This window comes from Plantactinospora sp. KLBMP9567, assembly GCF_033446045.1.
Classification (GTDB): domain Bacteria; phylum Actinomycetota; class Actinomycetes; order Mycobacteriales; family Micromonosporaceae; genus Plantactinospora.
The window spans coordinates 57,672-100,886 of record NZ_JAWQRR010000014.1 but is presented as its reverse complement, the minus strand read 5'-3'; the positions used below and the strand labels follow the sequence as shown (position 1 = coordinate 100,886).

At 70.7% G+C, this 43,215-nt stretch carries 38 protein-coding genes (1 of these 38 cut by a window edge); 18 read left to right on the top strand and 20 right to left on the bottom strand.

Annotation, left to right across the window (positions count from 1 at the left end; translation table 11 throughout):
* Nucleotides 1-82 precede the first annotated feature (82 nt).
* The 7 genes from R6Y94_RS11250 to R6Y94_RS11220 all read right to left on the bottom strand — a co-directional run bounded on the left by R6Y94_RS11250 (nucleotide 83) and on the right by R6Y94_RS11220 (nucleotide 10,772).
* A complete protein-coding gene (locus tag R6Y94_RS11250) occupies nucleotides 83-1,369 on the bottom strand; it encodes a hypothetical protein (protein ID WP_318395761.1) in 1,287 nt (428 codons plus the stop codon).
* Nucleotides 1,366-3,195: an RICIN domain-containing protein gene (locus R6Y94_RS11245; RefSeq protein WP_318395760.1), complete on the bottom strand. Its 1,830-nt coding sequence runs from the start codon at nucleotides 3,193-3,195 to the stop codon at nucleotides 1,366-1,368. Before R6Y94_RS11245 ends, R6Y94_RS11250 begins: the two co-directional genes overlap by 4 nt.
* 347 nt (nucleotides 3,196-3,542) lie before the next feature.
* Complete coding sequence (locus tag R6Y94_RS11240; RefSeq protein ID WP_318395759.1) at nucleotides 3,543-4,859, bottom strand: ABC transporter substrate-binding protein; 1,317 nt, start codon at nucleotides 4,857-4,859, stop codon at nucleotides 3,543-3,545.
* A gap of 87 nt (nucleotides 4,860-4,946) precedes the next feature.
* Nucleotides 4,947-5,846, bottom strand: coding sequence for a carbohydrate ABC transporter permease (locus R6Y94_RS11235; protein WP_318395758.1), 900 nt, complete (start codon nucleotides 5,844-5,846; stop codon nucleotides 4,947-4,949).
* The gene (locus R6Y94_RS11230; RefSeq protein WP_318395757.1) at nucleotides 5,843-6,727 is read right to left on the bottom strand and encodes a sugar ABC transporter permease; all 885 of its coding nucleotides are present in this window, start codon (nucleotides 6,725-6,727) and stop codon (nucleotides 5,843-5,845) included. Before R6Y94_RS11230 ends, R6Y94_RS11235 begins: the two co-directional genes overlap by 4 nt.
* Nucleotides 6,724-7,545, bottom strand: coding sequence for an IclR family transcriptional regulator (locus R6Y94_RS11225; RefSeq protein ID WP_318395756.1), 822 nt, complete (start codon nucleotides 7,543-7,545; stop codon nucleotides 6,724-6,726). The genes R6Y94_RS11230 and R6Y94_RS11225 overlap by 4 nt, the downstream gene beginning before the upstream one ends.
* 116 nt (nucleotides 7,546-7,661) lie before the next feature.
* On the bottom strand, nucleotides 7,662-10,772 hold the full coding sequence (locus tag R6Y94_RS11220; RefSeq protein WP_318395755.1) for a TIM-barrel domain-containing protein: 3,111 nt from the start codon (nucleotides 10,770-10,772) through the stop codon (nucleotides 7,662-7,664).
* Nucleotides 10,773-10,917: 145 nt separating this feature from the next.
* Between R6Y94_RS11220 and R6Y94_RS11215 the strand changes: the two genes are divergently transcribed.
* The 3 genes from R6Y94_RS11215 to R6Y94_RS11205 are packed head-to-tail and all read left to right on the top strand — an operon-like array spanning nucleotide 10,918 to nucleotide 13,714.
* Entirely contained in the window at nucleotides 10,918-12,063 is a 1,146-nt protein-coding gene (locus R6Y94_RS11215) for a mandelate racemase/muconate lactonizing enzyme family protein (RefSeq protein WP_318395754.1), read from the top strand.
* Nucleotides 12,060-12,956, top strand: a complete 897-nt coding sequence (locus R6Y94_RS11210) for a dihydrodipicolinate synthase family protein (RefSeq protein ID WP_318395753.1) — start codon at nucleotides 12,060-12,062, stop codon at nucleotides 12,954-12,956. The genes R6Y94_RS11215 and R6Y94_RS11210 overlap by 4 nt, the downstream gene beginning before the upstream one ends.
* Complete coding sequence (locus tag R6Y94_RS11205) at nucleotides 12,953-13,714, top strand: SDR family NAD(P)-dependent oxidoreductase (protein WP_318395752.1); 762 nt, start codon at nucleotides 12,953-12,955, stop codon at nucleotides 13,712-13,714. The genes R6Y94_RS11210 and R6Y94_RS11205 overlap by 4 nt, the downstream gene beginning before the upstream one ends.
* Before the next feature lie 114 nt (nucleotides 13,715-13,828).
* On the opposite strand, the gene R6Y94_RS11200 is transcribed toward R6Y94_RS11205, so the two are convergent.
* Nucleotides 13,829-14,626, bottom strand: coding sequence for a hypothetical protein (locus R6Y94_RS11200; protein ID WP_318395751.1), 798 nt, complete (start codon nucleotides 14,624-14,626; stop codon nucleotides 13,829-13,831).
* 396 nt (nucleotides 14,627-15,022) lie between these two features.
* Between R6Y94_RS11200 and R6Y94_RS11195 the strand changes: the two genes are divergently transcribed.
* The 9 genes from R6Y94_RS11195 (at nucleotide 15,023) to R6Y94_RS11155 (ending at nucleotide 26,546) form a co-directional block, all read left to right on the top strand.
* Nucleotides 15,023-16,147 (top strand): DUF2330 domain-containing protein, encoded by a 1,125-nt coding sequence (locus tag R6Y94_RS11195; RefSeq protein ID WP_318395750.1) that lies wholly within the window; start codon nucleotides 15,023-15,025, stop codon nucleotides 16,145-16,147.
* 158 nt (nucleotides 16,148-16,305) lie between these two features.
* The gene (locus R6Y94_RS11190) at nucleotides 16,306-17,508 is read left to right on the top strand and encodes an MFS transporter (protein ID WP_318395749.1); all 1,203 of its coding nucleotides are present in this window, start codon (nucleotides 16,306-16,308) and stop codon (nucleotides 17,506-17,508) included.
* 348 nt (nucleotides 17,509-17,856) lie between these two features.
* Nucleotides 17,857-18,084: a hypothetical protein gene (locus R6Y94_RS11185; RefSeq protein ID WP_318395748.1), complete on the top strand. Its 228-nt coding sequence runs from the start codon at nucleotides 17,857-17,859 to the stop codon at nucleotides 18,082-18,084.
* A gap of 417 nt (nucleotides 18,085-18,501) precedes the next feature.
* A complete protein-coding gene (locus R6Y94_RS11180; RefSeq protein ID WP_318395747.1) occupies nucleotides 18,502-18,678 on the top strand; it encodes a hypothetical protein in 177 nt (58 codons plus the stop codon).
* A 34-nt stretch (nucleotides 18,679-18,712) separates the two neighbouring features.
* A complete protein-coding gene (locus R6Y94_RS11175; protein ID WP_318395746.1) occupies nucleotides 18,713-20,479 on the top strand; it encodes a thiamine pyrophosphate-dependent enzyme in 1,767 nt (588 codons plus the stop codon).
* A gap of 70 nt (nucleotides 20,480-20,549) precedes the next feature.
* The gene (locus tag R6Y94_RS11170; protein ID WP_318395745.1) at nucleotides 20,550-23,687 is read left to right on the top strand and encodes an FAD-binding and (Fe-S)-binding domain-containing protein; all 3,138 of its coding nucleotides are present in this window, start codon (nucleotides 20,550-20,552) and stop codon (nucleotides 23,685-23,687) included.
* 5 nt (nucleotides 23,688-23,692) lie between these two features.
* Complete coding sequence (locus R6Y94_RS11165; RefSeq protein WP_318395764.1) at nucleotides 23,693-24,772, top strand: enolase C-terminal domain-like protein; 1,080 nt, start codon at nucleotides 23,693-23,695, stop codon at nucleotides 24,770-24,772.
* Between the two features lie 410 nt (nucleotides 24,773-25,182).
* The gene (locus R6Y94_RS11160) at nucleotides 25,183-25,776 is read left to right on the top strand and encodes a lytic polysaccharide monooxygenase (protein WP_318395744.1); all 594 of its coding nucleotides are present in this window, start codon (nucleotides 25,183-25,185) and stop codon (nucleotides 25,774-25,776) included.
* A 188-nt stretch (nucleotides 25,777-25,964) separates the two neighbouring features.
* Nucleotides 25,965-26,546, top strand: a complete 582-nt coding sequence (locus tag R6Y94_RS11155) for a hypothetical protein (protein WP_318395743.1) — start codon at nucleotides 25,965-25,967, stop codon at nucleotides 26,544-26,546.
* Nucleotides 26,547-26,679: 133 nt separating this feature from the next.
* On the opposite strand, the gene R6Y94_RS11150 is transcribed toward R6Y94_RS11155, so the two are convergent.
* Nucleotides 26,680-27,522, bottom strand: coding sequence for a class I SAM-dependent methyltransferase (locus R6Y94_RS11150; protein ID WP_318395742.1), 843 nt, complete (start codon nucleotides 27,520-27,522; stop codon nucleotides 26,680-26,682).
* 68 nt (nucleotides 27,523-27,590) lie between these two features.
* On the opposite strand from R6Y94_RS11150, the gene R6Y94_RS11145 reads away from it, so the two are divergent.
* Nucleotides 27,591-28,178 carry a TetR/AcrR family transcriptional regulator gene (locus R6Y94_RS11145; RefSeq protein WP_318395741.1) on the top strand — a complete coding sequence of 196 codons (588 nt, stop codon included), beginning with the start codon at nucleotides 27,591-27,593 and terminating at the stop codon, nucleotides 28,176-28,178.
* Between the two features lie 97 nt (nucleotides 28,179-28,275).
* Nucleotides 28,276-28,977, top strand: coding sequence for a VOC family protein (locus R6Y94_RS11140; protein WP_318395740.1), 702 nt, complete (start codon nucleotides 28,276-28,278; stop codon nucleotides 28,975-28,977).
* On the opposite strand, the gene R6Y94_RS11135 is transcribed toward R6Y94_RS11140, so the two are convergent.
* Complete coding sequence (locus R6Y94_RS11135) at nucleotides 28,964-29,167, bottom strand: hypothetical protein (RefSeq protein WP_318395739.1); 204 nt, start codon at nucleotides 29,165-29,167, stop codon at nucleotides 28,964-28,966. The genes R6Y94_RS11140 and R6Y94_RS11135 overlap by 14 nt on opposite strands.
* 199 nt (nucleotides 29,168-29,366) lie before the next feature.
* On the opposite strand from R6Y94_RS11135, the gene R6Y94_RS11130 reads away from it, so the two are divergent.
* A complete protein-coding gene (locus tag R6Y94_RS11130) occupies nucleotides 29,367-31,250 on the top strand; it encodes a calcineurin-like phosphoesterase family protein (protein WP_318395738.1) in 1,884 nt (627 codons plus the stop codon).
* A 132-nt stretch (nucleotides 31,251-31,382) separates the two neighbouring features.
* Nucleotides 31,383-32,066, top strand: a complete 684-nt coding sequence (locus R6Y94_RS11125) for a DNA alkylation repair protein (RefSeq protein WP_318395737.1) — start codon at nucleotides 31,383-31,385, stop codon at nucleotides 32,064-32,066.
* A 36-nt stretch (nucleotides 32,067-32,102) separates the two neighbouring features.
* On the opposite strand, the gene R6Y94_RS11120 is transcribed toward R6Y94_RS11125, so the two are convergent.
* Nucleotides 32,103-32,672, bottom strand: a complete 570-nt coding sequence (locus R6Y94_RS11120) for an Lrp/AsnC family transcriptional regulator (protein ID WP_318395763.1) — start codon at nucleotides 32,670-32,672, stop codon at nucleotides 32,103-32,105.
* On the opposite strand from R6Y94_RS11120, the gene R6Y94_RS11115 reads away from it, so the two are divergent.
* Nucleotides 32,671-33,729, top strand: coding sequence for a Glu/Leu/Phe/Val dehydrogenase dimerization domain-containing protein (locus R6Y94_RS11115; RefSeq protein WP_318395736.1), 1,059 nt, complete (start codon nucleotides 32,671-32,673; stop codon nucleotides 33,727-33,729). The two genes, R6Y94_RS11120 and R6Y94_RS11115, sit on opposite strands and share 2 nt — an antisense overlap.
* Before the next feature lie 9 nt (nucleotides 33,730-33,738).
* Here the strand turns inward: R6Y94_RS11115 and R6Y94_RS11110 are convergent, their stop codons facing one another.
* From R6Y94_RS11110 to R6Y94_RS11070, 9 genes are all read right to left on the bottom strand, one after another.
* Nucleotides 33,739-33,954: a DNA-binding protein gene (locus tag R6Y94_RS11110; RefSeq protein WP_318395735.1), complete on the bottom strand. Its 216-nt coding sequence runs from the start codon at nucleotides 33,952-33,954 to the stop codon at nucleotides 33,739-33,741.
* A gap of 63 nt (nucleotides 33,955-34,017) precedes the next feature.
* The gene (locus tag R6Y94_RS11105) at nucleotides 34,018-34,566 is read right to left on the bottom strand and encodes a hypothetical protein (RefSeq protein WP_318395734.1); all 549 of its coding nucleotides are present in this window, start codon (nucleotides 34,564-34,566) and stop codon (nucleotides 34,018-34,020) included.
* 15 nt (nucleotides 34,567-34,581) lie between these two features.
* On the bottom strand, nucleotides 34,582-35,124 hold the full coding sequence (locus R6Y94_RS11100) for a MauE/DoxX family redox-associated membrane protein (protein WP_318395733.1): 543 nt from the start codon (nucleotides 35,122-35,124) through the stop codon (nucleotides 34,582-34,584).
* A complete protein-coding gene (locus tag R6Y94_RS11095) occupies nucleotides 35,121-35,561 on the bottom strand; it encodes a lasso peptide biosynthesis B2 protein (RefSeq protein ID WP_318395732.1) in 441 nt (146 codons plus the stop codon). Before R6Y94_RS11095 ends, R6Y94_RS11100 begins: the two co-directional genes overlap by 4 nt.
* Nucleotides 35,558-35,818 carry a lasso peptide biosynthesis PqqD family chaperone gene (locus R6Y94_RS11090; RefSeq protein ID WP_318395731.1) on the bottom strand — a complete coding sequence of 87 codons (261 nt, stop codon included), beginning with the start codon at nucleotides 35,816-35,818 and terminating at the stop codon, nucleotides 35,558-35,560. The genes R6Y94_RS11095 and R6Y94_RS11090 overlap by 4 nt, the downstream gene beginning before the upstream one ends.
* Nucleotides 35,819-35,828: 10 nt before the next feature.
* Nucleotides 35,829-37,640 (bottom strand): asparagine synthase-related protein, encoded by a 1,812-nt coding sequence (locus tag R6Y94_RS11085; RefSeq protein ID WP_318395730.1) that lies wholly within the window; start codon nucleotides 37,638-37,640, stop codon nucleotides 35,829-35,831.
* Nucleotides 37,641-37,698: 58 nt separating this feature from the next.
* Entirely contained in the window at nucleotides 37,699-37,833 is a 135-nt protein-coding gene (locus R6Y94_RS11080) for a keywimysin-related RiPP (RefSeq protein ID WP_318395729.1), read from the bottom strand.
* Nucleotides 37,834-37,907: 74 nt separating this feature from the next.
* Nucleotides 37,908-39,965, bottom strand: a complete 2,058-nt coding sequence (locus R6Y94_RS11075; RefSeq protein ID WP_318395728.1) for an ABC transporter ATP-binding protein — start codon at nucleotides 39,963-39,965, stop codon at nucleotides 37,908-37,910.
* 307 nt (nucleotides 39,966-40,272) lie between these two features.
* Nucleotides 40,273-42,165, bottom strand: a complete 1,893-nt coding sequence (locus R6Y94_RS11070; protein ID WP_318395727.1) for a rhamnogalacturonan lyase — start codon at nucleotides 42,163-42,165, stop codon at nucleotides 40,273-40,275.
* A gap of 676 nt (nucleotides 42,166-42,841) precedes the next feature.
* On the opposite strand from R6Y94_RS11070, the gene R6Y94_RS11065 reads away from it, so the two are divergent.
* Nucleotides 42,842-43,215: the 5' portion of a glycoside hydrolase gene (locus tag R6Y94_RS11065; RefSeq protein ID WP_318395726.1), read on the top strand. Its footprint extends 1,093 nt past the window's final position; the window shows 374 of its 1,467 coding nt (coding positions 1-374); it begins with the start codon at nucleotides 42,842-42,844; its stop codon lies off the right edge, out of view.

Below are 43,215 nucleotides of genomic sequence, written 5' to 3'. Positions count from 1 at the left end.
GGGTCACCGGCATGGGCTGCTCCTGTGCCCCCCTACCGGGGTTGCCGGCGCCGCGAGCAGCGCCGGCAACCCCGGGAACCGGTCAGCGGTCGATGGAGACGAAGAACGGATCGTTGTTGAGGATCCGCTGGGTCTGGTAGAAGCCCAGATTCAGGTACCGGCGGCCGGATTCCTGGTTGTCGAGTTCCCCGATGAGACGGGAGGACCCGTGCCAGGTCCGCCAACCGTTGGTGTCGCCGTCGGCCGCGCTACTGCCGGTGTACGCGCCCTCCTTGGTCGAGGCGAACGGGTACTCGTCGCAGTTGAGGTTGGGGCTTGCCGCGCCCGGACCCCACACGTCCTCGCAGACCTTGCCCGCGTACGTGCGGTTGCGGTCCTGCAGGACGCTGTCGACCAGGCGGTGCAACGGTCGCTGGTCGGCACCCAGCGACGGCTTGAACTCGCCCGGCGGGACCTTGATCAACATGGACGGGAAGGTGCGCTCGACATGGTGCAGCGCGTCGTCGATGTGCTGGATCGATTCTCTGACGGCTTGCTCGTTACCGTCGGCCCGGGCCAGCGCCAGCAGGTCGAAGGTGGGAATGAAGTCGGAGAAGACCGTACCGTTGTGTCTGCCGGCGAGCTGGCCAGCCGAGTCGAAGCGCACCTGGGCCCTGGTCATGTCGTCCTCGAGCCACGGGGCGATCCTCGGATCCACCGGGATGATCGCCATGTTGAGTTCGACCAGGCTGTCGACCAGGTACTCGGCACCGATGCCGGTGCCGTCCGGCGAGGTCATCGTGACATCGAACCGGGGATCGAGCCGCCAGGTCCCGAGCAGTTGCTCCCGCTCGCCCGATGTCGGAGTGCAGGTGACGAGGCCACCGCTACAGCCGCTCAGATCGACTCTCATCGGTGTCGTCTCGCGTTCCACGCCACCCAGCGCCGTCCAGTTGTCGAAGGTCAGGGTGAAGTCCACCTGTCGGGTGCCGTTCTGCGCGATGCCGATCAGTGTGTAGTCGAACTCTACGCTGGCCAGCACGGTCGTGCAGCCGGTGCAGCGCAGCTCGACCTTGCGATGGCCGATGTGACACCGGCTGAACCGGTCGGCCATCCAGCCCTCCTGGGTCGCGGCGGCTGAGGCGTGCTCGCTCCGGCAGACCCCCTTGAGCTCGTCTTCCCGGGACGCGACGGCCCGGTCGGCGCTGCGCAAAACGGCGCTGTTGGTCTGTGGTGGCGCGTCGGGTGGCACCGGCGTACCGCCCACCGACTCGGTGACGATCCAGCCGAACTCGGCCGACGCCGGGGCCGCTGTGGCGGGCACCGCGGCGACGCCCGTCGCGAGAGTCGTGGTCAGCAGCACTGCGAGTCGCTTCAGTACGGTGGTCACGCGAATTCCTTCCGGACGCAGCGGTGGCCCAGGCAGGCGTAGAGCAGCCGGCCGGTCTCGGCCAGGTAGACCATCGTGTATCCGGCGTAGGACCGGTCGGCTTGCCGGCTCAGTCCGGTCGCCGGGCTGTCACTGGTCACCACATGCACCTTCTCGGCACCGTCGACGGTGTTGAGGGTCGTACCGGAGCGGCGGGTGAAGTCCGCGGCCGTCAACGTCGTCGTGTGCACACCCGCTGCCGCCGCACGGTCGCCGACCGCGGCGCGGGCACGCTGCCGGACTGCGTCCGCCGTTACCGGAGCGCTCCGCTTCGGCGCGGCCGTGGGACGGTCTGCCCCGGCTGCGGGACCCCGGGTGGTGTTGCACACCTTGCGGGCCCGCACACAATCCGCCAGCCCGGGAACAGTGGCCAGGCACTGGGTGGCGTCGGCCGTCAGGCAGGCAGCCAGAGCCCGCTGGTCTACTCCATTGTGCACGCCGCTGGCCGGGGCCGCTGGTGCCGGCGGCACGCTGCCGGTCCGGGCCGCCGACCCGACACCGGGCTTACCGACCACGAATCGGTCTACTTCCCCCGGCAAGCCGGCGGCGCTCGATGCTCGGGTAACCAGTGACGTGGTGAAGCAGTGTGGTGGACTGTTGGGCTCGTCCAACGTGAGCGTCAGCGGATCCGGCTGTCCACAGACGTTGGCCGGGAAGGCAGCCACCTCGCGCAACTGCGGGCGGCGCCACAGTCCCTCGTCGCCGAGAATCTGCACCCGGTTTTCGAACGTCTTGTCCAGCACCGTGTTCTCGGCGTACTGGGGAAGCAGCCCGTACTGCAGGTCCCGGGCGCGGCCGCCGGTGGCGAGTTGGGTCGTGCCCACCGGGTTGAAGTCGTAGAACATGTCCCACTGGCCGTCCGAGTTCCCCTGGCTCATCCAGGTGTGCATGGTGCCGTCATCGAGTGTGGAGTCGACCGCGTCGATGGCGTGGTACTCCTCGACGAGCCACCCGTCGCGCAGGCCCGTCTCGACCCAGTAGGCCGAGTGGGTGCTGGAGTTGGTGCTGGCCAGGTAGTCGCCCCGCCAGCCCATTTCGACGTAGTCGTATCCGGGGTTGTCTCCCCCGCTGGTCAACGGATTCCAGTTGACCTGGTTGGACATGGTGTTGGCGTCCCGAGGGGTGGAGCCCGCCTCGTTCAACGTCATCGGATGCTGGCGCCACGCTCCCATCACCCCGGACACCAGGTCGGACGAGTGTACGCACAGCGCGATCACATTGCGGGCAGGACAGTCGAAGGTACCGATTCGGATCCGCCAGAGCTGGGTCGCGAAGTAGCTGCTACAGCCCCACATCGTCGCCGGCGCGTTGTCCGCGCTGTTGTACAGATCCAGGCAGCGACCGTCGCGCTTGTTGCGTAGCGCGAAGCCGCCGGTGGGAAATGTCCGGGCGGTCCCGGTGGTCCACAGTTGCTGGTCCGCGGTGCCGCAGTCGGCGAGCGCGACGTCGGCACCGTCGGCGGCGGCCGCCGCCTGCAGGCAGCGGCCGGACGAGGCGTGCCGGATGCGGTAGACCGGTGCGGCACCCGGCGTGACGACCTCGAAACTCCAGCGCTGCGCCTTGACATCGGCTAGCTGGCCGACCTGGTAGCTGCGAACCTTGACCTTGGTGCCTGCGGTGTCGGCGTCGGCTGCCAACACCTGGAGGTCATCCTCGGTGGCCTGGCCGATGGCCACCGGATCCGGGAGCGGGACCGCAGCCTCGACTGCGGTGGCTGGTACCAGAAGGACTCCCGCTGCCAGGGTGGCGGCGAGTACCGCCGCACATCGGCGTCGGACTTGCTGCATACATGCTCCTCCCGCGATGCCGCGGATACAGGGGCACGACTCGGCAACCCGGCGGCCCCCGTACCGCTTCGGCGTTGGCTGTGCGGTCTCAGCCTGGGGTCTCGGGTTTGAATCCGGCATGCAGCCGGCTTGAATGTGCAGCTCACGCCGCTGCGGCGAGGGGCAGCGCGACGCCGGAAAGGGCCAAGATCGCGACGGCTGGAGGACGGGTATCAGAGCCTGCGGGGGGCGCTTTCGGGGTCAGGCTCCGTCGCGGACGCCGAAGAGTGTGCCGACCAGCGCGGACGGCCACCCCGGGGCGCGAGCGACCGCAAGGATCGCGATCGCCCGCGCGCCGCCTGGCAAGGTCACTTCGTCAGCGCCTGCATCTGCTCACGGGCCGTGGCCAGGGCGTCCTTCGGGGACGCCTTGCCCACCAGTGCGGCCTGTACGCCGGTGGCGAGGGCCTGTTCGATCTGGGCGAACTGGGGGTAGATCCAGAACGGGTCGGGCTCGGCGGATGCCCCGATGCTGGCGCTGAACTCCTTGGTGAACACGTCCGCCTGGACCTCCGCACCGGACAGCCCCGCTGTGGTGGTGGGCGGAAGACCTGCCTTGGCAAACCATTCGGCGCCGTACTTCGGGTCGCTGGTCAGCGTCGCGGCGAACTTCGTCGCCGCCTCGGCACCGTTGCCCTGCACGACCGCGATCGCGTGCCCCCAGGCCAGGTTGCGCGATTTCGCTCCGGTGGCCAGCACCGGCCGGGAGGTGGGCCGCAGCTTCTCGCCGAGTTGCTTGTCCGAGGCGGTCTTGAGGACCGCACCCCGGCCCGCGATGGCGTCCTCGTAGTAGCCGACCTTCCCCTGGGCGAACAGGGCACGGGCGTCGAACCGGTTCACGTCGGGGGCGATGAGCTTCTCGTCGTACAGCTTCTTGTACCAGGTGAGCGCCGCTACGCTGGCGTCGTCGCCGACGACCACCCGGCCATCCTGGACGACCGGCGAGCCGAACGCCCACATCCAGGCGATGAAGTCCTTGAGCTGGTCGACCTTGGTCATCGCCGCCCACGGCACGATCCCGTTACCGAGCCCCTTGAGCGCGCGCAGCGCCTGCTCGAAGTCCTCGATGGTGGTCGGCGCGGTGCTGATGCCGGCCCTGCCGAGCAGTTCGGAGTTGCCGATCAGGCCGATCCCCGCCGTGGTCCAGGGCAGTCCGTACTGCTTGCCCTGGACCTTTCCGATGTCCAGCGCCGCCTGGGTGTAGCCGCCACCGGTCGCCGGCGCGCCGAACTCCACCAGCTTGCCCGTCGCGGCCAGGGTGGCGAGCCAGGCGACGTCCACCTGTACGGCGCCGGTGAGCGTGCCGCCACGGACCTGCAGCAGCACCTGGTTGAGGTAGTCGTTGTACGGGTACGACGCGGTGGTGATCTTCGCGCCGTTGGCGCCGGCGTACGTGTCGAGGAGCGCCTGGAGCGCGTCCTTCGTCGACGCCTCGTTGAGCGACCACCCGGTGAACGAGAAGTCCTTCCCGCCGTCGTCACCCGACGACCCGGCGGAGCCGGTGGTCGACGGGGCGCAGGCGGCGAGGGCCCCCGCGCCCAGCGTGGCGCCGGCGCCGAGGCCCACGAGCCGGAGCAGGTTACGGCGGGACAGCGAGCTGGCGGGAAGACTGCCTGACGATGTCATCTGGAATCTCCTGTGGTTACGGGACGAGGTGTGTGGCGTTATGGCCGGGTCGCCCGGAGCCGGACGGTCGGCACGGGATGCGGGGCGTCAGCCCTTGACCGCGCCGGCGGTGAGGCCGGCGACGAGGTAGCGCTGGAGGATGATGAAACCGATGACGACAGGTAGCGACACGACGAGCGAGGCGGCCATGAGGTCGGGCCAGGCTGCCTGGAACTCGCCCAGGTAGGTGTTGACCAGCCCCGGGGGAAGGGTCTGCTTCTCCGGGCCGGCGAGGGTGAGGGCGAAGATGAAGTCGTTCCAGCCTCGGATGAAGGCGAACAGTCCGGTGGCGACGAGGCCGGGCAGGCTCACCGGCAACACGATGCGGTGGATGATGGCGCCCTGCCCTGCGCCGTCCACCTTGGCCGCCTCGATCAGTTCGTCGGGGATCGTGTCGAAGAAGCCCTTGAGTATCCAGACACAGAGCGGCAGCGTGAACGTCGTGAACGAGAGCACCAGCGCCAGGTAGGTGTTGAGCAGCCCGTACGCGCTGAAGACCAGGTAGAGCGTGATGAGCAGGAGCGCCTGCGGGAACATCTGGGAGGCCAGCACCAGGTACATCAAAGACCGCCGGCCGCGGTAGCGGAACTTCGCGAAGGAGTACGCGGTGTAGCCCGAGACGACCACCGTGAGGAGTGCGGTCAGCAGCGAGACGACAAGGCTGTTGCCCAGGTAGCGGGCTAGCGCCGGGTTGTCGGCGAGGTTGGTGAAGTGCTCGAAGGTCACCGTCCGGGGCCACAGCCGGGGCGGGAAGGCGAACACCTCGTCGTTCGGGGTGAGCGCCGTGACCAGCAGCCAGTAGACCGGGCTGAAGGCGAAGGCGCCGATCACGGCGACGGTGACGGCCGCACCGAACGGCCGGGACCGGCGTTGGCGACGGGCGCGTGGCGGGGCGACGGGGGTGCCGGCATCCTTTGCCGGCAGAGTCCTGGATTCGGCGATCGTCACGACTTCTCCCCTCGTTCGGAGGCCCAGACGTACACCACGACGAGGACCGACAGCAGCGCCATCCAGAGCGCGCCGAGCGCGGCGGCGCGGCCCAGGTCGAAGCCCTTGAACGCGGTGTCGTAGACCGAGACGGCGAAAGTCGTGGTGGCACCGGCGGGCCCGCCGCCGGTCAGCACGTAGATCGTGTCGAAGTGCTGGAAGTTCCAGATGGTCTCCAGCAACAGCACTACCCCGACGATGCCGCGCAGGTGGGGCAGGGTGACGTGCCAGAACCGGCGCAGCGTACCCGCCCCGTCGAGTGCGGCCGCCTCGTGCAGCGTCTGCGGCACGGTCTGGAGACCGGCCAGCAGCATCACCATCATCCAGGGGAAGCTCGCCCAGGACTTGGCGACGATCACCGCGAGCATCGCCGTACCGGGCTGCCCGAGCCAGCTGATCGGGTCGTCGACCAGGCCGAGGCGTACCAGCAGGCCGTTCAGGACCCCGTAGTTGGCGTTGAAGATCCACATCCAGACGAACGACACCACGACGCCGGGGATGATCCACGGGAAGAGGAACAGCCCTCGGAGTACGGCCCGGCCGGGCAGCCGGGTGTGCAGCGCGAGCGCGAGCGCGAAGCCGATCGCGAACGGGATGAGCGTGCTGGCGACGGTGAACACGAGGGTGTTCTGCAGCACCGGCCAGAACTGGTCCGCGAGGACGGTCCGGAAGTTGTCCAGTCCGGCGAAGCTGCGCCCGGGCAGCACCAGGCTCTGCCGGAACAGGCTCGTGGTCAAGGACCCGACCAGGGGATAGAGCACGATCGCGCTGAACAGCACCAGCGCCGGCAGGGTGAGCAGGAAGCCGAAGGTACGGTCGGAGAGCCGGCGGCCGGCGCTCATGACACCGCCTCTGGCGTGCTGAGCCGCTGCGGCGTGACGTGGGCCGGGCCGACATAGCCGAGACCGATGCTGATCGAGTCGGCCGCTTCGATCACGGCCCGCACGAGTTCCGCCTCGCGCTGCGCCAGGTCGATCGCGGACAGCGGGCCGGACACCGACAGGCCGGCCACCACCGCTCCGGATCCGTCCCGGATCGGCGTCGCGACGCAGGCCCGGCCGAGGGCCAACTCCTCGATCTCGGTGGCGTAGCCCCGGGCCAGCGTACGGGCGATCTCCTCGTCGAGCTGCTCGTGGTTGGTGACCGTGCGGGGCGTGTAGGCCGGCAGGGTCTCGCCGGGCAGCACGCTGCGCCGCTGCTCGGCGGTGAGCCCGGAGAGCAGCGCCTTGCCGAGGCCGGTGGCGTGCAGCGGGTTGTACTGCCCACCGAGGACGAACGACCGGGGGGCGTTCCGGCCCTCGAAGTTGAGCAGGTAGAACAGCCGGTCGCCACGCCGAACCGCGACGTTGGCGCCCAGCCCGAGTTCGGCGGCGAGGTTCTGCGCCGTCTGCCGGGCCTCCCGGTGCACCGGGTGGTTGTTCAGGACCGAACCGCCGAGCGAGACCAGGTCGAGCCCGAGCCGGTAGAGGCCGCTGATCGGGTCGCGGTCGACGAAGCCGGCGCTCTCCAGGGTGGCCAGCAGCCGGGACGCGGTGGAGAGGCCGAGGCCGGTCGCCTTGGCCACGTCGGAGACACGCATCTCGGACCGCCCGGCGCTCAGGGCGCGCAGCACGCCCAGTGCCCGCTCGACGCTCTGGTTGCTGCCGGATTCCGCTGCCATGTGAGACCCTCTCTGAAAGTTGCTTGCGCGATCCGGGAGGCTAATCCCGCAGGTTGCATGCGGTCAACGCCCGGATGCCGTGGCGACCTGCCTCGGCATCCGGCGTCGACCGCTCGTCAGGGCCGGGTGAAGCGGACCGCGTCCGCCCGGGTGGCGCCGGAACCCGCCGTCAACGTCACCGCGGCGAGTCCCTCCGGTAGCTGGTACGTGCCGATCGAGTGCCACGACCCGCCGGTGGCGCACTGGTCGACCGGCACCGTCACCCCGCCGACCGTGTACGTCGCGTCGGCGCTGCAGATGGTGTTCCCGGGTGTCCAGACCTCGACCTGATAGCTGCCGGCCGGCAGGACCGCGCGCCAGGTGGCGGTGAGCCCGGCCGTTCGGGTGTACCGGCTGCCCGACCCGTCGAAGCCCTTCAGGCTGCTGGAGAGCCAGCTACCGGACTCGCCGTACGCCGGGTTGTCCGGATCGCAGGTCGACGGCGTCCCCTCGTTGGTGACGACGACGACCGGGTCCACCTCGCCGGGCAACGGCTCGATCGAATGCGGCTCCGACGGCTCTCCCCCGCCGGCGCTGTTCGTGGCGGTCACCCGGTAGGTGCCGGCGACACTCGCGTTGTCGAGCACCAGACCGGTACCGGTCGACGAGCCGACGACCAGCTCCGGGCTGATGCCGCAGTCCTGCCGCAGTTGTGCCGTCACCACGTACGACCGGGTGCCCTCGACCGGGTCCCAGCTCAGCGTCGTGGTCCCGGTGCCGGTGTCGTGCTCCAGGCCGGTGACCCGCCCAGGCACGGCGGTATCCCGCGCGACGGTGTGCTCGGCGGTACCGCCGCCGGTGAGCCGGTACGTGTGTCCCGCGGCGACCGGGAACCGCAGCGCACCCGTGACCGGGTCGATCCGGTAGCCGACCCGGTCGCCGGTCCTGGTGTCCCGCACGGTCAGCGAGCGGGGATCCCAGCCGGTGTTGGCGTTCTCGACGGTGACCGCGTCGCGGCCCCGGCCGGCGGTGTAGCGGGAGCCGGTCGAGACCGGGTACACCTCGGCCTTCAGCGCCCCGGCCTTGCCGCTGACCAGGACACCCTTGCCGCCGGCGAAGGCGGGGATCCGGTCGGCACCGATCGCGTAGTCGCGCAGGGTCGTCGGTCCGCGGAACACCGCTCCGGTCTCGATGTCGATCCACTTGCCCGCCGGCAGGTAGACGTCCCGAGTCTGCGCCGTGGCGAAGTCGGCGCCGAAGACCGGGGTGGCGAGCAGCGATTCGCCGAACATCCACTCGTACTGCCGGGTGGTGTCGTTCGCCAGGCCGTAGGTGGCCGGGTCGTCCGGGTAGGCCAGCGGCAGCGGGGTCACCGCGCTCGGGAACCCGGTCTCGTACCCGTCCAGCACCGCGTCGTAGATGTACGGGCGCAGCGTCTCGTGCCACAGCGCCAGCCGCTTCACCGACGCCGCGTAGTCGTCGCGGCCGAGTTCCCACGGGCCCTTGCCGAAGGTCAGCACCGGCAGCATCGCGTTGAACTGGGCGTTACGGACGAAGTACCGCTGGTACGCCGGGTCCCCCAGCAACGGACCCGGGGTGCCACCGACGATGTCGGGGGACAGGTTGCCGGCGCCGGAGGCGGCGTAGTTGAGCAGGTTCACCGGCATCCGGTCCGGGTCCTCGTGGTAGACCTCGCCGGTGCCGTAGATGGTGTCGTTGATCCGGATCATGTCACCCGGCACCGAGTACGCCGCGTTGCGCACCATCAGCAGTTCGCTGGCGTCGTGCAGCGCGTTCTGGACCGCGTTCCAGTTGCCGTCGAGGTGGAAGTTCGGGTCGTAGAGCATGGTGTCCTCCTTGAACCCATCCACCCCCCACAGCCGCAGCCGGTCGACATACCAGCGCACCGCCTCCGGGTTGGTGCCGTCCAGGACGTAGCTGGCGCCGGACGGGAACTGGGCCCGGGTCACCACCCGCGGCGTACCGTCGGCGTTGCGGAGCAGGTAGCCGTGGTCCAGCGCCTCCTGCAGGAACGGCCCGTCGTAGCTCGGGTTGTGGTTGCCGCCGTCGGCCGGCAGGGCCTTGAAGTTGTTGCGGGCGCCGAGCAGCAGCTTGATGTCGTTGTCGGCGAAGAGCTTCTTCAGCGCGTCCGGATCGGGGTAGCGCGGGTTGGGCAGCCCGTCGTCGCGCCCCTCCTCGGCGGTGTCGTCCCACATCCCGAAGCTGTTCGTGGTGCCCTCGACCTTGTTTCCGCGCGGCCCCGGCCAGAAGCCGGACCCGACCACGCCCCAGCTCAGCGGGTACCCGTGGTCGAGGAACCCCTGGACCGTGTCCATCACCGAGGACTGGTACGTGTCCCAGGCGAGCGCGCCGTACGCCTCCCAGCCGAGCCCGAAGGCAGACTCGGCGGGCTTGGCGTCGAGGTACCCGTGCCGGTGCCGGGCCTGCCGGTAGTCGGCGTACACCTGGCGCAGGTCGCGGCCGACGAAGTAGTACAGGCCCTTCACCTCGTCGACACCGGCGGCGCCGAGCCGGTTCTCCTCCGTGGTGAGACCGACCCGCTTCTGGCCCTCGGCGAACCACACCTGGCCGAACCGCTGCTTGGGGAAGATGGTGAAGTTGGTGATGAAGCGCTTGCAACTGCCCTCGTTGGTCAGGTCGTCCAGCACCAGGCCGGTCAGCTCGGTGCTCGGCCGGACCTGCACGTTCCCGCTGCACGGTGTGCCCTGCTCCGGCTGACCGTCGGCGAACGAGCCGTAGTCGCCGAGCCCGTACGCCGGGGCCACCCCGCCGGTACGGAAGTCGACCGTGCTGCTCTGCCCGGGCAGGTCCGGCACGGTGACCCGGGCGTACGTGTCGGTCGGCTGGATGTGCACGGTGACCCGCGCGCCGTCCGTCATGGTGACCGCCAGCACTACGGTGGCGGCCCGAGGGCTGGAGACCAGCCGGGTCTCGGCGGCAATGCTGAAGTCGGTCGCGGTGGAGGTCTTGATCCGCAGGCCGGAGCTCGGGTGGGCCGGCGCGACGGGCTTGCCGGTCGGGGTCTCGAACGAGTACCGGAAGCCGTCCTTGACGATCCGCATCCGGTAGGTCGTACCACGGATCACGATGCTGTCACCGGCGTCGACCACCCGCCGGCCCGGTCGGTCGGTGTCGGGTTGGCCGGCGGCGGGGGCTGCGGCGGTGAGGCCGAACCCGACTATGACCGTGGCGGCGACCGCGGTTGTCCGCGTGGCGCGTTTCCGCATGATGGGCTCCTGAGTCACCGGGCGGCGGGGGCACGCCCTGGGGGGTGAAGGTGTGGAGTGAGCGACCCTATCTGGAAGTTGCTTGCGCGATACGGCAAGATATCCCGCATGTTGCACAAGGTCAACCGCCAGTCGGGAGTCTGTAGTGGAGATTGAGCGGGTCGAGACCCACGTGGTGAAACTGCGTCCACCGGAGGCGTACCTCGGCGCGCGGCCGGACGGCGGTGACGGCGACGCGTACTATCTCCGGCCCCCGTGGCGCAGCCTCTACTCCGACCGGTTCGAGACGCTGCTGGTCAAACTCACCTGCGTCGACGGCACGTACGGCTGGGGTGAGGCGCTCGCCCCGGTGGCGCCGGAGGTGCCCCAGGCGATCGTCGACCGACTGCTCAGCCCTGCGCTGATCGGCCAGGACCCGCGCCGGGTACGCCCACTCTGGGCCCGGCTCACCGGGCTCATGCGGGAACGCGGTCACCTCGTCGGGCACCAGGCCGACGCGCTGGCCGCCGTCGACACCGCCCTGTGGGACCTCGCCGGCAAGGCGTACGGCGCACCGGTGCACGCCCTGCTCGGCGGCGCGTACCGCACCGAGGTGCCGACGTACGTCTCCGGACTGCCCAAGCCCACCGACGCCGCCCGCGCCGAACTCGCCCGCGACTGGGTCCGGCAGGGAGTACGCGCCATCAAGCTGCACCTCGGGCACGGGGTCGACGCCGACCTCGCCACCTACGACGCCGTCGCCGCCGCCCACCCCGAGCTACGCGTCGCGGTCGACGCGCACTGGGCCTACGACACCGCGGACGCCCTGCGGCTGGGTCGGGCCCTGGACGAACGGCGTGCCTGGTTCCTGGAGGCGCCGCTGGTTCCCGAGGACGTCGACGGCCACCGGGAACTGGCGGCGGCGATCGCCACCCCGGTCGCCATCGGCGAGGCGCTGCGCAACCGGTACGAGTTCCGGACCTGGCTCGCCGCCCGCGCGGTCGACCTGTGCCAACCGGACGTGGCCCGGACCGGGATCACCGAGGCGATGGCGGTCGCGGAACTCGCCGCGGCCCACCACGTGCCGGTCGCCCCGCACCATTCGGTCGGCCTCGGGGTCGCGGTCGCCGCCGGCCTGCACCTCGCCGCCGCCGTCGAGGCGATGCCGGCGTTCGAGTTCCAGCCGGGAACCATGGCCGTCGCGAGCCGCATCCTCAGCGCGCCGCTGCCCGGTGGCCCGGTCTCCTTCCCACTCCCCGACACCCCCGGCCTCGGTGTGGATGTCGACCTATCTCTCCTGGAGGACCTGTGACCCGATCACCCGACGTACGCGGCCTGATCCCGGTGCTCGCCACCCCGTTCGCCGACAACGGTGAGCTCGACCTCGACTCGTTGCGCCGGCTGGTCGAGTTCCAGGCCGCAGCCGGCGTCGACGGGGTCGCGGTGTTCGGTTTCGCCAGCGAGGGCTTCGCCCTCTCCACCACCGAGCGGGCCCGGATCCTCGACGTCGTGACCAACGTGGTGGGCCCACACCCGCCGGTGGTCGCCGGGGTGGCGGCCACCGGCACCGCCGAGGCCGTCGAGCAGGCACGCCGCGCCGCGGATCATGGCGCGAGCACCGTCATGGTGGTACCGCCCTTCATGGTGAAGCCCAGCGCCGCGCAGGTGGTCGACTTCTACGGAACGGTCGCCCGGGACGGCGGCCTGCCGGTGATGGTGCAGGACGCCCCCGGAAGTACCGGGGTGACCATGCCGGTGCCGCTGATCGCGGAGGTGTCCAAGGTTGACGGCGTCGCCTCGGTCAAGGTGGAAGCCCCGCCGACCGCGCCCAAGGTCGGCGCGGTGGTCGAGGCCGTCGCCCCGCACCTGCTGGTACTCGGCGGGCAGAACGCCCTGTTCCTGCTGGAGGAGTACCGCCTCGGCGCCGTCGGCACCATGCCCGCCTGCGAGTTCCCGGACCTGCTGCGGCCGGTGTTGCAGACCTGGGCGACGGGTGACGTCCGGTCCGCCCGCGCCGCGTTCAACCGGCTGCTTCCGCTGATCCGGTTCGGCCTGCAACCGGGAATCGCCTGGTCGGTCCACAAGCACGTCCTGGTCCGTCGCGGGATCATCGACTCACCGGCGGTCCGGCCACCGGCGGTGGACGCCACCCCGGGCACCCTGGCCGCGCTCGCCGACATCCTCGACGACCTGGGGCTCCGGTGACCCGGGGAGTCCTGGTCGTCGGCTCCGGCTCGTCGATCGGCCGGGCGATCGGCCGCGCCTTCGCCGACGCCGGGGACACCGTGGTAGGTGCCGCGTTGGAGCAGGTCGACGACTCCCCGTACGCGGCGGACCTGGTCGGGGACTGCGCAACCGCGACCGGCGCCAAGGCCGCGGTAGGCGTCACCGTCGAACTGGCCGGCCGGCTCGACGTGGTGGTGCTCGCGGCGGCCACCATGCCGGTGGCGCCGATCACCGCGACCACCGATGCCCAGTGGCGCTCGGCGCTCGACGCCACCCTCGGCACGGCGTTCGCGGTCAGCCGTGCGGCGCTGCCGCTGCTGGCCGCGGCCGCCCGGCGCGACCACCCTCGGCTGGCCGGCCCCGCGATCGTCGCGGTGAGCTCGGTCAACGCCACCCTCGCCGCACCCGGCCTGCCCGGGTACGCGACCGCCAAGGCCGGGCTGGAGGGACTCGTCCGCCAGCTCGCCCTGGAATACGGCCCGGTGGGCGTACGGGTCAACGCCGTCGCGCCCGGCTTGATCGGCGGCGACGGGATTCCCGACGCCTCGGCGGGCTACCCGCTCGGGCGTACCGGCACGCCGGAGGAGGTGGCGGCGGCGGTGTTCTTCCTCGCCGGAGCGGGCTTTGTCACGGGCGCGGTGCTGCCGGTGGACGGCGGCCTCACGATCGCCTCCCCCGCCGCCTTTCTCCGGCCGGACCTGCGGGCCAGATGGCTGGCACCCGGCGGAGCGCCGTAGGGCTGGTACCGAACCCGACGCCGGCCACCTCCGCCCTGCCGCGGACACGACGGGCGGGAAACGTCGTTGGCCCAGGACCCGACGACTGGACGCCGCGCCCAGCCCTCGGCCAGGTCAGTCGCCGCCGTCGCTGGTGACCTTGACGGCGGCACCGAGGGTCGGTGCCGCCGTCCTGGCGAGTTCGCCGGCACGGGCCAGATCCGCGCTGTCCGCCACGACGATGCTCACCGCCGATCCTGTCGCACGATCGCGTCGCAGCGTCGCCCCGACGACGCGGTACCGAGCGACCACCGCGTCGTACGCGGCGATCGCCTCGGCGGGGAAACCATCGTTGAAGTCGGTCTCGACGCGGAGCGAGGGCCGCACGCCACGCTCGGTGCTGACCTCCAGCGAGGTCACTTTCGAGAGTGGCTGGTGCTGGTCGCCGTCGGCCATCATGTCCTTGAACAGCGCCATCGCGCCGGCGGAATCGACCGCGGTGACCTTGATCTCCCAGCGGTCGGTCTTCTCTTTCCAGGGCGCATCCTTGATGTCGCCGGTCACCACCCGGGCGTCGTCCGTCAGAGAGTGCCACAGCGCCAGTACCTTGCCGGCGCGGGTCTTGTCCGCGACAACGGTGAAGGTGATCCCGTCCGCCGTGATCCGGCCGGTGGTGTTGTCGCGATCGGCGACGTACTCCCTCAGCTCGTTCGCCAGTTCGGTCACGCGGTCGGCCGAGGTGCCGTCCTTGAGGAGAAGCACGCCGCTCGCCGTTCCGAGGAAGGGCAGCGTGTTGTTGTCGGTGGTATGGATTTCGGCGACGTCCGGCGTGCCGGCCCAGTCGTCCTCGAAATCCGCGGCGAGTGCCGAGCCCTTGTCGATGGCGCAGCCGGTCAACAAGGTCAGGCCCAGCGCGAACGCGATGATCGACACCGGCCACCGCAGGCCGTTTCTTCCCAAAGTCGTCTCCTTACAAGGGGTAACCGGCCGGGGTCGATCAGGCGGAGACCTGGCCTGCAGGGGTCGCGACCATCTGAAGCCTGCGGGGGTGTTCGTCGACGGTAAGCAGGTTAGCCTCCTTGATCAAGGCGAGGGCGCGCCGGGTGCCTGATCGCCAGCTTCTCCTGCGGCACACCTCGCTCTCCCGGAGTTTCCGGCTGGCCACCGACAGCATCAGTCGGCGCCGTCGTCGCCATGCACCCGGGTCGACCGGACCTGACCGTGTGCTGCCGACTGGACCCCCGCCCGGTCACGCTCCGGAGCTGCCGCACACTATGCCGACGACACGACGGGGAGGGTGCTGTGACAGTCCGCGGAACAGGCCGGCCGGTGATCCGACCGGAGGTCGCCGAGGAGCACGACGGCCGGACCGGAGGGCGGAACCCGACCGTGGTCGACCACGTCCGACGGGTCATGGCAATCGGCCGCACGGCAGCCCGGATCGGGGTGGTGGTTGCGCTCGCCGGCACGATGCTGGGAGTCGATCCCGCGACGTCCGGCGCCTGCGCCTGCGGGGCGTTCGTCGCCAACGACAAGCTGCGTGCGCAGCAGGAGACCGCGCTGGTGGAGCTGACCGGCCGCACCGAGTCGATCACCCTCTCGGTACAGGCGCGTTCCGAGGCGACCCAGGCGGCGTTCCTGATGCCGGTTCCCGCCCGCGCCCGGTTCGAGGTGGCGAACGGGGAACTGTTCAGCGAGCTCGACCGGATCAGCCGCCCGGACGTAGAGGTGCGGCGCGTGCGGGTGGACGGTGACGGCGCGGGTGCACCCCCGCAGTCCGATCGCGGCGCCACCGTCGTCGACCACATCGAGATCGGGCCCTACGAGGTCGCCCAACTCGCCGGCACCGACGCCACCGCCGTGGCGCGCTGGCTGGGCGACCACGAATTCACCCTGCCCGCCGCCCTCGAAGGCGCGCTCGGACCGTACCTCGCGGAGGGTTGGCTCGTCGTCGCGGTGCGCCTGGCCCCGACCTCCGGCAGCCTCTCCGCCGGACTGCCGCCGATGCGGCTGGAGTTCGAGACCGACACTCCGGTCTACCCGATGCGACTGTCGGCCACGGCCGAGGGCAGTCAGCCGCTGCGCCTGTACGTGCTGGCCGACCACCGGATGGATATCAGCAATCCGGCGCCCAGGGGCAAGGCGCCCGATCTGACCTTCGCGGGCGAGGTGAAGCCGGACCCGCAATACCCGACGCTGTCTGCGGCGTTGGTCGGCCCCCGTTTCCTGACCCGCTACGACGGGGAGTTCAGGCCCGCGCAGATCACCGACGACATCCGCTTCACCCGCTCCGCGACCGACGAGCCCCACCGCGCGGTCGTGATCGTCACGGAGTACGTCCGCTCGCCGTGGCCGATGCCCGCGGTGCCGCTGATCCTGCTGGGCTCGGCGCTGGTCGCCGTCGCGGTCGTGGTCGTGGTCGTGGTCGTACGCCGACGGTCGGCCAGGGCCTGACGGCGTGCTCCTTGCTGGGGGCTCACCCCGACGGCGGTCGAGTCGGTGCCAAGGCGACGGCGAAAACGATTTGACGGCGACGATAGTCTGATCCTCCGTACTTTCGGCGGATCGTGAGTCGCGAGGGGGCCCTGCCCGCTCAAGACTCAGGAGCCGCAATGCGCCGGGCGCCCGCCCTCTCCTTTCTCCTCGTCACTGTCTTCCTCGACATGCTCGGGCTCGGCCTGATCGTGCCGATCGTGCCGGCCCTGATGACGGCCGTCACCGAGGACGCCGCCGCCGCGGTCTTCTGGTCCGGCCTGCTCGGCTCGATCTACGGCCTGCTGCAGTTCGCCGTCGCGCCGCTGCTCGGTCGGCTCTCCGACCGGTACGGTCGACGGCCCGTCCTGCTCGCGTCGCTGGCCTGCCTCGGCCTCGACTGGCTGGCCCATGCGATGTCACTCAGCCCCTGGACGCTCTTGGTGTTCCACGCCCTCGCCGGTGCGTGCGCGGGAACGAACACCGTGGTCAACGCGTACGTCGCGGACGTCACGGAGCCCGAGTCGCGGGCTCGCGCGTACGGGTTGATCGGCTCCGCGTTCGGGGTCGGCTTCGTCGCCGGCCCGACCGTCGGCGGCCTGCTCGGCGCCGTCGACGTACGCCTGCCGTTCTTCGCCGCGGCCGCGCTGTCCTTCGCCAACGTCGCGTACGGCTGGTTCGTCCTGCCCGAGTCGCGGCCCGGTGACCGGACCACCCCGCTCACCCTGCGGCTGGCGAACCCGGCCGGCGCGGTCGCCGTCGTCCTGGGCCGGCCGGTGCTCGGACGGCTCGGGTACGCCCGCTTCTGCGCCGATGTCGCCCGCGTGACCCACCAGTCGGTCTGGACGTTCTTCCTCACGTACCAGTTCGCTTGGAGCACCACGCACGTCGGCGTCGTGATGGCGGCGGGCGCGTTCGCCGGCGCGGTCTTCCAGGCGCGGGCCGTCGGTCCGGTCGTCCGACGGTTCGGCGACAAGCGTGCCGCGGTGGCCGGCAGCCTGCTCGGCGTCACGTCGCTGGCAGGTACGGCGTTCGTGTCCGTGCCGTGGATGCTCTACGTCCTACAGGCGGTCGGCGTGCTCGGCTCGGTCGGCGGTGCGGCCGCACGATCGTGGATCTCCCGCAACGTCCGGGCCGACGAACAAGGGACCGTGCAGGGCGCGCTGACCGGGATCGGCGCCATTGCCGAGACCGTGGTGCCGGTTGCGGCTGGCACGGCGTTCGGGTGGTCGCTGACGTACGCGTCACCAGGTCTGGTCTTCGCCGGTGCGGCCGCCTTCGCGGCCGTGTCGACGCTGCTGCTGGCCGCTACGCCCGACACCCGGACGGCGCCGCTCGGATAACGCCGGTGCGGTCGGCTGGGCATGCACAGGACTCCGACGGTTCCTGCGCCGCCCGGACGACCGCACCTCACCTCGTGGCGCAACCCGCACAACCCGCACCTGAAGTTCCACAACAACCGGCGCGGCTACGGCTGACCCGGTTCACCGCGACGTGCGGCGGCCGTGAGCGTCGTGCCGGACCTCCGGTGTGGACGCGACCAGTTCGACGCGAGGCGTCTATGCTGCCTCGCACGCCAGGCACGTGCTGCCGGGCGCCGAGCACCAAGAGGAAGGGACACTGGTGACACATCCACGCCAGCGGGCTGGGGCGAACGGGCAGCGTGCGCTGTCCGGAGAGCTGAGGCCGGCATGAGCGGCCTCGGGAGGTGGAGCCTCGGTATCGGCATCGGGCTCCTGGTCGTGGCCGTACTGTGCTCGGTGCTGACTCTGGTCCCGGTCGCGGTGATCACCGGCATCCTGGGCCTGGTCGCGCTCGGCATCGCCGGGTACGACGCGGTCTACTACTGGCTGGACCGGGCCGGCCAGCGCCGTCGGGAAGCCAGGGCCCGGGAACGCCAGGCCCGCGAGGGCCGCTGAACCGGAGAGCCGGGGGCCGTTCCCGCACCGGAACGCCAGATCCCGAACCGAGTTCGGCACCCTACGGGTGTCCACGAGGTCTCCGGTTCAGGTTCAGCGTGGTCGCCGAACCCAAACCGGAGACCTCGCTACATCACGACCTCCGAGATGCGAAGATCCGTCGAATCCTGGGGCCCCCTCGTCGCCCGCCCTGGCACCTCAGCACGGGTAGCAGCGGCGGCAGGTCCGTGCCAGCCGGAGGGGCGTGACCTCCTCCGGACCGTCGGCGGCCGGCCCGGAGGAAGCCTCCGACCCGGCTCACCCGTGCAGGTGCCGGTGTGCCGCTCGGATCCTTTGCGGTATGTCCAGTATTCGGATAAAAACTCGCTATCGTCGGGTGGACGGATGTTCGGGGCCGAGGCGACGGGGGGACGGGCGATGTCGCGGGGGCGGGTCGGTGACCGTGTCGTCGAGGCGGTCGGTGCCGCCGCGGGTGCCGCCGCAGATCCCAGGGCGGGCGTGGGGCAGCTCCGCGGCCGGGTGGCCCGGCCGGCTGCGGTCGGGATCGCGGTCGCCCTGGTCGTCGGTTATCTGCTCGGCCGCCGCCGTCGCTGAACCAGTTCGGCCGGTCGGATACGGGGGACCAGTGATGCAGGAGATTGTCGGAGAGGTCGTTGCCCGCCGCCTGGTCGAGTGGGGCGTCGACACGATCTTCGGGCTTCCCGGCGACGGGATCAACGGCCTGATGGAAGGCTTCCGTCGACAGCGGGACCGGCTGCGGTTCGTCCTGGTCCACCACGAGGAGGCCGCGGCCTTCATGGCCACCGGGTACGCCAAGGCGACCGGGCGGCTCGGCGTCTGCGCCGCCACCTCTGGCCCGGGAGCGATCCACCTGCTCAACGGGTTGTACGACGCGAAGCTCGACCACGTCCCGGTACTGGCCCTCACCGGCATGTCGGAGACCTCGGTCATCGGCTCCCAATACCAGCAGGAGGTGCACACCGACCTGCTCTTTCAGGACGTCGCCGGCTACAACGTGGTGGTCATGAACCCGCAGCAGGTGCCGGGTGTGGTCGACATCGCCATCCGCACCGCCCTGGCCAGGCACACCGTGGCACACCTGACCTTTCCGAACGACGTGCAGGTCGCGGCGGCCACGGCCGACCCGTACCGGCACGTCAGCCCGGGAGCCCCGCCACGCAGCAGTCCGTCGGTCGCCCGTCCTCCGGTGCCGGCCGCGCAGGAGGAACTGGAGCGGGCCGCCGAGGTGCTCAACGCCGGCCGCAAGGTCGCGATGCTGGTCGGTGTCGGCGCCCGGAACGCCCGCGACGAGGTGCTGGCCGCGGCCGACCGCCTCGCCGCGCCGATCGTCAAGACGCTCCCCGGCAAGCAGGTCGTTCCCGACGATCATCCGCTCGCCACCGGCGGTCTCGGGCTGCTGGGCACGAAGCCGAGCGAGGAACTGATCGAGGAGTGCGACACCCTCCTGATGGTGGGGACGAACTTTCCGTACTCCAGTTATCTGCCCTCGCCGGGGCAGGCGAAGGTGGTCCAGATCGACCGGGACGCCGACCAGATCGGCATGCGGCTGCCGGTGGCGGCGGCGGTCACCGCCGACGCCGGGCTGGCGCTCAAGCAGCTCGTGCCGATGCTGCAACCGGCCTCGGACCGCTCCTTCCTCGGCAAGTACCAGCGGGCCCGCGACGAGTGGCGGGCGGACATGAAGTCGCTCTGCGACCCGAGCCGGCACCCGATCGCCCCGCAGTACGTGGTCGGCTGCCTGGACGAGATGGCCGCCGACGACGCGATTCTCACCTGCGACTCCGGCACCATCGCCACCTGGTCGGCACGGCACTGGACGATCCGGGGCGGCCGGGAGTACTACCTCTCCGGGAACCTCGCCACGATGGCGTGCGGCCTGCCGTACGCCATCGCCATCCAGCGCGCGTACCCAGGGCGGCAGGTGATCGCGTACGTCGGGGACGGCGGCTTCGCGATGCTGATGGCGGAGTTCCTCACCGCGGTCCGGCACGAACTGCCGATCAAGGTGATCGTCAACAACAACAACGCGTACGGGCAGATCCTCTGGGAGCAGATCGTCCTCGGCTATCCCGAGTATGCCGTCCGGCACCCGCAGCCGGAGCCCGACTTCGCCGCCTGGGCCCAGAGCTGCGGCGGGTACGGCGCCAAGATCACCGAGCCGGGGCGGGTCTCCGCCGCGATCCGGGCGGCCCTGGCCCACCCGGGGCCGGCGCTGGTGGACTGCCAGGTCAACGCCGACGAGCCGCCGATGCCCGGCAAGGTGCGCTACGAACAGGCGAAGGCGTTCACCGAAGCGTTCCTGCGCGGCGAACCGAACCGGATGGCCAAGCTGGCCACGGTCACCCGCGACAAGATCAACCAGCTTCGGTCATGAGCGAGCGCGGCGAGCGGGTCATCGGGCCCGGCGTGCCGGCTGGCGGCACGGAGCGAACCGGCGTACCGAGATGAGTGCGACACACCTGCCCGACCCGGTCATCCGGACCCCCGGGCCGGTCGAGGGGATCGACGTGTCGGGGCTCGCGGCCGACCTGCGCGCCGTGGTGGACGGGGAGGTGCGGTTCGACGCCGGCTCCCGGGCCGCGTACTCGACCGATGCCTCCAACTACCGTCAGGTACCGCTCGGGGTGGTGCTGCCGCGTACCGTGGAGGCGGCCGTGGCGGCGGTGGCGGTCTGTCGGCGGTACGCCGCCCCGGTACTGTCCCGCGGCGGCGGTACGAGTCTGATCGGCGAGTGCACCAACGTGGCCGTGGTGCTGGACTGGTCGAAGTACTGCCACCGGGTGCTGGAGGTCGACCAGGAGCGCCGGACCTGCCTGGTCGAGCCGGGCATCGTCCGGGACACGCTCAACGAGCGGCTGGCGTCGTACGGGTTGGAGTTCGGCCCGATGCCGGCGACCCACGACCACTGCACCGTCGGCGGCATGCTCGGCAACAACTCCTGCGGTGCCAGCGCCCAGCGCAGCGGCAAGGTGGTCGACAACGTCGTCGAACTGGAGGTGCTGCTCTACGACGGCACCCGGATGTGGGTGGGTGAGACCAGCGACGAGCAGTACGCCGAGATCCAGCGCGGCGGCGGTCGGCGGGCCGAGATCTATCGGCAGCTCCGGGCGCTGCGCGACGAGTACGCCGACGACATCCGCGCCCGGTTCCCGAAGATCCCCCGCCGGATCTCGGGCTACAACCTCGACAGCCTGCTGCCGGAGAACAGGTTCCACCTCGGCCAGGCGTTGGTCGGCGCGGAGGGGACCCTGGTCACGATCCTGCGTGCCCGGTTGCGTCTGCTGCCCACGGTCAAGGCACGGTGCCTGGTCGTGCTCGGCTATCGGGATCTCGCCACCGCCGCCGACGACGTGCCGCGCGTCCTGTCGTACGACCCGATCGCCCTGGAGGGGATCGACGACAAGCTCATCGACTTCGAGAAGCGCAAGCACCTGCACCCGGCGGCCCTGCACATGCTGCCGCCGGGCGGCGGCTGGCTGATGGTTCAGTTCGGTGCGGACACGGCGCAGCAGGCCGACGAGGCCGCGCAGCGGTTCAGTGCCGAGACGCAGGGGCTGGACGGGCCGATCGTCTTCCGCTTCGAGGAGGAGGCCGACGAGGCGCAGCTCTGGGCGGTCCGGGAGGCCGGCCTCGGCGCCACCGCCTGGGTACCCGGGATGGCCGACACCTATCCCGGCTGGGAAGACTCGGCCGTCCCGCCCGAGCGGCTCGGCGCCTACCTGCGGGACCTCGATCGGCTCTACCAGGAGTTCGGGTTCGCACAGGCGTCCCGCTACGGGCACTTCGGGCAGGGATGCGTGCACAGCCGGATCCCCTTCGAGCCGCGCACCGCCGACGGCGTACGGCAGTTCCGGTCCTTCGTGGAACGCGCAGCGGACCTGGTGGTCTCGTACGGCGGCTCGTTCTCCGGCGAGCACGGGGACGGACAGGCCACCGGCGAACTGCTGCCCCGGATGTTCGGCGACCGGGTGGCTCGCGCCTTCGGCCAGTTCAAGGCCATCTTCGATCCGACCGACCGGATGAACCCCGGCAAGGTGACGCCCGCGTACCCGATGGACACCCAGTTGCGGCTCGGCGTGGACTACAACCACGGCCCGGTCGACACGGTATTCCGCTACCCGGAGGACGCCGGCAGCTTCCCCCGGGCGGTACTGCGCTGCGTCGGGGTGGGCAAGTGCCGCCGCGAACACGGCGGGGTGATGTGCCCGTCGTACATGGTGACCCGGGAGGAGGAGCACTCCACCCGGGGCCGGGCCCGGCTGCTCTTCGAGATGCTCGACGGTACCGACCGGGGCGGCACGATCGGCGACGGCTGGCGCTCCACCGCGGTCCGCGACGCCCTCGACCTCTGCCTCGCCTGCAAGGGCTGCAAGTCCGACTGTCCGGTGAACGTCGACATGGCCACTTACAAGGCCGAGTTCCTCTCCCACCACTACGCCGGGCGGCTCCGACCCCGCGCGCACTACTCGATGGGCTGGCTGCCCGCCCTGGCCGCGCGCGCGTCGCGGGTCCCCCGGCTGGTCAACAGCCTGGCCCACGCACCCGGCCTGTCCCGGCTGGTCAAGTCGGCGGCGGGCCTGGACCAGCGCCGCGAGCTGCCGCTCTTCGCCGAGCCGACGCTCCAGCGCTGGTTCGCCGACCGGACGCCGAGCGGCGACGGGTCGCGGGGCGAGGTGGTGCTCTGGCCGGACACCTTCACCAACCGGTTCCACCCGTCGGTCGGCCGGGCCGCCGTCGAGCTGCTGGAAGCCGCCGGCTGGCGGGTACGCATGCCGACCGAGACCGTCTGCTGCGGCCTTACCTGGATCTCCACCGGCCAGTTGCACACCGCCAGGCGAACGTTGCGGCGCACGGTGGCCTCGCTGCGGCGGCATCTGCGGGCCGGCGCGCTGGTGGTCGGCCTGGAACCCTCCTGCACCGCGGTGTTCCGCGCCGACGCCTTCGACCTGTTCCCCGACGACGAGGACGTACGCCGGCTCAAGCGGCAGACCGTGACCCTGGCCGAACTGCTACACGAGCACACCCCCGGCTGGCGGCCGCCCCAACTCTCCCGGACCGCGTTGATCCAGACCCACTGCCATCAGCACGCCGTGCTCGGCACAACTGCCGAAGCGGCGGTACTGCGCCAGGCCGGGGTGACGGCACACTTCCTCGACTCCGGCTGTTGCGGACTGGCCGGCAACTTCGGCTTCGAACGGGGACACTACGAGGTCTCCGAGGCCTGCGCCGAACGGGTGCTGCTGCCGGCGGTACGCGCCGCCGAACCGGGCGATGTCATCCTCGCCGACGGGTTTAGCTGCCGTACCCAGATCGAGCAGGGCGCGGCGGACGGGCGTGCCGCGATCCACCTCGCCGAGTTGCTCCGCGCCGGACTGCGCGGCGATCACGGCGAACCGATGCCGGAACGCCGGTGGGCCCAGCGCCCCGAGCAACCCACCGCGCCGCTGCGGGCGCTGGTCGGCGCGGCGGCCGGGGTCGCGGCGACCACCGCGCTGATCGGCGCGTTGAGCGCGCTGGCCGGCACCCGTGTCCCGGGGCGCGGGCCGGGCGCGTCCGGGACCGGCACCAGCCGCCGGCGGTGAGCGGGATGCGGCTGGTCGCCCGGGCCTACCGGATGCCGACCGACTGGCCCGAGGCAGACGCCACGCTCGCCTGGTCCAGCACCACCCTGGTACTGGCCCAGGCGAGCGCCGACGGGTGCACCGGGCTCGGCTGGACGTACGGGCCGGCGGTCACCGCCGGTGTCGTCACCGAGTTGCTCGCGCCGGTCGTGACCCAGATCGACCCGGACGACGTACCGGCCGCCTGGCTGGCGATGCACCGTGAACTGCGCAACGCCGGCCGGCCCGGAACCGGGGCGCTGGCCCTCTCCGCGGCGGACAACGCGATCTGGGACCTCAAGGCCCGCCGGCTGAACCTGCCGCTGGCCCGCCTGCTCGGTACCGCACGACGCCGGCTGCCCGTCTACGCCAGCGGCGGATTCACCAGCTACGACAGGGAGCGGCAGCACCGTCAGTTGGCCGCCTGGACACGGGAGCAGGGCATCCCCCGGGTGAAGATCAAGATTGGCGGCTCGTGGGGGGCCGAGGAGAGACGCGACCTGGCACGAATGGCAGCCGCCCGTCGCAGCATCGGTGAGGAGGCCGAACTCTACGTCGACGCCAACGGCGGTTACCGGCGCAAGCAGGCGATCCGGGTGCTGCGGGCGGCCGGCGACCTCGACGTCCGGTGGTTCGAGGAGCCGGTCAGCTCCGACGACCTGGCCGGGCTGGGCATGGTCCGGGACCGGGTGACCGCCGACGTGGCGGCCGGCGAGTACGGCTACGACCTGGCCTACTTCCAGCGCATGGTGCCGTACGTGGACTGCCAGCAGGTGGATGTGACTCGATGCGGTGGGATCAGTGAGTTCCTCCGGGCGGCGGCGGTGGCCGCAGCAGCCGGACTGGAGGTCTCCGCGCACACCGCGCCGAACCAGCACCTCGCCGTCGCCGCGGCGGTGCCGAACCTACGCCACCTGGAGTGGTTTCACGACCACGTCCGCATCGAGACACTCCTCTTCGACGGCGCGGTGCAGGCACTCGGCGGCGACGCGCCGGTGAACCTGACGGAACCGGGCAACGGGCTGGCGCTGCGGCAAGCCGACGCCGAGCCGTTGCGGATAGCGTGACGGGCCTCTGATCCACGATCCGTCCTGCCCGTCCCCGCCTGAGGCCCAACCTCATTACAGCCCACGTATATTTACCGAGGACTTTGCCTTCGCCCTGCGTCGGGTGCCGCCAACCGTCCGGCGACCTGTCACGCCGTTCGTCGCTGACCGCCGGATTTCCCCGCCCGTCCGGGCGGACAAGCCACGCACCCGACGGCGACTCCGGCCAACTCGGCCCATGCCAATACTAATAGACGATCGTTGATATTTCGACCCGTAGGTGTGATACTTGCTGGAAGCGCTCCCACAGTGATCGTCAGCGCCCGAGGAACGGAGGATGTACAGTGCGTTCACACAAGCCCGATCAATCCGGTGGGCGAGCCCGGTCAGCCGCCCGCCAGCCCCTTCGAGCGCTTGTCATTGTGCTCGCCATGGTGGCCAGTACGCTGACCTGGACCGGCACGGCCCAAGCTCACGGCACCATCGTCAACCCGGCGTCTCGGGCCTACCAGTGCTGGAAGGACTGGGGAAGCAACCACACGAACCCGGCCATGCAGCAACAGGACCCCACGTGCTACCAGGCGTTCCAGGCCAACCCTGACACCATGTGGAACTGGATGAGCGCGCTGCGCGACGGCCTCGGCGGGCAGTTCCAAGCCCGTACCCCCGACGGACAGCTGTGCAGCAACGCCCTCTCCAGGAACAACAGCCTGAACAACCCCGGATCGTGGAAGGCAACCAACGTCGGCCGCAGCTTCACGGTCCAGCTGTACGACCAGGCCAGTCACGGTGCCGACTACTTCCGGGTCTACGTCACCAAGCAGGGGTTCAACCCCACCACCCAGCGCCTCGGTTGGGGAAACCTCGACTTGATCACGACGACCGGGCGTTACGCGCCGGCGCAGAACATCTCGTTCAACGTCTCGACCTCTGGGCGCACCGGCCACCACATCCTCTTCGTGATCTGGCAGGCATCGCACCTGGACCAGGCCTACATGTGGTGCAGCGACATCAACATCTCCTGATCCGCAAGCCCGACAGCCGCGGAACTACTCCGGCCCAGGACATCGTCCTGGGCCGGAGTAGTTCACCGGAGGTGGCCCAGCCGGCCGTGCGGAAAGATCAACCGGCAACCGGGCTGCTCGCGTTCGGCGCCATGTGGACCGAGGAGATCGTGGCCGGGCGCCCGGCATGACGGCACACCCCGTCGGGCGTGGTGTTCCGGAAGGTTCCGGGCGGCACGTTCCAGATGGGCCTGCCCGACGCGGAACTGGAGGCGGTCCGCGCCATCGAGCGCAGCGGCGGGGTCGAGGACACCGTCGAGCCGTTCCTCGCCAGCGCAGCCGACGCACGGCCGGTACGCGAGGTGCGGGTCGAGCCGTTCCTGATCGCCCGGTACCCGCTGACGGTGGCGCAGGTCCGGCACTGGCTGCCCGAGTACGAGGACGCGTACGCCGAGGCGGACACCGGCACGGCCCGGCTCGAAGACGACCTGGACGACCTGGTCGAGGTTCGGTCACGACAACCCGGGGAGCAGTTGCCGTGCCCGGGCCCGTTCGTCGGCGCATACGTCGTCCAGATGCTCCGGTACCGGTGTGTCCAGGCACAAGCGAAGCATTTCGACGGCCTCGGTGCGCCGGCCCTGCCAAGCCATCAGATCGCCGAGACAGCACAGCGCGACAACCCTGGTGACACCGCCGGTGTCGGCATCCCCGGCGGCCAGGGCGTCCCTGAGTGCCACCTCCGCCCGCGTCACCTCGTCCCGGTCGAGCAGACGAAGCGCCTTGGCCAGTAGCAAAGGTGCGGGCAGCGGCATGGAAGCATGATGGCAGTTCACCGAGCAGTCCTGAGCAAACCAGCCGCTGCCGCAGCCCCGACCGCAGCTGGCGGAGGGTGCGTACCTCAGTGACAGTCGTCGGCGCACCGGCTCAGTTGGCCTTCCTTTCCCGGGACTGGACACCGGTCAGCGTCGCGGTGAGGCCCCAGGTGGCGTACGACAGCGTGACGGAGGCGCCCAGGGCGTCGACCGCCGTGCCCACGGCCGCCAGCACCCCCGCTACCCGGTCTGGCGGCAGACTGCTGAGGCCGCCCGAGGTCGACACCAGATCCAAGAGCTCGTCGCAGGTGTACGAGCGCTTCCAGTCGTACCGCCACAGTTCGGGCTCGCCGAACCCGCCCGCCTCGCGGATCCCGTCCGCAGCCCTGGCGTACAGCGCCTGGTACCCGTCGAGGAGCGAGCCGTCCGAAGGGCCGCGCAGGTTGAGCGGTGAGTCAGGGGCCACGCGGCGGTACTCCGCAGCGAGGGCGTCCGCGACGGTGGGCGGAAGCTGGTACACATGCCCGAACGGCGCCAGCACGCCGCCCGGTCGCAGGATCCGTGCCGCCTTCGCCGCGCCGGCGATCGGGTCGACCCAGTGCCAGGCCGTACCGGAGACGACCGCGTCGAAGGTCCGCCCGGCCGGCTCCCACGCCTCGAAGGTGGCGACCTCGACCTCGAGGCCGGTCCCGCGCGCGAAGTCGGCCATCCGGGGATCGGCCTCCACCCCGAGCACCGCACAGCCGGCGGCCAGGAACTGGCGGGCTTCGATGCCGGTGCCGCAACCGACGTCGAGGAAGTCGGCGCCCGGGCTGAGGGCCACGATCCGCTCGATCATGGCGTCGGGGTACGCGGGCCGGTTCCGGTCGTACCGTTCGGGGTCGATCCCGAACGACTCCGCCATGCGGCGGTGCAGGTGCGGGTCCGGGGTGGGCGACGACGATATAGTGGGCATGCGCCCACAGTAGTGGGCGCATGCCCACTACTGCAATCGTGTTCGCTCGGCGAGGAAAGGGACGCCCGTTGCCGACCGGCGTAGCACTACAAGATCCACGCCGACAGCTCTTCGACGCCGCCGTGCGGGTGCTGGTCCACGACGGCGTCACCGGCCTCACCAGCCGGGCGGTCACCACGGAGGCGGGCGTTGCCAAGGGGGTCCTGCACCGGCACTTCGCCGACTTCGACGCCTTCCTCGCCGAGCTGGTGCTGGACCGCATCGCTCAGGTCGAGGCTCAGGCCACCGCAGTGCGGGACGCGGCCGGAACCGGCAGCGTCGCCGACAACCTGACCCGTGCCCTGGTGACCCTCTTCGAGCCGGTCATGGTCGCGATCGTGGTCCTTGTCATCGCCCGGGACGAACTGCGCACCCGGCTGCGTGCGGCGGGCACCGCCCGGTTTCCGCTCGTCGGCGAGGGGGTGGCCATGATCGCCGGGTACCTGACAGCCGAGCGGGACCATGGCCGGATCGCCTCCGACGCCGACATCGACGCCCTCGCACCCACCCTGATCGGCGCCGCGCACCTGCTGTTCACCGAAGCGGCGGGCAGCCCACCGGAGCCCGGAGCCGTCCACAAGGTCGTGACCACGGTCCTGGCCGGTGCCATGCGGTGACTGTCATCCCCCTGAACCAGGCGGGCCAGGGGATCCCGACACGGCAGGCTCGGTTCGCCGCCTTGTTGTCCTGCCGACCCCTGTCTACTCTGCGGTGATGCTCTCGCGACTGTTGACGGTGGCCTTCGATGCGCACGACCCGGCCCGCCTGGCGCAGTTCTGGGCCGGCCTCCTCGGCCGGGAGGTCGTCGAGGAGGCCACTGGTGCGCTCCTGCCCGGTGGCGACACCCAGCTCAGCCTCCGGTTCGTCCAAAGCCGCACGGAGAAGGTGGGGCTGAACCGCATGCACCTTCACCTGACCAGTGCCAGCCTCGCCGACCAGCAGCACAAGGTGACGACGGCGCTGGGGCTCGGCGCCGGCCACCTCGACGTCGGGCAGCGCCCCGAAGAGGGGCACGTCGTCCTGGCCGACCCCGAGGGCAACGAGTTCTGCGTGGTCGAGCCGGGTAACGCCTTCCTCGCCGGGTGCGGCTTGCTCGGGGAGCTCGCCTGCGACGGCACCCGGGAGGTCGGCCTCTTCTGGAGCGAGGCGCTGGGCTGGCCCCTGGTGTGGGACCAGGACCAGGAGACCGCGATCCAGTCACCGGACGGCGGTACGAAGGTCGCGTGGGGAGGCCCACCCGTGGCCCCGAAAGAGGCGAGGAACCGACAGCGCTTCGACCTCGCCCCGGCCGGTGACCAGCAGTCGGAGGTCGACCGGCTGGTCTCCCTCGGTGCCACTCGGCTCGAGGTCGATCAGGACAGCGCCGTCGTGCTGGCCGATCCGGACGGCAACGAATTCTGCGTCAGGGGGAACTGAACCACAGCACGGCCAGGTTGCCCAACGGGTCGGGGCGGGCCGCCGCCGGATCGCCTCCCGCCGTATCCGGGCCGCCGCGTCCGTCCCACCACTCCCACACCTGCACCGATCGGTGGACGGCCCAGCCACCGCCCCGGGGCAGGTCCATCAGGACGGACACCGTGACCTCGCGCCCTGGATCGCTGGGCATGGCGTGACGACCAGCGGGTCCTCCGGTCGTGGCTGATCCCTGCCGACAAGTGGCGGTCAGGTGAACTCTCGAAATCGTGGCTACGACCGAGGTTTGCCCCAAGTGGAGGCTTTTGTTCAGGTTGATCGTGGAAGATCAATTTCTGTCGGTCGGATGACCGACCGTGTCCCGACGACTCACCGGAGAGTAGTGCATGTTGATGTCCTCCACGCGAGTACGCAGCAAACTCCGCGTCGCCCTGACAACCCTCACCACCGTCGCGGTCGCCGGAGCGACCGCGACGGTCGTTTCCGCCCCCGCTGCCATGGCGACCCGTTCGGAGAAGACCTGGAACGAGACCGCGTACCGCGGCCACGTCGAAGTGCTCCGCGACAACGGCCGTCCCGCCGACCCCACCGTCCTGACCGGCAGGGTCTTCGTCGACCGTGACCGCGACAGTGTCAGCGACCGCCGCGAGCGCGGCCTCGCCGGCGTCGAGGTGTCGAACGGTCGCGACGTCGTCACGACCGACCGCGACGGTCGCTACCGGCTTCCCGTGTACGACAACATGACGGTCTTCGTCACCCAGCCGTCCGGCTACCAGGTGCCGGTAGACGAGTTCAACGTCGCGCAGTTCCACTACCACCACCTGCCCGAGGGCTCGCCGGAACTGCGCTACGGCGGCATCGCCCCGACCGGGCCGCTCCCGGCCGCGGTGAACTTCCCCCTGGTGGAGAGCACGCTCACCCGGTCGCAGGAACAACACTGCGTGATCGCGGGCGACCTGCAGACGTACGACCAGACCGAGGTCGGGTACGCCCGCAAGGGCGCGATCAACGACCTCGCGAGGCGGCACGACTACCAGGGCTGCGGCAGCCTCTTCATCGGCGACGTCGTCGGTGACGACCTCTCCCTCTACCCGGACGTGAAGCGGCTCACCCGCCTCACCAACGGCCCGGCCCGGTTCCTGCCGGGCAACCACGACCTGGACTTCGATGCCACCACGGCCGAGCACTCGTTCGACACGTTCCGGGCCCAGCTCGCACCCGCGTACTACTCGTACGACGTCGGCAACGTGCACGTCCTGGCGCTCAACACGGTGCGCTACCCGTGCACCCCTGAGGTCGACAACGTCGACGGTACGCGGCCCAGCTGCAACGACCCGGTGAATCAGCCCCGCTACGCCGGCCGGCTCGACGAGAACCAGCTCAAGTGGCTGGAGCGGGACCTGGCCAGGGTCGACCGGGACAAGCTCGTCGTGGTCGCCAGCCACATCGGCCTGCTGAACTTCGCCGACGAGAGCAGCCCGATCCACCAGGTGGCCCAGGTCCGCGAGGTGTACGACCTGCTCAAGCGCCGCAAGGCCGTCGCCGTCGCCGGGCACAGCCACTCGATCGAGAACCTGAGGGCCGGCGACGCCGTCAGGGGCTGGCGCGAGGTCTACGGAGTCGAAGGGCTGCCGTTCCCGCACATCACGGCGGGAGCGATCTCCGGCGACTGGTACTCCGGCGAGGTGACCGGGGAGGGCTACCCGACCGCACTCCAGCGCGACGGCGGCCGGCCCGGCATCCTCACCCTCGACGTCAGGGGCAGCTCGTTCAAGGAGCGGTTCACGGTGACCGGCGAGAGCGACCGGGTGCAGACGCAACTCGGCGTCAACAGCCCGACCTACCGCGAGTGGTACGTCGCGCGGGGCGAGTGGAACGACGAGCCGCAGGGCCCGGCACCCGAGCTCGGTGACCCGCACGTGATCGACCGCGCGGACCTGGCCGGCCGGACCTGGCTCACCACGAACTTCTTCATGGGTGCCACCGGCTCCACGGTCAAGGTCCGCATCGACGGCGGCGGGGTACGGCCGGCGATCCGCACCCAGCAGATGCGCGGTGAGAGCCAGTTGGTCGGCCCGGAGTGGTCGGATCCGACCGCCGCCGCGCAGCAGTTGGTCCACGGCGGCAGCCTCGCCGACCGGACGATGCACCTGTGGCGGTTCGAGCTCCCTGCCGACCTCGCCACGGGCCCGCACCGCGCCGTGGTCACCGCCACCGACTCGTACGGCCGCGTGTTCACCGACATCCTGAGCTTCCGCGTCGTCGAGCAGCGGTAACCGGTTGCCCGTTTCCGTTCGGCGGATACGTTCCGAGCAGGCTGCCACCGGATCCGAAGGTCCGCACCGCGGCGCCGCCGGTAGGGACTCCGTCGTAGGCTGCATCTCGCCCGTGGTGGACAGGAGGCTGAGATGGCCGAGACGACGCTGACCGAGACGATGCTGGCCGAGGTGCTGGCCGAGCTGGCCGAGCTCGAGGACCCGAAGATCCGCAAGGTGAACGAGAAACACGGTGACGATCACGGTGTGAACCTCAGCAAGTTGCGCGCGCTCGCGAAGCGGCTGAAGACGCAGCAGGAACTCGCGCGCCAGCTCTGGGCGACGGATGACACCGCGGCGAGACTGCTGGCGATGCTGATCTGCCGACCGAAGGCGTTCGCGCGTGACGAGTTGGACGCCATGTTGCGCGAGGCGCGCACGCCCAAGGTGCACGACTGGCTCGTGAACTACGTGGTGAAGAACAATCCGCACTCCGAGGAGCTGCGCCTGGCCTGGTTTGCCGATCCGGACCCGGTGGTCGCGAGTGCCGGCTGGGCGCTGACCACCGAACGCGTGGCCAAGAAGCCCGAGGGCCTCGACCTCGCAGGACTGCTCGACGTCATCGAGGCGGAGATGAAGGGTGCCCCGGATCGCCTGCAGTGGGCGATGAACCACTGCCTGGCTCAGATCGGGATCGAGCATGCCGAGCACCGCGCCCGGGCGATCGCCATCGGCGAGCGCTTGGAGGTGCTCAAGGACTACCCGACCTCCCCGGGCTGCACGTCTCCGTTCGCGCCCATCTGGATCGGCGAGATGGTGCGCCGACAGCACGCCTAGCGCGATTCCGACTCGCCGGGGATCGCGCTCACATGATCATAGATCGATCGGTTCGATGACCTGCTTCCGGGCGTGCTGGTAGATGATCGAGCTGCGGAAGCCGACGATCTCGCGGCGCCCGCTGAACTTGTCCATGAGGAAGGCGTGCAGGCCGTCCACGCTGGGCACGGCGACGTGGACCAGGAAGTCGTCGCCGCCCGCCACGACGAACACCGACAGCACCTCGGGCAGGTCCATCGCGTACTTCTTGAAGCTGTCGATGACGGTACGGCTCAGGGGCCGGACCTGTACGTGCAGCAGGGCCTGGACACCGCGGTTCAGGGCGGGCAGGCTGATCTCGGCGTGGAACCCAGTGATCACGCCGCGTTCCCGAAGCGCGCGTACCCGCTCGAGGCAGGTGGACGGCGCGATGCCGACCGCGTGGGCCAGTTCGCGGTTGGTCTGCCGGGCATCCGTTTGCAGGCGTTCGATGATCGCCGTATCAAGTTCGTCCACGACCCAGATTTTGCCAGCTTGTTCGAACGACGTTCGGTAAGAGCGAGACAGAGCCGACCACATGCCTAATGTCGGCCCGGTTGCGACAAGCGAACGGCAGGGAGCGATCATGGTCACGAGCGGGATCGACACGGACTTCACGCACGAACACGTCGTCGTCGGGCAAGGCGCACGATCGGGCCTGCCGATCGTGGTCGCGGTGCACTCCACCAAGCTCGGGCAGGCCATCGGCGGCTGCCGGCTCGCACCCTACCCGGACTGGCGTGCCGGGCTCACCGACGCACTGCGGCTCTCCGCCGCGATGTCGGACAAGTGCGCGCTGGCCGGTCTGCCCAACGGCGGTGGCAAGGCCGTCGTCGCCCTGCCTCTGGGCAGCCCGCCGAACGGGACCGACCGCACGGCGGTGTTGCACGACGTGGGCGACGTCATCGCCGGCCTGGCCGGCAGCTACGCCACCGGCCCGGACGTGGGCACCGGACCGGACGACATGGTCACGATCGCCGAGCGCACCCCGTACGCGTTCTGCCGACCGGTCGACGCCGGCGGCAGCGGCGACTCCTCCGAGTACACCGCCGTTGGTGTACTCGCCGCACTACACGCGCTGTGTTCCGAGAGGTTCGGCTCGGACGACCTGTCCCGGCGCAGCTTCGCCGTGCTCGGCCTCGGCCGGGTCGGTAGCCACGTGCTGCGGATGCTCACCGACGCCGGCGCGACCCTGGTCGCCAGCGACATCGACGAGAGCCTGCGCCCGCTCGCCGAGGCCGCCGGTGCCGCCTGGGTCAGCCCGCAGGAGTGCCTGACCGCCGACGTGGAGGTGCTCGTTCCCGCCGCCCTCGGCGGTCTACTGACCGCGCGTACGGTGCCGGCGCTGCGCTGCGCCGCGATCGCCGGACCGGCCAACAACCAACTCGACACCCCGGCCACCGCCGACCTGTTGCACCAGCGCGGCATCCTCTGGGCGCCGGACGTCGTCGTCAGCGCCGGCGGCATCATCCACGCCACCGCCGTCGAGCTGCTGCACGAGACCTCCGCCCAGGCCGCCGTCCGGGTCAGGGGCATCGCCGACACCCTCGCCGGCATCCTGCGTACCGCCCGAACCACCGGCTCGACCCCGGCCGAAGCCGCACGCTCCCGCGCCCGCCGACGCATGCACGGCGGCCGCGGCTAACCCCTGCCGTCACCACTCGCCGCCGCAGAGGCCACGCTCGGCCAGCGCGGCAGCCAGGATGCTGATCGCCTTCGGCCCTACCCCGTGCAGGGCCATGAGATCGCGGGGCCGGTGGGCGGCCACTTCCGCAAGCGTCGTGATACCGGCTTCGAGCAAGGCGCTGTTGGCTGGCCGCCCGATCGGTGGCAGGTCACCGATCCGCGCGGGCACCTGGCGAGTACTCATGGGATCACGATATTCGGACGCGAGCCCCGGACCGGAAGTGACAGCCCCGCCTTGTGCGTGCGGTCACCGTGTCTGCGGGCCGACCGGGTTCGCGGTCAGGCCCGGCACCGCATCGGCGTGTAGCCCGGTCCAGCTCAAGCACCCGGACTCCGCCAGCACGAAGATCGCCGGGAATCCCTCGACACCGAACGCGTGTCGCATCGCCTCGTCCGCGTCGACGATGATCCGGGCCACCGGCTCCAGTTGGTGGAGGAACCGGGCCGACGCGCCGGGTCCCGTCACCACGGCGAACACCTGCCCCGAGCCGCCCGGCCAGCGCGCCGCCACCGCCCGGAACCGTGCGCGCTCACGACGGCAGGATGCACAGGTGGGACTGAAGAAGCCGACCAGCGTGTCCGCCGGTACGTCCGAGGTGACCGGCCGGCCGCGGGTGTCGTGAGCGAGAAAGCCTCCCACGGTGTCACCGCGCGAGAGTGCACGCGCGGGAACGCCCTGTCGCTCCACCTCGGACAGCAGTTCGGACTGGTAGCGCAGGCGCCGCACGACCGCGGCCAGCAGGGCGGTGTTGAACGCGCACACGAAGCTGTTGAGCACGACGGCGGCGACGAGCACGGACATGACGCGGCCTCACAGACGAGCGGTGAACAGGGACGTGATCTCGTGCAGGTGGGTGATGAAGGTGGCCAGCGCGACGGCGCCCACCACACATACCAGCGTGGCGCCCCAGCGCATCGGTACGGCCCCGGTCGCGATGTGACTGCTCACGAGTCCGCCGAACACCACGCCCAGCAGCAGGAGGTTACGGGCGATGGCCGTGTGGCGGGTGGCGGAGACCGACGAGCCGAAGCAGCCGCACTCCAGTGCCTGCCCTGATTCCGGGGACCGCGCCAGTGCCCAGGTGAAGCCGCACAGCAGCACGCCGGCCACGCCGAGCCCAGCGGATGAGAGCGGGCCGGCGGATGCGGTCACCGCCACCATCACCTCACCGGCGATGACGAGCCCGGCCAGCGCCGAGGCCGGATCCTCCGGCAGGCCCGTCAACAGCCGGGTGGAACGGCGGAACCGAGCGTACGCCGCCCGGCTGCGAAGCTTGCTGACCGCGGAGAGCGCGAACACCACGACGACAGCGCCGCGGCAGACGACGGAGAGGTACGGGAGCACCGCGCTCATCCGAGTTGCTGCCGGTTCTCGACGGCGACGGTCAGCAGAGGGATGTGGAAGTCCTCCGGGTACGGCTCGTCCACCGCGGCGCCATCCACCGAGACCCAGGCATGCGCGCCGAACGGCGGATACCGCCGTACGCCGGCGTGCCACACCGGCCAGCCGCCCTCGAGCCGGCACAGCAGCACGGTGGCGATCGAGCGCGGCAGGCATCCGAGTGGACCGCTGCAGAAGGCGCTGATCGCGACGGTGTCCCGGCGTGCGGTGGCCGCCTCCGCACGACTCGCCGGACGCGCGCCACGGCTCAGGCGGTGCAGTACCCGATGAATGCGATCGGGCTTCTGCACGGCCAGCAGCCTGGCCACGGCAACGACCGCGCGTACGACCAGCCGGCGCCGCACACCCAGGCGCCCGGGGTCGTGCCGGAGTACCTGTTCCGAGGTCACCCCACGACCACCAGTCCGGCTGCCTCCAGGTCGGCGATCAGCCCGGGCACGTCCGCGGCCATCGCCGCGGCGTCGCCGTCGAACTCCTCCTCGAGTCGTGCGGCCGCGTGCGCGGGGCTCCCGTCGGCCAGCAGCGAGGCGAGCACCGCCGCCGCGGTCGGGTTGAGCGTCCAGTACTCGCCGGAGGTGGAGTCCAGTAGCACGCCACCGTACTCGGTCGGGGTCCAGGACACCCGGTCGCGCAGCTTCCACGTCATGGTCGTTCCCTCATCGGATAGCGGGTGCGGGTTCCACGGTGCGCAGCCAGGTCTCGCAGGCCAGCGTCTGGTCGAGGTCGTACCAGGTGCGGTCGTCCGGGTTGCGGAGGGCCGCGCGCAGTGCGGCGACGTCCACGAGGCCGTGTCCGGCCAGCCGCGAATCGTCGGCGAGTGCGAGCAGGTCGTCGCGGTACCGGAGGGCGCCACGGATAGCGGCGATCGAGGTGTCGGCCTTGGTGTCGCGCGCGAGCAGCGCCTGCGGCACCACGCCCTGCATAGCGGCGCGGATCAGGGGCTTGTAGTCGCGGGGTGAGGTGATGTGGGCGGGGTGCGCCGTCAGGCACGCCTCGAGGACCTGGTCGTCGAGGTACGGCAGAGCCACGCTCACCCCGACCCGGCGCGTCGACTGGGCGAGGTGCCGGGCGTTTGCCGCACCGGCGTACACCCCCGCGAGCCGACCGTGCAGCCCGCGGTCGCCGGAGAGCGGCACCGCCGCGGTCGCCCGCGCGCGCAGTGCCTCGCCCAGCCCCGCCCTGGCATCCGCCGTGAGCCACGGCGCTGTCGTGGCCGGTGCGCCCCAGCCGAGGAGCGGACGCACCCGCGCGATCTCGGCACCGTCAAGGTCTTCGCCGAGCGACGCCATCCAGCGGCCGTACGAGCGCCGGTCCACGACCGCACGCAGCGTGTCCCGGCGTCCCCACCGGTATGCCGCGCGCAGCAGTCGCAGGTGACGAAGAGCCTGCCAGGGATGCGTTGTCAGCAGGGTCAGTTGCATCATGGGGTCGGCGGTGAGCAGTTCGTCACCACCGAACCCGGTGAGACGGGTACGAGCGCCGTGCGCGGCAGCCCGGCGGGACACGGCGAGGAAGCTCGCTCGGTACAGCACGGCGGCGGTCGGCTCGTCGAAGCGGTCCTCCGCCCGGAGGATGCCGTCGTACGGTAGGGGGTTCGCCTCGCCGTCCACCACTTCGTGGATCACAGAGCCGAGTTCGGCGGCGGCCCGGCGGGCCCACGGCAGGTCGTCGTCGAGCGGGTCGGGACTCACGCACGTCAGCCCTACCACCCGGCTGCGGCCGCGGACGGCCAGCGCGCACAGCGACGTCGAATCCATGCCGCTCAGGTCGCTCGCTATCACGTCGTTCGCGCCCGCGCGCACGGCGACGGCGTCAGACAACGCCCGACGCAGCCGGTCGGCGGCGGTGGCCAGATCGAGCACGGGTTCGGGAGCGCGCCACCGGGTCACGGTGCGCGGTGCCGCGGCGCGGTCCAGAAGCAGCCGGCCGTCCGGAGGTACGGCATGCACCCCGCGCCAGACCGGCTGCCAGAAGATCGGCCAGGGGGCGTACGGGGCAAGCATCCGCAGGGCGAGCGCTTCGTCGTCGACCTGTGCGCCGCCCAGCCCGGCCAGTACGTCGGCCCGGTCGCCAGCGGCGGTCTGCTCCCCCACCGAGATGAAATAGACCCGGCGGTATCCCGACAGGCTGCCGTGCAGCGCCGTCCCCGCCGGGGTCGCGGCGAGCGCGTGGAAGCTTCCGGGCAGGCCCTGCAGGGCGGCGCACATCTGCCCGGCGTCGCGGGCGCCCGCAGCGCGTCGTTCGAGGTCATCCGCTGAGAGGCGGTGTTCGCCCAGCGCGACGAGGCGGCGGTCGCCCAACTCGGCCACCGCCACCTCGTCGTCCGTCCACCGGCCGAGCATCCATGGGCGCCCGGAGGCATGGGTGAGCATCCGCAGCCGCGTGGCCCGCTGCCGGAGCGGCTCGACGAGCGCGCGACCGGCGTCGGTGTCCGGGACGGCCACGAACCACGAGATCCCGGATGCCATGTCCGGAACGGCCACCATGGGCACTACCCCTCTGTCTCGGTACGGTGGGCTCGTGCCGTCAGCTGCAGATCGACCGCGGCTTCTGGGTGACGAACGACTCCCGGCAGCTGGTGAAAAGGCTGCCGGCCGTCTTGCGGGCGAAGCTGCCTTCCTTCGACAGGGTGGGCCGCTGGTAGGCCTTCTTCTGCACCATCTCGATGTACCTCCTCGGTGTCAGTCGGGCTCCGGCGTCCTGAGCCCGTCGTGCGAGCACTATCCGAGGTGGATCTATACCGCCGCGATATCGGAGCTTTGTTTCCGCACCTGCGCACCGGCTCCGGTAAGCAACTGGGTCGCCGCCAGCCCGCGGTAGAGCTCGCAGTCGTCCACGAGGTCGGCGTGCGTGCCTACCGCACGAATCCGGCCCGCGTCCAGCACGACGATGCGGTCGGCCCGGGTCACCGTGGACAGCCGGTGCGCCACCATCACCACCGTGGTGGTCCGGGATACGGCGGCGACAATCTCACCGAGCGCACGTTCGTTCATGGCGTCGAGCTGCGAGGTCGGCTCGTCGAGCAGCAGCAGCCCCGGTCGGCGCAGCAGGGCGCGGGCGATCGCGATGCGTTGCCGCTCCCCGCCGGACAGCGACGCACCGCGATGACCGACCTCTGTGCCGAGGCCGTCCGGTAGCCGCTGTAGGAGCGGGACGAGGCGGGTCCGTTCGAGCACCTCCGCCAGCCAGGGCTCCGGCACGTGTGCCGAGCCCATCGTCACGTTGTCCCGCAGCGTTCCGGACAGGACCGGAGCGTCCTGCTCGACGTAGCCGATCCGGGCGCGCAGGTCGGCCAGGGGCCAATCCCGTACGTCGCGGCCGTCGATCTCGACATGGCCGGTGGTGGGGTCGTAGAAGCGCTCGATCAGCGCCAGCAGGGTCGTCTTCCCGGCACCGGAGGGCCCCACGATGGCGGTGAGGCCGGTCGCCGGCAGCCGCAGGTCGACGTGCTCCAGGATCGTCGGGCCGCCGGGCCGATGTCGCAGCGACACGTCCCGGAACGTCACCGTCACGGGCGCCGCGGTGCGGCCCGGCAGGGCGTCCACGGGCCGGTCCAGGTCCTCGGCGGCGAGTTCGGCGATCCCGTCGATCCGCCGGACCGCGGCCAGGCCCGCCTGTAGCCCGGTGAAGCCGCCCACCAGCTGGGTCACCGGGCCGCCGAGGTAGAAGAGGTACAGCAGGAAGGCCACCAGAGATGACACGGCGAGACCGCCGGCGGCGACCCGCGCCCCACCCACGCCCAGCACCACGATGAAGGCGACCTGGACCGCGAGGCCGGTGGCGATGCCGGCCAGCGAGACCCACCGCGCCGCCTGCCGCCCGCGTCGCCACGCCTGCCGGGCCGCGTCATGCACCGCGGCGGCCTGCCGCTCCTCGGCGCCGTTGGCCTTGACCGTCCGAAAGGCGCCCAGCGTACGCTCGAGAACCGCTCCCATACCGCCGACCGCCTCCTGCGCCTGTTCCCCGGCGCTGCGGATCCGCGGTACCAGGGCCAGCGTCACGGCGGCGAGCATCAGCAGCACAACGAGTACCACCGCGAGCAGAACCGCGTCGAGCCGCGCCATCAGGAGCACCGCGCCCGCGATCTGGAAGGTCCCCGCCACCAGGTCGATGACGTTGCTGGTGGCCGCCGCCCGCAGTTGCGTGGTGTCTCCCGTCGCCCGCGACAGCAGGTCCCCGGGCTCGGCGCCGTCCACGACCGCGACGCGCAGGCGCAGCAACCGGGTGACAAGCCGCTGCCTCGCGGTCAACACGACGCTCTCGGCGGTCAATTCCACGAGGTACATGCCCCAGACCCCGACGATCACGCTGAGTACCAGCAGCGACACCAGCAGCAGCATCGGCTGGTGGTACGGGGTGCCGCCGGTCAGCGCGTCAATCAGGCTCTTGACCACCATCGGCTGGGCGAGATTGGCCAGTCCGCCGAGGAACATCAGGAGCGCTCCGCCGAGTAGTCCACGGGCGTGCGGACGGACGTAGCTCAGCAGGGACGCCAGCGGCGTCCGGCCGGCGGCACGGGTGATGGGAAGCATGCCGTCGTCCTCACCGGGTGTCGGAGGTGCCGGTCGGGATCGGCGCCGGCCCACCGACACCCTCCGGCGTGGCCCGATACTCCAGCTATATCGGAGCCTTGTGGCGGCGGACCGCAACCACCCGGCGATATCGCGCAGTTGCTCGGCGACGGCGACCGCGACGGTGTGCCCGGCCGCGCCGGGGACGGCGCCCAGGTCGGTCGCGGTTGTCGACCACCGTGACGGTCGCACCGGTGTGCGCGGCAGCAGCTTGGCGGCCATCACGCCGGTGTAGAGCCGCCGCCCGGGACCGCGATGTGCGGTGTCGTCGTCGTGAACGTTCTCCCTCGGTCGTTCGACACCGGATGAACGGCAGGCGGAGGCGATTCGTGACAACGCGACCGGAAACCACCTGCTCGTCGGGGCCGGTCGAGCGACCGCTGCCCGTCGAGACGCTCCGATCCGTCGTCGTCCAGCGTTCCCGGGAAGCCGAGGACGGTCAGGGTTGGTGAACCTGACCGCCTCGACTGCACCTGGCTGTGCACGTACCCGATGGGTCTGCATTCGGCGCAATCCCGCCGAGGGTGCGCTACCCGATGGCGAAGCTGGGGTGCGGCGGCTGGTTGTAGGCGGTGTTCTGCCAGGCGACGGCGACCCGGTACTGCCGGTCCTGCATCAGGGCGGGCCGGGCGATGCTGGTGGAGTCGGTGGTGGAGTAGATGCGCAGCGCCGAGTTGTTCGACGTACGCCAGATGACCTCCTCGCGCCAGTCACCGAGGATGTCGGCGGAGAGTGCCGGGGTGGACTTGGTGCCGTTGTTCGAGGCGACCCCGGATCCGGTGAGCAGCCTGGTGTCGCCGCCGGTCCCGTACTTGTCGATGTGGGTACCGTCGAGCAACTCCCGCTGCGCGTCGCCGTCCCACCAGATGACGAAGTTCGCCGAGGAAGGGTTGCGGCCGATCGAGGCACCGGAGCTGTTGTACAGGTTGCCCATCTGGGTGCCGGAGCCCCAGAACTCCGCGCCGGGGCTGCCCGCGTAGATGTCGGCGGCCACGCCTCGGCCGGGACCCTCCGCTCCCCCGTTGTTCGGCCGCTGCCAGATGACCTGGCCGTTGCTGCCGGCGTGCACGTCGGCAGCCGGCTGGTTGCCGGACTCGTGGATGGTGAACACCTCAAGGCCGGCCCGGCTGGGGATCAGGTCGCCGACGTGCATCGCGTCGCCGTGCCCGAAGCCGGTGGAGTACATCAGGGTGCCGTTGTCGTTGATGGTGGCCGCCCCGTAGACGATCTCGTCACGGCCGTCGGAGTCGACGTCGGCGATGGACAGGTTGTGGTTGCCCTGCCCGTACGCACCGCCGCTGCCGGAGTCGTAGGTCCAGCGCCGGGTCAGACTGCCGTTGCGGAAATCCCACGCGACGATCACGGCCCGGGTGTAGTAGCCCCGCGCCATGATCAGCGACGGTCGCTGCCCGTCGACGTACGCGGTGCCGGCCAGGAACCGGTCGACCCGGTTGCCGTAGTTGTCTCCCCAGGAGGAGACGTTGCCGCGCGCCGGCTCGTAGTTCACGGTGGAGAGCACGGCGCCGGTCTGGCCGTTGAACATTGTCAGGAACTCCGGGCCGGCGAGGATGTAGCCGCTGGAGTTGCGATGGTCGGCGTTGGCGTTGCCGATCACCTGCCCGGTGCCGGAGCGGGTGCCGTCGGCGGTCTTCATCGCCACTTCCGCGCGGCCGTCGCCGTCGTAGTCGAAGACCTGGAACTGGGTGTAGTGGGCACCGGCCCGGATGTTGCGGCCGAGATCTATCCGCCACAGCCGGGTGCCGTTGAGCTTGTAGGCGTCGAGGTAGACGTTGCCGGTGTAGCCCGACTGTGAGTTGTCCTTGGCGTTGGACGGGTCCCACTTGAGCACGATCTCGTACTCGCCGTCGCCGTCCAGGTCCCCGACGCTGGCGTCGTTGGCCGAGTAGCTGTACGACTCACCGCTGGGCGTCGAGCCGCCGGGCGGGATCTGCAAGGGCACGTCACGTGAGGTGGCGAACGGTACGACCTCGGGCTCGGCGGCGGAGCGCATCTCCACACCTGCGGTGACCGGGCGGACGGAGTAGGTCGCGTCCGCGGGCGCGCCGGCGTCCAGGTAGCTGGTGGCCGTGGTGATCGGCGTGGGGTTGATTCTGACTGCGTCCCGGTAGACGTTGAAGGCGGTGCCGGGCGGATCGGTACGCAGTAACCGCCAGGACACGAAGTTGCCCCTGTCGGAGCGGATCGCGATCGCTCCGCGGTTCAGCTTCTCCGTCGTCGCATGGGCGTCGGCGGGTGCGGAGGCGGCTCGGGCGGGGAGCGGGCCGGTTGTGGCGTGCGCGCCGGTCGGGGCGGCGATGCCGGCAGCCACGACGGTGATGGCGGTTGCCGTGGCGAGCACGAGACGCGGAGCTGACCGGACGTGGGACAGGCCGGTCGGGGGGTGGTGGTTGATACGTTTCATTGGACCGTCCAGGTAAGGGGTGCACAGGAACGCGCACCGATGGATGTTGAGTGGCCTCGTACCGGGTGATGCTCTGACGTTCGATGTTGCACCGTCTACCGAGGAGGACGGCCGGTGTTGACGAGAACAGCATCGTCCCTTGCGCGGCGTCAGCCCGCCGACCGCAACTGTGAGCGCTAACAGATGCGGCGACCCTCCAGGTGAGGCCGCCCCGCTCGCCGCGCACCCCGAGCCCGCCCCGAGGTCCACGCCGCCCCCGGTCCGGCCTACAGGACATCCGCCACAAGTTCAGTCAATACACTTACATAGACGAATGTAAACATGGCGCGTATGCCCGTCAAGTGCTCGCCGACGGATCAGCCAGGACAAACGCTGCCCCTCCGCCACCCGGCCGGGCACTCCAGGCCGACGCCGAGGCGGGCACACCGGAACCGTTCACGATCCCAGGCCGCCCTCCCCGACCGACCGGAGGCGCACCGTCGCCAACCTTGACATCGCAGTTACGAGCGTCAACACTTCAGCACAAGCCCGAAACAAACCGCCCCTGACGGGCCAGGCGAATGTGAACGCTCACAGCAATTCGGCGTGATCTGCAGCCGACCCGGGCCGGTGCTGACGGGCTCGCCGCGTTCCCGTCCCGGCACCTGGCGGTGTCCCACAGCCTGCTGGAGGACCCATGACCAAGCGCAGGACGCTGCTCGTCGCAGCGGGCGCCGGAGCGTTAGGTGGCGCGATCGCCGGAGGCCCAGCCCGCGCCGACGTCACGATCACGATCGATCCTCGCGCCGACTACGGCGGGTGGGAGGGCTGGGGCACGTCGCTGGCCTGGTGGGCCAACGTGTTCGGCGACCGGGACGACTTCGCGGACATCTTCTTCACCACCAGGTCCGTGGCGTACAACGGCGCCACGCTCCCCGGTCTCGGCCTGAACATCGCCCGCTACAACCTGGGCGCCTGCAGTTGGAACAGCGTCGACGGCGAGACGATGGTGGCCTCCCCCAACATCCCCCGCTTCAAGCAGATCGAGGGCTTCTGGCAGGACTGGCACAA

Coding starts and splice junctions, on each gene's coding strand:
- R6Y94_RS11245 (WP_318395760.1), bottom strand. CDS start 3,195: ATGCAGCAAGTCCGACGCCGATGTGCGGCGGTACTCGCCGCCACCCTG.
- R6Y94_RS11240 (WP_318395759.1), bottom strand. CDS start 4,859: ATGACATCGTCAGGCAGTCTTCCCGCCAGCTCGCTGTCCCGCCGTAAC.
- R6Y94_RS11230 (WP_318395757.1), bottom strand. CDS start 6,727: ATGAGCGCCGGCCGCCGGCTCTCCGACCGTACCTTCGGCTTCCTGCTC.
- R6Y94_RS11225 (WP_318395756.1), bottom strand. CDS start 7,545: ATGGCAGCGGAATCCGGCAGCAACCAGAGCGTCGAGCGGGCACTGGGC.
- R6Y94_RS11220 (WP_318395755.1), bottom strand. CDS start 10,772: ATGCGGAAACGCGCCACGCGGACAACCGCGGTCGCCGCCACGGTCATA.
- R6Y94_RS11190 (WP_318395749.1), top strand. CDS start 16,306: ATGCGCCGGGCGCCCGCCCTCTCCTTTCTCCTCGTCACTGTCTTCCTC.
- R6Y94_RS11185 (WP_318395748.1), top strand. CDS start 17,857: ATGAGCGGCCTCGGGAGGTGGAGCCTCGGTATCGGCATCGGGCTCCTG.
- R6Y94_RS11180 (WP_318395747.1), top strand. CDS start 18,502: ATGTCGCGGGGGCGGGTCGGTGACCGTGTCGTCGAGGCGGTCGGTGCC.
- R6Y94_RS11175 (WP_318395746.1), top strand. CDS start 18,713: ATGCAGGAGATTGTCGGAGAGGTCGTTGCCCGCCGCCTGGTCGAGTGG.
- R6Y94_RS11170 (WP_318395745.1), top strand. CDS start 20,550: ATGAGTGCGACACACCTGCCCGACCCGGTCATCCGGACCCCCGGGCCG.
- R6Y94_RS11165 (WP_318395764.1), top strand. CDS start 23,693: ATGCGGCTGGTCGCCCGGGCCTACCGGATGCCGACCGACTGGCCCGAG.
- R6Y94_RS11160 (WP_318395744.1), top strand. CDS start 25,183: ATGGTGGCCAGTACGCTGACCTGGACCGGCACGGCCCAAGCTCACGGC.
- R6Y94_RS11150 (WP_318395742.1), bottom strand. CDS start 27,522: ATGCCCACTATATCGTCGTCGCCCACCCCGGACCCGCACCTGCACCGC.
- R6Y94_RS11140 (WP_318395740.1), top strand. CDS start 28,276: ATGCTCTCGCGACTGTTGACGGTGGCCTTCGATGCGCACGACCCGGCC.
- R6Y94_RS11135 (WP_318395739.1), bottom strand. CDS start 29,167: ATGCCCAGCGATCCAGGGCGCGAGGTCACGGTGTCCGTCCTGATGGAC.
- R6Y94_RS11130 (WP_318395738.1), top strand. CDS start 29,367: ATGTCCTCCACGCGAGTACGCAGCAAACTCCGCGTCGCCCTGACAACC.
- R6Y94_RS11125 (WP_318395737.1), top strand. CDS start 31,383: ATGGCCGAGACGACGCTGACCGAGACGATGCTGGCCGAGGTGCTGGCC.
- R6Y94_RS11115 (WP_318395736.1), top strand. CDS start 32,671: ATGGTCACGAGCGGGATCGACACGGACTTCACGCACGAACACGTCGTC.
- R6Y94_RS11120 (WP_318395763.1), bottom strand. CDS start 32,672: ATGATCGCTCCCTGCCGTTCGCTTGTCGCAACCGGGCCGACATTAGGC.
- R6Y94_RS11110 (WP_318395735.1), bottom strand. CDS start 33,954: ATGAGTACTCGCCAGGTGCCCGCGCGGATCGGTGACCTGCCACCGATC.
- R6Y94_RS11100 (WP_318395733.1), bottom strand. CDS start 35,124: ATGAGCGCGGTGCTCCCGTACCTCTCCGTCGTCTGCCGCGGCGCTGTC.
- R6Y94_RS11090 (WP_318395731.1), bottom strand. CDS start 35,818: ATGACGTGGAAGCTGCGCGACCGGGTGTCCTGGACCCCGACCGAGTAC.
- R6Y94_RS11085 (WP_318395730.1), bottom strand. CDS start 37,640: ATGGCATCCGGGATCTCGTGGTTCGTGGCCGTCCCGGACACCGACGCC.
- R6Y94_RS11080 (WP_318395729.1), bottom strand. CDS start 37,833: ATGGTGCAGAAGAAGGCCTACCAGCGGCCCACCCTGTCGAAGGAAGGC.
- R6Y94_RS11075 (WP_318395728.1), bottom strand. CDS start 39,965: ATGGCCGCCAAGCTGCTGCCGCGCACACCGGTGCGACCGTCACGGTGG.
- R6Y94_RS11070 (WP_318395727.1), bottom strand. CDS start 42,165: ATGAAACGTATCAACCACCACCCCCCGACCGGCCTGTCCCACGTCCGG.